The organism is Kitasatospora sp. NPDC059648, from assembly GCF_042734825.1.
Lineage (GTDB): Bacteria > Actinomycetota > Actinomycetes > Streptomycetales > Streptomycetaceae > Kitasatospora.
Genome location: NZ_JBHWDU010000031.1, coordinates 1 through 54,707 on the forward strand (window position 1 = coordinate 1; position 54,707 = coordinate 54,707).

The 54,707-nt window shown below is 75.4% G+C and carries 57 protein-coding genes and 1 pseudogene (1 of these 58 running past the window's edge); 30 read left to right on the forward strand and 28 right to left on the reverse strand.

Going from position 1 to position 54,707, the window contains the following annotated elements:
* The first annotated feature begins 845 nt into the window (after positions 1-845).
* From ACFV1W_RS19820 to ACFV1W_RS19860, 9 genes are all read left to right on the forward strand, one after another.
* Positions 846-2,474 carry a M48 family metalloprotease gene (locus tag ACFV1W_RS19820; RefSeq protein ID WP_380418217.1) on the forward strand — a complete coding sequence of 543 codons (1,629 nt, stop codon included), beginning with the start codon at positions 846-848 and terminating at the stop codon, positions 2,472-2,474.
* 40 nt (positions 2,475-2,514) lie between these two features.
* A complete protein-coding gene (locus ACFV1W_RS19825; RefSeq protein ID WP_380418219.1) occupies positions 2,515-3,648 on the forward strand; it encodes a hypothetical protein in 1,134 nt (377 codons plus the stop codon).
* A 124-nt stretch (positions 3,649-3,772) separates the two neighbouring features.
* Positions 3,773-4,660: a Rieske 2Fe-2S domain-containing protein gene (locus ACFV1W_RS19830; protein WP_380418221.1), complete on the forward strand. Its 888-nt coding sequence runs from the start codon at positions 3,773-3,775 to the stop codon at positions 4,658-4,660.
* A gap of 109 nt (positions 4,661-4,769) precedes the next feature.
* Positions 4,770-5,159, forward strand: coding sequence for a hypothetical protein (locus ACFV1W_RS19835; RefSeq protein WP_380418223.1), 390 nt, complete (start codon positions 4,770-4,772; stop codon positions 5,157-5,159).
* Positions 5,160-5,185: 26 nt separating this feature from the next.
* The gene (locus tag ACFV1W_RS19840) at positions 5,186-5,824 is read left to right on the forward strand and encodes an endonuclease (protein ID WP_380418225.1); all 639 of its coding nucleotides are present in this window, start codon (positions 5,186-5,188) and stop codon (positions 5,822-5,824) included.
* Positions 5,825-6,115: 291 nt separating this feature from the next.
* Positions 6,116-6,253: a hypothetical protein gene (locus ACFV1W_RS19845; protein WP_380418227.1), complete on the forward strand. Its 138-nt coding sequence runs from the start codon at positions 6,116-6,118 to the stop codon at positions 6,251-6,253.
* Between the two features lie 46 nt (positions 6,254-6,299).
* The gene (locus ACFV1W_RS19850; protein ID WP_380418229.1) at positions 6,300-7,445 is read left to right on the forward strand and encodes an FAD-dependent oxidoreductase; all 1,146 of its coding nucleotides are present in this window, start codon (positions 6,300-6,302) and stop codon (positions 7,443-7,445) included.
* A 572-nt stretch (positions 7,446-8,017) separates the two neighbouring features.
* Positions 8,018-8,974 (forward strand): TIGR03557 family F420-dependent LLM class oxidoreductase, encoded by a 957-nt coding sequence (locus ACFV1W_RS19855; protein ID WP_380418231.1) that lies wholly within the window; start codon positions 8,018-8,020, stop codon positions 8,972-8,974.
* A gap of 10 nt (positions 8,975-8,984) precedes the next feature.
* Positions 8,985-10,748, forward strand: a complete 1,764-nt coding sequence (locus ACFV1W_RS19860) for a glycoside hydrolase family 15 protein (protein WP_380418233.1) — start codon at positions 8,985-8,987, stop codon at positions 10,746-10,748.
* Here the strand turns inward: ACFV1W_RS19860 and ACFV1W_RS19865 are convergent.
* The 9 genes from ACFV1W_RS19865 to ACFV1W_RS19905 all read right to left on the reverse strand — a co-directional run bounded on the left by ACFV1W_RS19865 (position 10,741) and on the right by ACFV1W_RS19905 (position 20,000).
* Entirely contained in the window at positions 10,741-11,472 is a 732-nt protein-coding gene (locus ACFV1W_RS19865; RefSeq protein WP_380418235.1) for a metallophosphoesterase, read from the reverse strand. The two genes, ACFV1W_RS19860 and ACFV1W_RS19865, sit on opposite strands and share 8 nt — an antisense overlap.
* Positions 11,469-11,738, reverse strand: a complete 270-nt coding sequence (locus ACFV1W_RS19870) for a BON domain-containing protein (protein WP_380418237.1) — start codon at positions 11,736-11,738, stop codon at positions 11,469-11,471. The genes ACFV1W_RS19865 and ACFV1W_RS19870 overlap by 4 nt, the downstream gene beginning before the upstream one ends.
* Positions 11,735-12,394, reverse strand: coding sequence for a nucleotidyltransferase family protein (locus ACFV1W_RS19875; RefSeq protein WP_380418239.1), 660 nt, complete (start codon positions 12,392-12,394; stop codon positions 11,735-11,737). The genes ACFV1W_RS19870 and ACFV1W_RS19875 overlap by 4 nt, the downstream gene beginning before the upstream one ends.
* A gap of 312 nt (positions 12,395-12,706) precedes the next feature.
* Complete coding sequence (locus tag ACFV1W_RS19880; RefSeq protein ID WP_380418241.1) at positions 12,707-13,381, reverse strand: HAD family hydrolase; 675 nt, start codon at positions 13,379-13,381, stop codon at positions 12,707-12,709.
* Positions 13,382-13,451: 70 nt separating this feature from the next.
* On the reverse strand, positions 13,452-14,546 hold the full coding sequence (locus ACFV1W_RS19885) for an enolase C-terminal domain-like protein (protein WP_380418243.1): 1,095 nt from the start codon (positions 14,544-14,546) through the stop codon (positions 13,452-13,454).
* Positions 14,543-16,867 (reverse strand): GMC family oxidoreductase, encoded by a 2,325-nt coding sequence (locus tag ACFV1W_RS19890; protein ID WP_380418245.1) that lies wholly within the window; start codon positions 16,865-16,867, stop codon positions 14,543-14,545. Before ACFV1W_RS19890 ends, ACFV1W_RS19885 begins: the two co-directional genes overlap by 4 nt.
* Positions 16,860-17,306, reverse strand: a complete 447-nt coding sequence (locus tag ACFV1W_RS19895; protein ID WP_380418247.1) for a hypothetical protein — start codon at positions 17,304-17,306, stop codon at positions 16,860-16,862. Before ACFV1W_RS19895 ends, ACFV1W_RS19890 begins: the two co-directional genes overlap by 8 nt.
* Positions 17,293-19,098, reverse strand: a complete 1,806-nt coding sequence (locus ACFV1W_RS19900) for a thiamine pyrophosphate-requiring protein (protein WP_380418249.1) — start codon at positions 19,096-19,098, stop codon at positions 17,293-17,295. The genes ACFV1W_RS19895 and ACFV1W_RS19900 overlap by 14 nt, the downstream gene beginning before the upstream one ends.
* Positions 19,099-19,190: 92 nt before the next feature.
* Positions 19,191-20,000 carry a SigB/SigF/SigG family RNA polymerase sigma factor gene (locus tag ACFV1W_RS19905; protein ID WP_380418251.1) on the reverse strand — a complete coding sequence of 270 codons (810 nt, stop codon included), beginning with the start codon at positions 19,998-20,000 and terminating at the stop codon, positions 19,191-19,193.
* Between the two features lie 387 nt (positions 20,001-20,387).
* Between ACFV1W_RS19905 and ACFV1W_RS19910 the strand changes: the two genes are divergently transcribed.
* Positions 20,388-20,711 carry a plasmid stabilization protein gene (locus tag ACFV1W_RS19910; RefSeq protein ID WP_380418253.1) on the forward strand — a complete coding sequence of 108 codons (324 nt, stop codon included), beginning with the start codon at positions 20,388-20,390 and terminating at the stop codon, positions 20,709-20,711.
* 223 nt (positions 20,712-20,934) lie between these two features.
* On the opposite strand, the gene ACFV1W_RS19915 is transcribed toward ACFV1W_RS19910, so the two are convergent.
* Positions 20,935-21,432, reverse strand: coding sequence for an ATP-binding protein (locus tag ACFV1W_RS19915; RefSeq protein ID WP_380418255.1), 498 nt, complete (start codon positions 21,430-21,432; stop codon positions 20,935-20,937).
* A 10-nt stretch (positions 21,433-21,442) separates the two neighbouring features.
* Positions 21,443-22,036 carry an STAS domain-containing protein gene (locus tag ACFV1W_RS19920; RefSeq protein ID WP_380418257.1) on the reverse strand — a complete coding sequence of 198 codons (594 nt, stop codon included), beginning with the start codon at positions 22,034-22,036 and terminating at the stop codon, positions 21,443-21,445.
* Between the two features lie 64 nt (positions 22,037-22,100).
* Here ACFV1W_RS19920 and ACFV1W_RS19925 point away from each other — a divergent pair, with 64 nt between their 5' ends.
* Genes ACFV1W_RS19925 through ACFV1W_RS19935 form a run of 3 tightly spaced genes read left to right on the forward strand, consistent with a single transcriptional unit; the run spans position 22,101 to position 24,753 of the window.
* Positions 22,101-22,658 (forward strand): DUF6328 family protein, encoded by a 558-nt coding sequence (locus ACFV1W_RS19925; RefSeq protein WP_380418259.1) that lies wholly within the window; start codon positions 22,101-22,103, stop codon positions 22,656-22,658.
* Positions 22,659-22,711: 53 nt separating this feature from the next.
* The gene (locus tag ACFV1W_RS19930) at positions 22,712-23,728 is read left to right on the forward strand and encodes an SDR family oxidoreductase (RefSeq protein ID WP_380418261.1); all 1,017 of its coding nucleotides are present in this window, start codon (positions 22,712-22,714) and stop codon (positions 23,726-23,728) included.
* Positions 23,729-23,751: 23 nt separating this feature from the next.
* Positions 23,752-24,753, forward strand: coding sequence for a PHP domain-containing protein (locus ACFV1W_RS19935; RefSeq protein WP_380418263.1), 1,002 nt, complete (start codon positions 23,752-23,754; stop codon positions 24,751-24,753).
* Positions 24,754-24,909: 156 nt separating this feature from the next.
* On the opposite strand, the gene ACFV1W_RS19940 is transcribed toward ACFV1W_RS19935, so the two are convergent.
* The gene (locus ACFV1W_RS19940) at positions 24,910-25,668 is read right to left on the reverse strand and encodes a hypothetical protein (protein ID WP_380418265.1); all 759 of its coding nucleotides are present in this window, start codon (positions 25,666-25,668) and stop codon (positions 24,910-24,912) included.
* 30 nt (positions 25,669-25,698) lie between these two features.
* Between ACFV1W_RS19940 and ACFV1W_RS19945 the strand changes: the two genes are divergently transcribed.
* From ACFV1W_RS19945 to ACFV1W_RS20005, 13 genes and pseudogenes are all read left to right on the forward strand, one after another.
* Complete coding sequence (locus ACFV1W_RS19945) at positions 25,699-26,655, forward strand: SDR family NAD(P)-dependent oxidoreductase (RefSeq protein ID WP_380418267.1); 957 nt, start codon at positions 25,699-25,701, stop codon at positions 26,653-26,655.
* Between the two features lie 87 nt (positions 26,656-26,742).
* On the forward strand, positions 26,743-26,916 hold the full coding sequence (locus ACFV1W_RS19950) for a CsbD family protein (protein ID WP_380418269.1): 174 nt from the start codon (positions 26,743-26,745) through the stop codon (positions 26,914-26,916).
* A 54-nt stretch (positions 26,917-26,970) separates the two neighbouring features.
* The gene (locus ACFV1W_RS19955; RefSeq protein WP_380418271.1) at positions 26,971-28,155 is read left to right on the forward strand and encodes an alcohol dehydrogenase catalytic domain-containing protein; all 1,185 of its coding nucleotides are present in this window, start codon (positions 26,971-26,973) and stop codon (positions 28,153-28,155) included.
* Positions 28,156-28,193: 38 nt separating this feature from the next.
* Entirely contained in the window at positions 28,194-28,364 is a 171-nt protein-coding gene (locus ACFV1W_RS19960; RefSeq protein WP_380418273.1) for a hypothetical protein, read from the forward strand.
* Positions 28,365-28,580: 216 nt separating this feature from the next.
* Positions 28,581-29,030, forward strand: coding sequence for a hypothetical protein (locus ACFV1W_RS19965; RefSeq protein WP_380418275.1), 450 nt, complete (start codon positions 28,581-28,583; stop codon positions 29,028-29,030).
* Positions 29,027-29,284 (forward strand): monovalent cation/H+ antiporter complex subunit F, encoded by a 258-nt coding sequence (locus tag ACFV1W_RS19970; RefSeq protein ID WP_380418277.1) that lies wholly within the window; start codon positions 29,027-29,029, stop codon positions 29,282-29,284. Before ACFV1W_RS19965 ends, ACFV1W_RS19970 begins: the two co-directional genes overlap by 4 nt.
* Positions 29,281-29,577 carry a cation:proton antiporter gene (locus ACFV1W_RS19975; RefSeq protein ID WP_380418279.1) on the forward strand — a complete coding sequence of 99 codons (297 nt, stop codon included), beginning with the start codon at positions 29,281-29,283 and terminating at the stop codon, positions 29,575-29,577. The genes ACFV1W_RS19970 and ACFV1W_RS19975 overlap by 4 nt, the downstream gene beginning before the upstream one ends.
* Positions 29,574-29,843 carry a Na(+)/H(+) antiporter subunit B gene (locus ACFV1W_RS19980; protein WP_380418281.1) on the forward strand — a complete coding sequence of 90 codons (270 nt, stop codon included), beginning with the start codon at positions 29,574-29,576 and terminating at the stop codon, positions 29,841-29,843. The genes ACFV1W_RS19975 and ACFV1W_RS19980 overlap by 4 nt, the downstream gene beginning before the upstream one ends.
* Positions 29,840-30,580, forward strand: a complete 741-nt coding sequence (locus ACFV1W_RS19985) for an MnhB domain-containing protein (protein WP_380418283.1) — start codon at positions 29,840-29,842, stop codon at positions 30,578-30,580. Before ACFV1W_RS19980 ends, ACFV1W_RS19985 begins: the two co-directional genes overlap by 4 nt.
* Positions 30,581-30,653: 73 nt before the next feature.
* The gene (locus tag ACFV1W_RS19990) at positions 30,654-30,998 is read left to right on the forward strand and encodes a sodium:proton antiporter (RefSeq protein WP_380418284.1); all 345 of its coding nucleotides are present in this window, start codon (positions 30,654-30,656) and stop codon (positions 30,996-30,998) included.
* A 7-nt stretch (positions 30,999-31,005) separates the two neighbouring features.
* Positions 31,006-32,850 carry a complex I subunit 5 family protein gene (locus tag ACFV1W_RS19995; protein ID WP_380418286.1) on the forward strand — a complete coding sequence of 615 codons (1,845 nt, stop codon included), beginning with the start codon at positions 31,006-31,008 and terminating at the stop codon, positions 32,848-32,850.
* A 140-nt stretch (positions 32,851-32,990) separates the two neighbouring features.
* Positions 32,991-33,419 (forward strand): annotated as a pseudogene (locus ACFV1W_RS20000) (glycosyltransferase family 2 protein); the annotation flags it as partial.
* A gap of 438 nt (positions 33,420-33,857) precedes the next feature.
* On the forward strand, positions 33,858-34,787 hold the full coding sequence (locus ACFV1W_RS20005; RefSeq protein ID WP_380418379.1) for a glycosyltransferase family 2 protein: 930 nt from the start codon (positions 33,858-33,860) through the stop codon (positions 34,785-34,787).
* On the opposite strand, the gene ACFV1W_RS20010 is transcribed toward ACFV1W_RS20005, so the two are convergent.
* Genes ACFV1W_RS20010 through ACFV1W_RS20055 form a run of 10 tightly spaced genes read right to left on the reverse strand, consistent with a single transcriptional unit; the run spans position 34,775 to position 45,474 of the window.
* Complete coding sequence (locus ACFV1W_RS20010) at positions 34,775-35,773, reverse strand: glycosyltransferase family 9 protein (protein ID WP_380418288.1); 999 nt, start codon at positions 35,771-35,773, stop codon at positions 34,775-34,777. The two genes, ACFV1W_RS20005 and ACFV1W_RS20010, sit on opposite strands and share 13 nt — an antisense overlap.
* Positions 35,770-37,152, reverse strand: coding sequence for a PfkB family carbohydrate kinase (locus ACFV1W_RS20015; RefSeq protein ID WP_380418290.1), 1,383 nt, complete (start codon positions 37,150-37,152; stop codon positions 35,770-35,772). Before ACFV1W_RS20015 ends, ACFV1W_RS20010 begins: the two co-directional genes overlap by 4 nt.
* Positions 37,149-37,817, reverse strand: a complete 669-nt coding sequence (locus tag ACFV1W_RS20020) for an SIS domain-containing protein (protein WP_380418292.1) — start codon at positions 37,815-37,817, stop codon at positions 37,149-37,151. Before ACFV1W_RS20020 ends, ACFV1W_RS20015 begins: the two co-directional genes overlap by 4 nt.
* On the reverse strand, positions 37,814-39,076 hold the full coding sequence (locus tag ACFV1W_RS20025; protein WP_380418294.1) for a glycosyltransferase: 1,263 nt from the start codon (positions 39,074-39,076) through the stop codon (positions 37,814-37,816). Before ACFV1W_RS20025 ends, ACFV1W_RS20020 begins: the two co-directional genes overlap by 4 nt.
* Positions 39,073-40,035 (reverse strand): glycosyltransferase, encoded by a 963-nt coding sequence (locus ACFV1W_RS20030; RefSeq protein ID WP_380418296.1) that lies wholly within the window; start codon positions 40,033-40,035, stop codon positions 39,073-39,075. The genes ACFV1W_RS20025 and ACFV1W_RS20030 overlap by 4 nt, the downstream gene beginning before the upstream one ends.
* Before the next feature lie 4 nt (positions 40,036-40,039).
* Positions 40,040-41,071, reverse strand: coding sequence for a glycosyltransferase family 9 protein (locus tag ACFV1W_RS20035; protein WP_380418298.1), 1,032 nt, complete (start codon positions 41,069-41,071; stop codon positions 40,040-40,042).
* Positions 41,068-41,718 carry a D-glycero-alpha-D-manno-heptose-1,7-bisphosphate 7-phosphatase gene (locus tag ACFV1W_RS20040; protein ID WP_380418299.1) on the reverse strand — a complete coding sequence of 217 codons (651 nt, stop codon included), beginning with the start codon at positions 41,716-41,718 and terminating at the stop codon, positions 41,068-41,070. The genes ACFV1W_RS20035 and ACFV1W_RS20040 overlap by 4 nt, the downstream gene beginning before the upstream one ends.
* Positions 41,715-42,785, reverse strand: a complete 1,071-nt coding sequence (locus tag ACFV1W_RS20045; RefSeq protein WP_380418301.1) for a glycosyltransferase family 2 protein — start codon at positions 42,783-42,785, stop codon at positions 41,715-41,717. Before ACFV1W_RS20045 ends, ACFV1W_RS20040 begins: the two co-directional genes overlap by 4 nt.
* On the reverse strand, positions 42,782-44,455 hold the full coding sequence (locus ACFV1W_RS20050) for a carbamoyltransferase (protein WP_380418303.1): 1,674 nt from the start codon (positions 44,453-44,455) through the stop codon (positions 42,782-42,784). Before ACFV1W_RS20050 ends, ACFV1W_RS20045 begins: the two co-directional genes overlap by 4 nt.
* 59 nt (positions 44,456-44,514) lie before the next feature.
* On the reverse strand, positions 44,515-45,474 hold the full coding sequence (locus ACFV1W_RS20055; protein WP_380418305.1) for an NAD-dependent epimerase/dehydratase family protein: 960 nt from the start codon (positions 45,472-45,474) through the stop codon (positions 44,515-44,517).
* A 471-nt stretch (positions 45,475-45,945) separates the two neighbouring features.
* Here ACFV1W_RS20055 and ACFV1W_RS20060 point away from each other — a divergent pair, with 471 nt between their 5' ends.
* Positions 45,946-47,343, forward strand: coding sequence for an MFS transporter (locus tag ACFV1W_RS20060; protein ID WP_380418307.1), 1,398 nt, complete (start codon positions 45,946-45,948; stop codon positions 47,341-47,343).
* A gap of 9 nt (positions 47,344-47,352) precedes the next feature.
* On the opposite strand, the gene ACFV1W_RS20065 is transcribed toward ACFV1W_RS20060, so the two are convergent.
* Together ACFV1W_RS20065 and ACFV1W_RS20070 are read right to left on the reverse strand one after the other, a co-directional pair.
* Positions 47,353-48,234 carry a fumarylacetoacetate hydrolase family protein gene (locus ACFV1W_RS20065; protein ID WP_380418309.1) on the reverse strand — a complete coding sequence of 294 codons (882 nt, stop codon included), beginning with the start codon at positions 48,232-48,234 and terminating at the stop codon, positions 47,353-47,355.
* Between the two features lie 105 nt (positions 48,235-48,339).
* The gene (locus tag ACFV1W_RS20070) at positions 48,340-49,548 is read right to left on the reverse strand and encodes an acyl-CoA dehydrogenase family protein (protein WP_380418311.1); all 1,209 of its coding nucleotides are present in this window, start codon (positions 49,546-49,548) and stop codon (positions 48,340-48,342) included.
* A gap of 247 nt (positions 49,549-49,795) precedes the next feature.
* On the opposite strand from ACFV1W_RS20070, the gene ACFV1W_RS20075 reads away from it, so the two are divergent.
* The 3 genes from ACFV1W_RS20075 (at position 49,796) to ACFV1W_RS20085 (ending at position 52,485) form a co-directional block, all read left to right on the forward strand.
* Positions 49,796-50,689, forward strand: coding sequence for a sulfite exporter TauE/SafE family protein (locus ACFV1W_RS20075; protein WP_380418313.1), 894 nt, complete (start codon positions 49,796-49,798; stop codon positions 50,687-50,689).
* The gene (locus ACFV1W_RS20080; protein ID WP_380418315.1) at positions 50,682-51,101 is read left to right on the forward strand and encodes a hypothetical protein; all 420 of its coding nucleotides are present in this window, start codon (positions 50,682-50,684) and stop codon (positions 51,099-51,101) included. The genes ACFV1W_RS20075 and ACFV1W_RS20080 overlap by 8 nt, the downstream gene beginning before the upstream one ends.
* Positions 51,102-51,219: 118 nt before the next feature.
* The gene (locus ACFV1W_RS20085; protein ID WP_380418317.1) at positions 51,220-52,485 is read left to right on the forward strand and encodes an APC family permease; all 1,266 of its coding nucleotides are present in this window, start codon (positions 51,220-51,222) and stop codon (positions 52,483-52,485) included.
* 184 nt (positions 52,486-52,669) lie between these two features.
* Here the strand turns inward: ACFV1W_RS20085 and ACFV1W_RS20090 are convergent, their stop codons facing one another.
* The 4 genes in view from ACFV1W_RS20090 to ACFV1W_RS20105 are tightly spaced (at most 53 nt apart) and all read right to left on the reverse strand, a layout consistent with a single transcriptional unit that may run on beyond the window.
* Positions 52,670-53,569, reverse strand: a complete 900-nt coding sequence (locus ACFV1W_RS20090) for a cytochrome P450 (protein WP_380418319.1) — start codon at positions 53,567-53,569, stop codon at positions 52,670-52,672.
* Positions 53,509-53,874, reverse strand: a complete 366-nt coding sequence (locus ACFV1W_RS20095) for a hypothetical protein (RefSeq protein ID WP_380418321.1) — start codon at positions 53,872-53,874, stop codon at positions 53,509-53,511. The genes ACFV1W_RS20090 and ACFV1W_RS20095 overlap by 61 nt, the downstream gene beginning before the upstream one ends.
* A gap of 53 nt (positions 53,875-53,927) precedes the next feature.
* A complete protein-coding gene (locus ACFV1W_RS20100; protein ID WP_380418323.1) occupies positions 53,928-54,668 on the reverse strand; it encodes a cytochrome P450 in 741 nt (246 codons plus the stop codon).
* On the reverse strand, positions 54,605-54,707 hold the final stretch of the coding sequence (locus tag ACFV1W_RS20105; RefSeq protein ID WP_380418324.1) for a hypothetical protein. Its footprint extends 152 nt past the window's final position; 103 of the gene's 255 nt are visible here — the last part of the coding sequence; its start codon lies off the right edge, out of view — the gene reads right to left on this strand; it ends in the stop codon at positions 54,605-54,607. Before ACFV1W_RS20105 ends, ACFV1W_RS20100 begins: the two co-directional genes overlap by 64 nt.

Sequence of the window (54,707 nt, forward strand, 5' to 3'; positions counted from 1 at the left end):
GCGCTGACCGTTCCGGCCCGGCCGCTGCGCCGCCCGGGTCGGAACGGTCAGCGCGGTGTGCGGGGCCACCCCGGACCGGACGTCCCGTGGACGGTCCGGTCAGCCCGCCAACACGGTGCCCGGGGACAGCTCGCCGCTCACCAGGCGCGCGGTAGAGGCTCAGCACACCGATGCCGGAGGTCCCGAGGTCAGCGGTGCCCCGTAGGCGCTGCGCAGCGCGCGTTCGGCGGGGTCGATCGAGGCGAGCTCGACCACCAGGACCGGCCACCGCACCTCCTCGGTGCCAGGAAGTCGGCCACCACCACCGGCCGGCGACTGCGGAAGGCGTCCATGCCGGGGCCTTCGCCGAGGCTGAACTGCCGCTCCTCCATGGGCCGGGCCCGCCCGTCGGTGGCCCACACCCCGGCCCGGTGGTCGGGGTCGGCCATCAGGGCGATCGCGGCGGACTCGACGGGCCAGCGCCTCCCCGCAGGCGGCGCAAAGCCGTTCGGGCAGCGACGGCCGGCCCTGTCCCTACCCGTGCCGGGCCGCCGGACACCCGGGCGGCCCCGGCTCGTCCCGGGGTCATCCCGCCGGACGGGAGGGGGTGCGAAATCGTTACTCTCGGCTACTCCTGCTGGATCGGGCGAAAGAATCGCCGCAAGCCCGCACGAATCGGAACTCGCGACGAACCCGCAGGTGGGAGCCGCGTCCGCAGACCGAAAACGCCGGTGCGCAGGCTCTCCGGCGGCCGCTACGATCTTCACCCGTCGTACACCCGTTCACCATGCAGACACCGCGCGCCGCCCTGCCGTCGCGCCCAGGGGGAGGACCATCGCATGGGCGCGCCCCAGCGTTCAACCGCCATGAGCACATCAGGCCGAGCCGTCACGGCCGTGGCCCTGCTCATCGGCTTCTACCTGCTCGCCCTCGGCCTCCTCGGGGGCCTGCTCGCCGTCGACGTCGCCCTGTACCAGGAGCTGGGCCACTTCAGCCCGGGGCTGGTCAAGATCTGGGCGCTGAGCGCCGCGATCGGCTACCCGGTGGTCCGGGTGGTGTTCCTGACCCGCCGCCGCAAGGAGGACGGCGAGGTGCCCGGCGTGGTCCTCACCCGCGAGCGGCAGCCCGCCCTGTGGGCCGTGGTCGACCGGATCGCCGAGCGGACGGGCATCCGCGGACCGGCCGAGATCCGGTTGGTTCCCCAGGTCAACGCCGGCGTCTTCGAGGAGACCAGGCTGCTCGGCCTGGTCCCCGGCAAGCGCCACCTCGTCATCGGCGCCCCGCTGCTGCTGGGCCTCACCGAGGGCGAGCTCGAATCCGTGCTGGCGCACGAGTTCGGCCACTACAGCAACCGGGACGTCAAGCTGGCCGCCGTCACCGTCGCCGGCCGCCGCGCCCTCCTGCACACCGTCGGCGGGCTGCACCGGCGCGCCGACCAGCACCAGGCCGAGGAGGCCGCCAAGCTCGCCGCCAAGGCCGAGAAGCGGCTCGCCAAGGGCCGCAAGCCGTCGAGCCAGCAGGCCACCGGCGGCGTCGACCGGGCCCTCGCCAAGCTCTTCACGCTCTACGCCAAGCTCTACTTCCGGGTCTCCGAGGCGGTCGGCCGCCGCCAGGAGTACGCGGCCGACCGGGTCGCCGCCCAGCTCGCCGGGCGGGACGCCACCGCCTCGGCCCTGCGCAAGCTGCCGACGCTGGACGCGGCCCAGGACTTCTACCTCAGCCGCTACGCCACCATCGGCTGGGACGCCGGGCTGCTCCCGCCGCCCGGCCAGGTCTACGGCGGCCTGCTCCACCTGCTGAGCGACCCCGAGCGCCGGGCGGAGCTCGCCGAGCACGCGCTGGACCTGCCCGAGGAGGATCCCGACCCGTACGACTCGCACCCGCCGATCCGCCTGCGGGTCGCCGCGGTCGAGGGCCTGCCCGACGACGGGCGCGGCCCCGGTGCCGCCGGCCCCGCCCTCGCACTGCTGCGGGAGGCGGAGCGGGTGCTCGCCGAGCTGGAGGTCGTCACGCTGGTCCCCGAGGCGGCCGGCAAGCAGCGGGTGGAGTGGCCCGAGCTGGTCCGCACCGCCATGCTGACCCGCGCCCGCGAGGCGTCCGCGCCCGCCCACCGGGCACTGGCCGGGCTCGGCCTGCCCGCCACCCTCCACGGCCTGCTCGACGCCGTCGACGCCGGCCGGGCGTGGGAGTTCACCGACCGGCTGCCGAAGAGCGAGCAGGCCGCCGCCGCGACCGGCCGGGCCGCCCGCGAGTTCGCCCGCCCGATGCTGCGCGAGGAGCTGGCGCACGCCGTCGTCACCGCGCTGGCCGAGGCCGGCCTGGCCGCCTGGGAGCTCTCCTGGTCCGGGCCCGCCGCGCTCCGCCTCCCGGAGGGCTTCGAGGACGGCTTCGACGCGGCCCTGAACGCCGCCTGCGCCGACGCCGCGGACACCGCGCCGCTGCGCACGCTGCTCACCGGGGCCGGCCTCCCCGCGCCCGTCGCCCCCGCCGTCTGACGGCCCGGCGGACCGAACACCACCCACGGAGGGAACACCCTTGATCGGCATCATCGTGCTGGCCGTCGTCGGCCTCGTCCTGCTGTTCCCGGTCGTCATGACCCGGCTGGCCAAGCGCAAGCTCGCCCAGCTGGAGCGGGCCAAGGCCACCATCGCCGGCCACGAGGCGCGACTCGCCGCGGAGGGCCGGGCGAAGAACGCCATCGTCCCGGCCGAGCACGGGCTGGTGCCCTCCGGCGAGCTGGTCCTGGACGGCGAGACCGACCCCGAGGAGGCCGCCGCGCTCGCCGCCGCGAAGGCCGGCGACTGGCGCCCGGCCGCCGCCCACCTCACCGCGGAGGCCACCGCCGACCTGCGCTGGCTGCGGCAGCGCGAGCTGGCCCGGCTCGCCGCCGAGGACGACACCTGGCTGCGCGCCTGGCGCGCGGAGCGGCCGCAGGACCCGACCGCCGCACTGCTGCACGCCGACGCCCTGGTCTACCTGGCCTGGAACATCCGCACCAGTGCCCGCGCCAACCAGGTCACCCGCGAGCAGTTCGAGGCCTTCCACCGGGTCCTGCTGGAGGCCGAGGAGGCCGCCCTGGCGGCCGTCGCGCTCGCCCCCGACGACGACCCCAACCCGTGGGTCGTCCAGACGTCCATCGCGATGGGCCTCAACTGGTCCAACGACCGCTTCCGCGAGCTCTGGGCCGAACTCACCAAGCGCGACCCGCACCACTGGTCGGCCCACAGCCGGGCGCTGCAGTACTGGTGCGACAAGTGGCACGGCAGCCACGAGCTGATGCACGGCTTCATCGACGAGGCGATCGAGGCCGCCCCGGCCGGCAGCCTGCTCGCCCCGATCAAGCTGGAGGCCTACTTCGAGCAGTTCGCGCAGGACCGGGAGAAGCTCACCGCCTGGAAGCGGCCGGAGGTCGCCGCCGCCCTGGACTCGGCCCTCGCCGACCTCGCGGCCGCCGACCCCGGGCACCCCCGGCTCGACTACGCCCGCGGCTGGCTCGCCTACGCCCTGACCCGGGCCGGACGCCCGACCGAGGCGCTGGAGCAGTACCGCGCGCTCGGCAAGGTCGTCCCCCAGCCGTTCACCAACTTCAACGACCCCCGGCAGGCGTTCGTCGACCTGCGCGTCGCCGCCGTCCAGGGCGCGGTCGCGGAGGCCGGAAGAAAGGCGTGATCCGGCAGGGCCCGGCCCGTGGCCTCCACCTCCCATCCGGAGTGGGGGCCACCGCCCTTTCCGCCGGGGAGGTCCCCGCTGTCAGGGCGGGTTTGGCCGGGCCGGGTTGGGCTAGCCGCCCGATATGGACACCTCAGCTCTGCACACCCACCGCTGGTCCCGTCTGCTGCGCCGCGCCCTGGACGCGCCCGCGCACTGGGAGGTGCTGGACACCCCGGCCCAGCCGCTCGCCGACGCGTTCCAGTCCCTTCCGCTGGGCCCGTACCGCGACGCCCTGCACGGGGTCTGGCTGGGCCACCCGCTGCACCCGGCGCTGGTCCAGCTGCCGATCGGCTGCTGGACGTCGGCGGGCCTGCTCGACCTGGCGCCGGGCCGGCGCCGTTCGGCCGACGTCCTGGTGGCGACGGGTCTGCTGGCCGCCGGACCCGCCGCGCTGGCGGGCTGGGTGGACTGGGCCCGGCTCGACGCACCCCGGCGGCGCACCGGGCTGGTGCACGCGCTCGCCAACACCGGCGGCGTGCTGCTGTACACCGGCTCGCTGCTGGCCCGCTGCCGTGGGCGCCGCGCGCGCGGCCGACTGCTCGGCTGGGCCGGGATGACCGCCGTGGCGGCCGGCGGCGTACTCGGCGGACACCTGGCCTACCGGCAGGCCGCCGGGCCGGACCGGGCCGCCGCGGTGCCCCGACTGGCGCCGCCGGACTGGGCCACCCTGGGCCCGGTCGAGGACTTCCCCGTCGGACAGCCGGTCCGCCGCCGCGTCGGCGAGCTCGCCGTGGTGGTGGTCCGCGACGGCGACCGCTGCCACGTGCTCGCGGAGCGCTGCGCCCACCTCTCCGGCCCGCTCTCGGAGGGCAGCGTCGTCGACGGCTGCCTGCGCTGCCCCTGGCACGGCAGCGAGTTCCGGCTGCGGGACGGCGAGGTGGCCGGCGGCCCCGCCACCGCGCCGCAGCCGGTGCTGGAGACCCGGGTGCTCTCGGGGCACCTGGAGGCACGGCTCCCCGGGGCCGGCTGACCGGCCGTCACCGGCCGCGTTTCGCCCGGGGCGACCCGGGCAGCCGCGCGGGGAGCACGCCGGAGGGATCCAGGGGTGCCGTCGGGAGGGCCGCAGTCCAGGAGGAGCCATGACCGCCGTCATCCCCGATCTCCCGCCCGTCCCCGCGGTGCCGGAACGCCGGAGCCGCACCGGGACCCGGGTCGCGGCCGTCCCCGCCGGGCACGTCTACGTCCGGCACCTGGCCGCGCTGACCGCCCGGTACCCGGTGCACCACCTGCCCGACCCGTGCCCGCGGGGCACGCCCCGCAGCCGGTGGGGCTGGTGGCCGCCCGCGATGCTTGACCCGGACTGGGTGCGGCGCCACCACGACGAGTTCGACGTGTTCCACCTGCACCAGGGCTACGAGAACGCCTCCCCCACCCGGATCACCGAACTGGTGTGGCTGCTCCGCCGGCGGGGCAAGCCGCTGGTCTTCACCGTGCACGAGCTGGAGAACCCGTACGAGGCCTCACCCTGAGGAGTACCCACCCGCTGGAGAGCGCGATGACCGTCGACACGATCACCTCCCGGCTGCTCGCCGAGCACGGCCGGACGTACGCCGAGGACGCGGGCATCACCCTGCGGGACAAGCCCTCGCCGCTGTACCGGCTGCTGGTCATGACCGTCCTCTGCTCGATCCGGATCAGCGCCGGGACCGCCACCGACGCCGCCCGGGAGCTGTCCGCCGCCGGGTACCGCACACCGCGCGCGATGGCCGACTCCCGCTGGCAGGACCGGGTGGACGCACTGGGCCGGGCCCACTACGTCCGGTACGACGAGAGCACCGCGACCGCGCTCGGAGAGGGGGCGCGGCTGGTGCTCGACCGCTGGCACGGCGACCTGCGCAGGCTGCGCGACGAGGCCGACGGCGATCCGGACGCCCTGCGGGAGCTGCTCCGGGAGGTGCCCCGGATCGGCCCGGTCGGCGCCGACATCTTCTGCCGGGAGGTCCAGGCGGTGTGGCCGTGGCTGCGCCCGTTCTTCGACGAGCGGGCGTGCTCGGCCGCCGAGGACCTCGGCCTGCCGCACACGCCGCGCGGCCTGGGCGGTCTCGTCCCGCCGGAGGAGCACGCCCGGCTGGCCGCCGCCCTGGTCCGGGTCAGCCTCTCGAAGGAAGCGTCGGCGGAACTCCGGGCCGCGTGAGCGCGGGCCGGTCGGTGCCCGTCAGGAGGCCGCGAGGCGCCTGACCGTCGGGGCGGGACGGCGGCAGCGCTTCGGTGTCGCCCGAGGTGGCGACTCCGTGACCACTCCGGGCCCCCGCAACGCCGGATCACCGCGCGGGCCGCCCGCCGAGGCACCGCAGGGCTGACGGCGGTCAGGGCGACGGGGGTGACAGCTGTCATTGCCGATCGGTGACGAAGCGTCCTGCCGCCCGGGGGCCGGGTTCGGTGAAGCTGACGGGGAATCAATCAGCGCACGCGCAGGAGAGCAAGCATGGCGAAGCGGTACCAGAACCTCACCCCGAAGTTCCCCTCCGACCGGTTCGCCCGGACGACGGTCCGGCACGGCTCGGCGCCGGACTCGCTCGCACCGTACTCCGCCACGGTCGTCCTGCTCGACCCGCGCGACTGAACCCCCTGACGACAGAGCGACGCTCACGAAGAACGAGGAGACGAGCATGAGGGTACTGGTGGCCGGAGCCGGGATCGGCGGCCTCTGCCTGGCGCAGGGGCTGGTCCGGGCCGGGGTCGACGTCCGGGTCTTCGAGCGTGAGCCCGGTGCGGACAGCCGCTACCAGGGCTTTCGGATCGGCCTGGACGGACCGGGGCTCGCCGCGCTGAGGGCGTGCCTGCCGCCCCGGCTGCACCGCCTGCTGGAGGCCGTGACCGGCCCGCTCGCGGGCGAACGGCGGGTGGTGGACCAGCAGTTGAACGAACTGCGGAAGCTCGGCCCGGCGGCCGACGGCACGGCCGCCGACCGGCACGTGCTGCGACAGCTGCTGCTCGCCGGGCTGGGCGACCGGGTCGAGTTCGGCCGGGCCGTGACCGGGTACGACGCGACGGGGTACCAGGAGCGGGCAGGCGGCCGGGTCGAGGCCCGGCTCTCGGACGGCGGCAGCGCCGTGGGAGACCTCCTGGTCGGAGCGGACGGTGTGGGCTCGGCGGTGCGCCGGCAGCTGCTGCCCGGGGCAGAGGTCGTCGACCTCCCCGGCAACGCACTGCTCGGCCGCACCCCGTTGACCGAGCGGCTCGCGGCCCTGGTGCCGGGCGCCGGCACCCTGGTGCGCGGCTCCGGCCTGAGCCTGCTGATCGGCCGGATGGAGTTCCGGCGGCCACCGCGACTCGCCGCGGCCGAGCTGGCGCCGGACGTCGAACTTCCGCACACCGAAAGCTACTTGCGCTGGGTGGCCATGCTCCCCGAGCCGCTCGGGCCGGGGCCCGAGGCCTGGGCTCGGGTGCGCGACCGGCTGCTCGACCTGCTCGACGGCTGGCACCCCGACCTGGTCGAACTCGTCCGACGGTCCGACACCGGCAACAGCTCGCCGCTGACGATCCGTCACGCCCGGCCCGTGCCGCACTGGGGCACCGGGCCGGTCACCCTGCTCGGCGACGCGGTCCACGCCATGCCGCCGAGCGCCGGCCAGGGCGCCAACACCGCGTTCCGCGACGCCGCACAGCTCTGCCGCTCGCTCACCGCCGTCCACTGCGGTGAGGCCGAACTGGCCGCCGCCGTCGAGGAGTACGAGCTGCAGATGCTCGACCGCGGCTTCGCGGCGGTCGCCGACGGCCTGGGGCGGCTCTCGGAGTTCACCCCGGCGCGCTGAAGCGTCCGGGCGTGCGGCCGCGGGCACTACGCGGGGCAGCCCCCGGCCTGGGCCGGGTAGCGGGCGGCCCGGGCGCCGCGGCCGACGCCCGGCCAGCGGCGGCCGGGCCGGTGGTGGGCTAGCCGCCTGGCGGCGTGTGAAGGGCAGGGGCAGGTGCCGAGGCCGACGGCCTCCGTCCGGCCGGTCCTCGCCCGGTCAGTCCTCCCCGAGGACGGCGTAGGTCTCCGCATCACCCTGCTCCCTGCTCTCGTCGTCCGGTGCGCCCGGCGGGCGGGGGCATGCCGGTCCGCCGTCATCGGACCGGGCGGGTGGGCGGACGGCCTCGGCCGGACCGCCTTCGCGCGCGTCCACGGTGGTCACCTCCGGTGGGGGTCGGCGCCCTGCCGGGCGCCTGGGAGACCCCACCGGCTACCCGGCGCCGCGGGCGGCAGACGGCGGGCATCCGGCGGGCGGACGGCCGGCACCGAGGGCGGGCGGGAGGCGGACGGCGCCGAGGTTTCACCGCGCCCGGCCGGGTTAGCCGCTCCACCGGAGGAGTCCCGAGGAGCCAACCCGAGGAAACCGAGGCTGCCATGACCACCGCGTTCGGCTACTTCCTGTCCTGCGAGGAGTTCACCCCCGCCCAGCTGGTCGAGCAGGCCGAGCTGGCCGAGCGGGCCGGCTTCACCCGGCTTGCGATCTCCGACCACTTCCACCCGTGGAACGACGCCCAGGGCAGCAGCCCGTTCGTCTGGGGCGTGATCGGCGCACTCTCCCAGGTCACCCGGCTCCCGGTGACCACCCTGGTCACCTGCCCGACCGTACGGCTCCACCCCGCGGTGACGGCCCAGGCGGCGGCCACCGCGGACGTGCAGCTGGCCGGCGGCCTGCGGCTGGGTGTGGGCACCGGCGAGGCGCTCAACGAGCACGTCCTGGGCGACCGCTGGCCGCCGTTCGACGTACGGACGGAGATGCTGGAGGAGGCCGTCTCGGTGATGCGCGAGCTGTTCACCGGCTGCCTGGTCTCGCACCGCGGCACCCACTACACCGTCGAGAACGCCCGGCTCTACACCCCGCCCAAGGAAGGCCGACTGCCCGTGTACGTCTCGGCGTTCGGCCCCAAGGCGGCCGAGGCCGCGGCCGAGTACGCGGACGGGCTCGTCACCATGACCCCCGACACCGACCTGATCGGGCGCTACCGGGCGGCGGGCGGCACCGGACCGCTGATCGGCGGGGTGAAGGTGTGCTGGTCGACCGATCGCGAGCGGGCCGTCAAAACCGTCCACCGGCTCTGGCCGAGCGAGCTGCTGCCCGGCGAACTCGCCCAGGTCCTGCCCACGCCCCGGCACTTCGAGCAGGCCACCGAGCTGGTGACGGAGGAGATGGTGGCCAAGGCGGTCACCTGCGGCGACGACCCCCAGCAGCACGTCGACCGGCTGCGCGGCTACGTCGACGCGGGCTTCGACGAGGTGTACGTCGGCCAGATCGGCCCGGACCAGGAGGGCTTCTTCGACTTCTACCGCGAGCAGGTCCTGCCCCGAACGGCCTAGGGAGACTCACTTGACGGCCTTCCCTCCCTGCAGCCTGCGCGAGTACGCCCTGCTCGCCGACGGCGAACGCGGCGCCCTGGTCGGACCGTCCGGCGAGGTCGCCTGGCTCTGCGCGCCCCGCTGGGACTCCGACCCGGTCTTCGCGGGACTGATCGGCGGCACCGGCGAGTACGCGGTGACCCCGGTCGGCCGGTTCGTCCCCGGCGGCTACTACGAGGACCGAGGGCTGGTCCGGCGCGGCCGGTGGATCACCGAGCAGGGCGTGGTGGTGTGCCGGGAGGCGCTCGCCCTGCCCGCCGACCCGCACCGCCTCGTGCTGCTGCGCCGGGTCGAGGCCGACTACGGTCCGGCCCGCCTGCGGCTGCGGCTGGCGGCCGGCACCGGCTTCGGCACGGCCCGCCCCCACGCCCCCCACCGGACGGCGGACGGCTGGACGATCCGCGCCGGGCGGCTGCGGCTGCGCTGGACCGGCGCCGGGGCCGCCCGCCCCGGGCCGGACGGAAGCCTCGCCGCGGAGGTCGCCCTTGCCGCGGGCGAGCGACTGGACCTCGTCCTGGAGGTGTCCGACCGCGGCCTCGACGGCCCTGCGCCGGACCCCGAACGCTGTTGGCGGGCCACCGAACGCGCCTGGCACGCCGCCGTGCCGGACCTCGGGCACACCTGCGACGGGCGCGACGCCCGCTTCTCGTACGCCGTGCTGCGCGGCCTCACCTCCCCCGTCACCGGCGGCATGGTGGCCGCGGCCACCACCAGCCTGCCCGAACGCGCCGAAGCCGGCCGCAACTACGACTACCGCTACGTCTGGATCCGCGACCAGTGCCTGGCCGGCCAGGCCGTCGCCGCCTGCGGGCCCGACCGCCTCCTGGACGACGCCGTACGGTTCACCACCGCGCGGCTGGAGGAGGACGGGCCGCACATCGCCCCCGCCTACACCGTGACCGGCGGCCGGGTGCCGGACCAGCGCACCGTCGACCTGCCCGGGTACCCGGGCGGCCACGACCAGGTGGGCAACCAGATCAACCGGCAGTTCCAGCTGGACGCCTTCGGTGAGGCCCTGCTGCTGTTCGCGGCCGCCGCCCGGCACGGCCGGCTGGGCCCGGAGACCCGCAGGGCGGCCCGCACCGCGACCGCGGCGATCGCCTCGCGGTGGCGTGAACCGGACGGCGGGATATGGGAGTTGGCCCCCCGACGGTGGACCCACAGCCGGCTGATCTGCGCTGCCGGGCTGCGCGCGATCACCCGCCCCGGGGTCGCCGGGCCGGCCGGGCTGACGGACGGGCTCGCGGCCGAGTGGAGCGCGCTGGCCGACCGGTTGCTGGCCCGCGCCGCCCGCCGCGCACTGCACCCGTCCGGCCGCTGGCAGCGCTCCCCCGACGACCCGGCGGCGGACATGGCCCTGCTGCTGCCACCGGTGCGCGGCTGGCCGCCCGTCGACGACCCGCGCACCGTCGCCACCCTGCGGGCCTGCCGCGAGCAGCTCACCGACGGGCACTACGCGTACCGCTTCCGGCACGACGAACGCCCGTTGGCCGAGGCCGAGGGCGCGTTCGTGCTGTGCGGCTTCCTGATGGCCCTGGCCGAGCACCAGCAGGGCGACGCCGTCGAGGCCGCCCGCTGGTTCGAGACCACCCGCGGGCTCTGCGGCTCGGCCGGGCTGTTCTCCGAGGAGTACGACATCGCCCAGCACCAGCAGCGCGGCAACCTGCCCCAGGCGTTCGTGCACGCCATGCTGCTGGAGTCCGCGGCCCGGCTGGCCGGACCCCCCGTCAGCTGACCGGCGGGTGCAGCAGGTAGACGGCGTAGGCGCGGCCGATGACGGGCTGGGCGACGTTGCGCACCCGCACCCCGCAGGCGGTCAGCCCGCGTTCGGTGCCCAGGTGCGCATGGCCGTGCAGGGCCAGGTCGGCGCCGGCCCCGTCGATCGCCTCGGCGAGCAGGTAGCTGCCCAGGAAGGCGTGGATCTCCGGCGGCTCCCCGGCCAGGGTGTCCGCGACGGGCGCGAAGTGGGTCAGGGCGATCCGCAGGTCGCAGCCCTCCTCGGCGAGCCGGTCGAGGGCGGTGCGCAGCCCGTCGGCGCACTCCCGGCTGTGCCGGACGAAGGCCTTCATCTCGGGCTCGCCGAACTCGCCGGCGCTGCGGCCCGCGAAGCCGCCGCCGAAGCCCTTGGTCCCGGCCACGCCGACCAGCGCGCCGTCCACCCGGACGGCGGTCGAGCTGCGTTCGAGCACCTGGACGCCGTGGGAGGCGAGGATCCGGGTGACCTCCTCCGGCCGGCCGGCGTCGTAGTCGTGGTTGCCGAGGACCGCGATCACCGGCACGGGCAGTCCGCCGACCTCCTCCCCGACCACGGCGGCCTCCTCCGGCGTGCCGTGCCGGGTGAGGTCCCCGGCCAGCAGCAGCACGTCCGCCAGCTCGCCCAGGGTGGCGAAGGCGGGCCGCAGTACGCCCCGGCTGTCCGGACCGAGGTGGATGTCCCCGACCGCGGCCACCCGGATCACGGCAGGTCCTCCGCTCCGGTCGGCGGCCGGCCGTCGGCCAGCGCGATGTCGGTGTGCACCCTCAGACCGTCCAGGACCTCGGCGACGATGCGCTCGACGGCGGCGCGGCGCTGCTGGTTCGGCACGGTCCCGCGCACCGTCACGTGGGTGCCGTGCAGTTCGATCCGCAGGCCCAGTTCGCCGACCTCGTCGTCGGCGAGGCGGTCGCGCAGGTGGGCGAGCCGGTACTCGGTGTCGTCGGATCCGGTGTGGTCGGCGCCGGTCATGCCGCGGCCTCCTCGGGTTCGATCACCTGGAGCCGTTCCAGGAGGTACAGGAAGGCGTCCGGCATCGGCGCGCCGCCGCGCTCCGCCCGGACCCGCCGCCAGTCGACCTTCTCCCGCAGCGGCCGCACCACCGAGAGCGCCGCCCCGAAGTCGCAGTGGTGCTCGGAGAAGGCGGCCAGCAGGCCGCTGACCAGGTCGGTGGCGGAGAGCACCGGCATGTGCACGGAGTCCACCGGCAGCACCTCGGCGCGGTCCAGCAGCTCCGAGGTGACCGGCCGCTTGGCGAGCTCCAGGATCAGGTCGATGTCCTGGCCCAGGCAGCGGGCCTTGATCAGCCAGTCCTCGGGCGGCAGGAAGACCTGGAGTCCGGCCTCGCGCAGGGTGTGGGTGACGGCCTCGACGTCCTCGCGACGGATGCAGAAGTCGGCGTCGTGCTGGAGCCGGACACTGGCGCCGTGGGCGTAGGCGGCGACCCCGCCCGCCAGCGCGAACGGGTGGTCCTTGGCCTTGAGCAGCGAGCCGATCCGCTTCGCCGCCTCCAGGATCGCCTGCGCCCGGTCGGGCGGCAGGCCGCCCCCGGGCTCGTCCAGCGACCAGCCTGCCGACCCGGCACGGGCCGAGCGGGACACATCGGGGTGTTCGGCGTGTCCGTCCATCTCGGCCTCCTCCGCTGCGTCCGTTCGGGACGCCCCCACGGCTACCCCGTCCGCGGGACTTCACTCCGGCGGGCGGGAGGTGGAGCGGGCCCCGCGGGGGGGCCGCCGGGTCGGGCACGGATTCCGGCCAAGTTCGGCGAAATGTGCCGTCGATGTGATCAGACTGCGCGGTTCCGGGCACTCCGGAAGACGTCGTTCGCCTCCGGGCCGGGCGCTCCATGCCCTGGCGGCCGTATCGGCCTCATCCTCATCTTCTACGAAGTCCTGATCACCACACCCGCGCGGGCCCGTGCCGCCACCCGGGCCCGCGGCTCAGGCCGGTGGCCCGGCAAGCAGGCTGCGGTCGAGGTCGGCCAGCAGTTCGGCGGTGTCCCGGTGGACCTCGGCGGCCCCGGCGCCGAGGAGTTCGCGGGTGTCGAAGCCGCCGCTCTCCACCGCGACGCAGGGTACCCGGGCGCGGCCGGCCGCCATGACGTCCCAGACCGTGTCGCCGATGAAGACGGCGTGCTCGGGCTCGGCGCCCGCGCGGTCGAGGGCGGCGCGCACCAGATCGGGGGCGGGCTTGGTGGCGTCCACGTCGTCGGCGGAGGTGACCGCGGTGATCGCCTCGTCGGCGTCGAGTGCGCGGCGCAGCACCGCGAGTTCCCGTTCGGACGCGGAGCTGGCGAGGACGACCGGCCAGCCGCGGTCGGCGCAGGCGCGCAGCAGGTCGGCCGCGCGCGGCAGCGGCTGGATGTGGGGCCAGTACTGGGCGTAGAGGGCGGCGTGGGCGGCGGTGATGCCCTCGTCGTCACCGTGGTCGCGGGCGGCGCCGAGCAGGTGGTCGAGGAGCTGGTCGGAGCCCATGCCGATGGCCCGGTGGACACGGGCGACGGGCAGGGTGCGGTCGTACTGCCGCAGGGCCTCCCACCAGGCGAGGGCGTGGAAGTACGTGGTGTCGAGCAGGGTGCCGTCGACGTCGAAGAGCGCCGCCGCGGTGGTCGTCATGGTCTTCAGTCCTTTCCCTTTCCCTTTTGCGGGAGCCGGAGCCGGAGCCGCGGCCGGAGCGCTGCCGTCGTCACCCCGTGCGGTACTCGGCGGCCCGGGCGGCGGCCAGCCGCAGCCCGTGCCCGGGGGCGCCGTCGGCGCCTGGGGTGACGGTGCCGCCGGACGGGTCGAGGGTGCCGTCGAAGAGCATCCGCTCGATCCGCACGTGGTCGTGGAACCACTCCAGGTGGCGGCAGTTGGGGACGGCCGCGGCGGCGTGGGCGTGCAGGTGCGGGGCGCAGTGGCCGGACAGGTCGAGGCCGTGGGCCTGGGCGAGGGCGGCGGCGCGCAGCCAGCCGGTGACACCGCCGCAGCGGGTGACGTCGGCCTGGAGGCAGTCGACGGTGGGGACCATCCGGGCGAAGTAGGCGGGGTCGTAGCCGTACTCGCCGGCGGTGACGTCGGGCAGGACGGCGTCGCGGACGACCCGCAGGCCGGTGAGGTCGTCGGAGGAGACCGGTTCCTCGTACCAGCTGACGCCCTGGTCGGCGAGGGCGGCGCCGAGCCGGACGGCCTGCTTGCGCCGGTAGCCGCCGTTGGCGTCGGTGTAGAGCTCGACCCGGTCGCCGACGGTGGCGCGGGCGGCGCGGACCCGTTCGAGGTCGCGCTGCTCGCGGGTGCCCCAGGACTCGCCGATCTTGATCTTGACCCGGGGGATGCCCTGCTCCTCGGCCCAGCCGCGCAGCTGGCGTTCCTGCTGCTCGGCCGAGTAGGTGGTGAAGCCGCCGCTGCCGTACACCGGGACGGGCCGGGCCGCGCCGCCGAGCAGCCGGGCCAGCGGCAGCCCGAGCAGGTGGCCGCGCAGGTCCCACAGCGCGAGGTCGACGGCCGAGACGGCGCCGGAGATCAGTCCCGGGCGGCCGGCGTTGCGCACCGCCCGGTTCATCGCCTCGTGGGCACCGCTGGTGTCGTGCGGGTCGCGGCCGGTGACCAGCGGGGCGAGTTGCCCGCTGATGACGGCGGCGGTGGCCGGCGCGCCGTAGGTCCAGCCGAGGCCGCGGTGGGAGCCGCTGACGGCCTCGGCGAGGACCAGGGTGGTGTGGTCCCAGGCGAGGGTGCCGTCCGCCTCCGGGGCGTCGGTGGGAACGGTGTAGACGCTGACGTCGATGCGTTCGAGCTCGCTCATGAGGGTGTCCGCAGTCCGGAGCGTTCCCCCGCCGCCAGCAGGCCGGCGGCCCGGTCGACCAGCGCCATGATGGTCAGCGCCGGGTTCGCGCTGCCCTGGGTGGGCAGCACGCTGCCGTCGGTGATCAGCAGGTTGGGCACGGCGAAGGTGCGCAGCCGGTGGTCGACGACGCCGGCGAGGGGGTGGTCGGCCATCCGGCAGCCGCCGACCAGGTGGGCGTAGCGGTCGATGGTGATGACCTCGCTCGCCCCGGCGGCGCGCAGGATCGACTCCATCACCTCGCGGGCGGCCTTGATCAGCATCCGGTCGTTGTCGCACTGGGAGAAGGCGAAGTTGGCGACCGGCAGGCCGTACCGGTCGGTCTGCTCGGCGAGGGTGATCCGGTTGTCCGGCTGGGGCAGCAGTTCGGCCATGGCGCCGAGGGTGGCCCAGTGGACGTAGTCGGAGAGGTACCTGCGCAGGTCGGCGCCCCAGTGGCCCTGGGCGACGACGTGCTCGGCCCAGGTGATGGGCAGCGGGGAGATGTTCTGGATGGTGAAGCCGCGCTTGTAGGGCTTGGCGGGGTCGGTCTCGTAGTACTGCTCGGTGGAGACCTCGGGTGGCGGGGCCTTGTGGGCGCGGATCTCCTCCTCGAAGCGGCCGGAGGTCTGCGGGGCGCCCTGGACCATGACGTAGCGGCCGACCAGGTCGTGGTCGTTGCACAGGCCGTCGGGGAAGCGCGGGCAGGCGGAGTTGAGCAGCAGTCGCGGGGTCTCGATGGCGTAGCCGGCGACGGCGACGGTCCGGGCGAGCTGGAGGTGCTCGCGGCCGTGGTGGAAGTATCGGACGCCGCGGGCGAGTCCGTCGGGGCCGAGTTCGACGGCGGCCGCCATGCAGTCGGCGCGGATCTCGGCGCCGTGGGCGAGGGCGTCGGGGACGTGGGTGATCAGCGGGGACGCCTTGGCGTTGACCTTGCAGCCCTGGAGGCAGAACCCCCGGTAGATGCAGTGCGGGCGGCGGCCGAAGCGACCGTTGGTGATGGCGACCGGTCCGACCCGGGCCTGGATGCCGAGGGCGGCGGCGCCGCGCAGGAAGATCTCGCCGTTGCCGCCGACGGGGTGCGGCGGGTACGGGTAGGGGTGGGGGTCGCCCCAGGGCCAGTACTGTCCGGCGACGGGGAGTTCGTACTCGACGCGGCGGTAGGAGTCGCGAAGGTCGTCGTAGTCGATCGGCCAGTCGGCGCCGACGCCGTCGAGGCTGTGGGTGCGGAAGTCCGAGGGGTGGAAGCGGGGGGTGTAGCCGGCGAAGTGGACCATCGAACCACCCACTCCGCGGCCGGAGTTGTTGGAGCCGAGCGGCACCGGGTCGGTGCCGGAGATCAGCCGGGGCTCGGTCCAGTAGAGGCGGTGGGAGGAGGCCTCGTCGCTGACCCAGTCGGCGAGCGGGTCCCAGAACGGGCCGGCCTCCAGGACCACCACACTCCAGCCCCGGCGGGCCATCCGCTGGGCCAGGGTGGCGCCGCCCGCGCCGCAGCCGACGATCAGCAGGTCCACCTCGTCGGTGTCCGCGTAGCGCCGCATGTCGCGCCGCAGGCCGTGGTCGAAGCCCTGGCCGTCGCGGGGCAGCAGCCAGGCGGAGGCGTTGGTGCGGCGGACCTCGCGCTCGGCCTCGGCGTTGGCCCGTACGGTCTGGGCGGCGGCGCGCAGCCGGGAGTGCCGGCCGGGGTCGGTGGCGGGCGGCACGGGGTGGGGCGGCTCGTCGTCGGGGGGCCGGGGCGGCCTGGAGTGGGCGTCGGCGACCTCCCACGGTTCGCGCTGGTCCGGGCCGAGGCGCAGGTAGCCGCGCGGGTGGGCGGGGCCGCCGAAGCCGATCTCGTTCCAGGCGGTGGGATGGGAGTAGTACGCGGTGCAGGCGTATCTGGTCCACAGGCTCCAGACGTGCTTGGCCGGCATGCCGTGCCAGTGCTCGCCGGTGAGTTCCTGGACGCGTCCGATCAGCGCCCGCTGCTGGACCTCGCTGAGCGCGGCGAACGGGCCGTCGGCCTCCTCGTCCAGGGCGTGCAGGGAACGGCGCCAGGCCTCGTCGTCCATCGGCATGTCGGCGTAGTGCCAGCCGTCGGTCTCCAGTTCGGCGAGCCGGGAGTCGATCATCGGCAGCAGCGGGGGGTCGGGGTGGTCGAGCAGCTGGTCGAGCAGGGCCCGGGCGGTGGACTCCTCCGCGGGGGTGAAGAACCTGAGCGGCGGCTGGGGTCCGGTGCGGGCGACCACCACGGCCGTCGTCTCGCGGTCCCAGTACCGGGCCTGGGAGAGCACGTCGAAGCCGGGGAATCGGGGCTCAGGCATCGGGGGACTCCCGGCGCAGTACGGCGGCCACCAGGCCCATCCCTCCGACCAGGCTCATCAGCAGCGGTGCGAACAGCGGCGGGCCCATCTCGATGTTGTAGCGGGCCATCTCCCAGCCGCCCGGCTTCTCGGCGACGCCGCGCACGTGCAGCCAGGTGCCCTGGAGGCCGTTGGCGACGATGGACGCGGAGGCGATCGGCAGCAGGGTGCGGGCGGCCCGGGGGCTGAGCGCCCCGGCCACCCCGGCGGCGGCGCCGACCGGGCCGAGCCAGACCGGCCACCACATGACGCGGTTGCCGAAGCCGGCCCGGTCGTGCTCCAGGTAGATCTCGGCGGCGGTGATCACCGAGCCGACGCCGGTCGCCAGGGCCAGCGAGCGCTGGAAGCGCCCGGTGCGCACGTTGCGCACGGCGAGACCGATGACGTCAGTGACGGCCATGCCGGCCTCCGAAGGACGGCAGCAGCTCCTGGAGCTTCGCCTTGAAGCCCTGGCGGACCATCGCCGTGCGGTCGGCGTCCCCGCGCAGCACGGACGCCGCGGCCGCCTGGATCTGGTCCCAGGTGGCGTGCGGCGGGATCGGCGGGACGGCCGGGTCGGTGCGCAGTTCCAGGACGAACGGGCGGTCGGCGGTGAGGGCGCGCTGCCAGCCGCCGGGGACGTCGTCCGGCGAGACCGCGCTCTCCGCCCCCAGGCCGAGGGTGCGCGCGAAGCCCGCGTAGTCGATGTCGGGCAGCTGCTGGGAGGGCAGGAAGCTCGGGGCGCCCTCCATGGCCCGCATCTCCCAGGTGACCTGGTTGAGGTCGCGGTTGTTGAGCACCGCCACCACCAGCCTCGGGTCCTCCCACTGCTGCCAGTACTTGGCGATGGTGATCAGCTCGGCAAGGCCGTTCATCTGCATCGCCCCGTCGCCGACGATGGCGATGGCGGGCCGGTCGGGGTGGGCGAACTTGGCGCCGATCGCGTACGGGACACCGGGGCCCATGGTGGCCAGGGTGCCGGACAGCGAGCCGCGCATCCGGCCGCGGAAGCGCAGGTGGCGGGCGTACCAGTTGGCGGCGGAGCCGGAGTCGGCGCTGACCATGACGTCGTCGGGCAGCAGGTGGTCGAGGGCGTGGATCGCGTACTCGGGGTTGATCGGGTCGGCCTCGACCCCGGCGCGCCGCTCCATCACCTCCCACCAGCGCTCGGTGTTGTCGCAGATGGTGCGGTACCAGTCCCGGTCCTCCTTGCGGATCAGCAGCGGCAGCAGCCGGTCCAGCGTCCGGGCGGCGTCTCCGACCAGGTTGACCTCGTACGGATAGCGCATCCCGACCATGAACGGGTCGAGGTCGATCTGTACGGCCCTGGCCTGCCCGAACTCGGGCAGGAACTGGCTGTACGGGAAGGACGAGCCGATGGTCAGCAGGGTGTCGCAGTCGCGCATCAGCTCGTACGAGGGCCGGGTGCCGAGCAGGCCGATCGACCCGGTGACGTAGGGCAGCGTGTCCGGCAGCACGTCCTTGCCGAGCAGCGCCTTGGCGACCCCCGCGCCGAGCAGTTCGGCCACCTGCTGGACCTGCCGGCTGGCGCTGCGGGCGCCCTGGCCGACCAGGACGGCGACCTTGCTGCCGGAGTTGAGCACGTCGGCGGCCCGGCGCAGCTCGTCGTCCTCGGGGACGACCGTCCACTGCGGGGCGCCCAGGCTGGAGGGGACCATCTTGAAGGCGTGTTCCGGCGGGCTGTAGTCCAGCTCCTGGACGTCGGCGGGCACGATCACGGCGGTCACGGTGCGGCGGGCGGCGGCGGTGCGCATCGCCCGGTCGAGCACGTTGGGCAGCTGCTCGGGGACGGTCACCATCTGGCAGTACTCGGCGGCGACGTCCTTGTACAGGCTGAGCAGATCGACCTCCTGCTGGTAGGAGCCGCCCATGGCACTCCGGTTGGTCTGCCCGACCAGGGCCACCACCGGGACGTGGTCCAGCTTGGCGTCGTACAGCCCGTTGAGCAGATGGATCGCACCCGGGCCCGAGGTGGCCACGCACACTCCGGTGCGGCCGGAGAACTTGGCGTAGCCGACGGCCTCGAAGGCGGCCATCTCCTCGTGCCGGGCCTGGACGAAGACGGGCTTGTTGTCGGCCCGGCCCCAGGCCGCGAGCAGCCCGTTGATGCCGTCGCCGGGATAGCCGAAGACGTACTGGACGTCCCAGGCCCGCAGTCGTTCCAGGATGTGGTCGGAAACCTTCGGGGACACGGTGCTCCTCCTTGACGCCCTTGACACGACGACCCCCCCGCAGCGCGACTAACCGCTGCGGGGGGTCGGAAACACCCGGCACGGGTGGAAACTCAGTCCGCCTCGGCCGGTTCGTCGGCCCAGCCGGGGGCGTCGCGGTCCTCCAGCTGCTCGCGCAGCCGGGCCAGCGTGGCGCTCAGCAGGCGGGAGACGTGCATCTGGGAGACGCCGATCCGCGCGGCGATCTCCGACTGGGTCCGGCCCTCCCAGAAGCGCAGCTTGAGCACCGTCTGCTCGCGCTCGGGCAGTTCGGCGAGCAGGGGGCGCACGGCGGTGCGGAAGTCGGCGAGTTCGATGCCGGGGTCGCAGCCGCCGAGCCGGTCCAGCATGGCGCTGCCGCTCTCGTCGGCGTCCTGGTCCCGCAGGGCGTCCAGTGAGCTGGGGCGGTAGACCCGGCCCGCGACCAGGCCCTCGGTGGCCTGCTCGACGCTCAGGTCGAGGTCCTCGGCGATCTCCTCCGGCTGCGGGAGCCGGCCGAGCTGCTGCTCCAGCCGGTCCGAGCCGCGAGCGACCGTCAGGTACAGCTCCTGCATGCTGCGCGGGACGCGCACGGGCCAGGAGGTGTCCCGGAAGAACCGCTTCATCTCGCCGGCGATGGTGGGGATGGCGTAGGTGACGAACTCGACGCCGCGGCGCGGGTCGTAGCCGTCGACGGCCTTGATCAGACCGATCGTGCCCACCTGGAGGATGTCGTCCATGTCCTCGGCCCGGTGCCGGAAGCGGGCGGCGATGAACCGCACCAGCGGCATGTTCAGCTCGATGATCGTGCCGCGCACATAGCTGTACGCCGCGCTCTCCCGCGCCAGCCCGGACAGCCGCTCGAACAGCGCGTCGCTGAGTTCCCGCGCCTCGGTCTTCCCCATCGCGCGGAGCTCGGTCCTGCTGGGCCTCGGCGGCAGATCAGGCGGGGTGCCCGAGGACAGGACCGTTTCCTGCTCGCCTTGGGGAGCTGTTTCCACTTGGGGAGCTGTTTCCAGAGGGGTGGACACGTGTCCTCCTCGGTCTCGGGACGAACGCCCGGCGACGCCCACGGGTTCCCGCCCGTCCGTCGGGGGCTGTTTCCGAGGACGCGGGCCCGGTTTCGAGGGGCGAGGTCCCGATGGCACCGGTCCGGGTGCCGGGCGGCGAACCGCCGCACGGTTGTTCTACCCGACATACGACATGGAATTCACGCTTTCGGATGGTTTCTTCGGATTCCTCCGGGTACACGCGCTCGGGCAACGACCTGGACCATGAGAGGAGGGGCGGCCATGCCCCGAGGATCCAGCCCCAAGCGGGAACGCCAGTACGAGCACATCAAGGACAGTGCGCTCGACCGGGGCGAGAGCGAGAAGCGGGCCAAGGAGATCGCCGCCCGGACGGTCAACAAGGAACGCGCCCGGCACGGCGAGTCCAAGACGGCGAGCCGCACTTCGACCCACGACATGTCGTCCGGCCGGCGCGGCGGACTGCGCTCGCACAAGGGCTCCGGCGGTCCGACGTACGACCAGCTCTACAACGAGGCCAAGCACCGCAACATCAAGGGCCGTTCGAAGATGAACAAGCACGAGCTGGCCCACGCGCTCGGTCACTGAGGTGCGCCATGACCGTTCCCACGCCCCCTGATCCGGACACCCAGCCGATCCCCCACCCCAACCCCGCGCCGCGGCCGGGCGAGGGCCCCGACCCGGTGCCGCCGCCCATCCCGCCCTTCCCGGACCCGTCGCCCTATCCGGACCCCGACCCGGCACCGCCGCCGCAACCGCACCCCGGGCAGCGGTAGCCTCCCCGGGCTCGGCCCGGCCCCGCTCGACGGCTTCAACCCCTCCGGTTGAAGCCGTCGAGCCGCACGTGCCGGTCGAGCGGGGACCCGACCTCCAGCCAGACCAGCTTGCCGCCGTCGTCGGGCCCCGCGCCCCACGCGCGGGCCAGCCGGTCGACCACCCGCAGGCCGTGCCCGCCCGGCCGGCCCGGATCACCGGCCCGGACCAGCCGCGGCAGCACCGGGCTGGCGTCGACGACCTCCACCCGCAGACGCACGCCGTTCCAGTCCAGGCGCAGCTCGCGCGGGCCGCCGGGGGCGTGCAGGCAGGCGTTGGTGACCAGCTCCGAGACCATCAGCAGGACGTCCTCGGCCACGGCCCGCCGTTCGTCGTCGCCGCGTTGCTCGTCGTCTTCGGCGGGCAGCCAGTGCCAGGACCGCAGCGCCGCCCGGCTGAACTCACGGCTGCGTTGCACCGCGCCCGCGCTGCCCGCGAAGGCGAGCCGCCTGGTCTCCCCGGCGGCCGCCGGCCGTCCTCGCCCGGTACGGTCCATGCCCGGCCCCCTACTCCGGGCCCGGCGGAACGCCTGGTCGCGCCGACGGCACGTCCTCCGACGACGGTTCGGGAGCCGACGGTGCGTCAGGCGCCGCCGCCGGTACGGGACCGGGCGGGGCCAGTGCCGCTCCGAGATCGGAATGGATCCGCAGCACGGCGTCGGCCCCGGTGACCTCGAACAGCCGGGCCACCACGGGGCGCAGGCCGGCGAGCTCCAGGCGCAGCCCGGCGGCCTCGGCGTCGGCGCGGGCGCGCAGCAGGATGTTGAACCCGGTCGAGTCGCAGAACTCCAGCTCCCGCAGGTCGAGCACGATCCGCTCGACGCCGTCCGCGACCGGGCGGGCCAGCGCACCGCGCAGTCCGTCCGCCGAGTCGCGGTCCAGATCCCCGACGACGTGGACGATCCGCACCGGCCCGTCGCGCTCCACCGCGACCCGCAGGCCCTCGGCGGGCCGTCCGGCGGCCCCGACCGCACCGTCGGCCCGGCGCACCGGTCCGGACGGCGCCGGTTCGCCCCGACCACCGCGCCGCGCGGGGCGGGGGGTCGGGTGCTCCGGGGCCGTCCCGGGTGCGGCCGGACAGGCCACGTGCTCCTCGTCCATGCCAGGCGTTTGCCCCGCCCGCTCACGGCTACACGCGCGACGTGAGGAGGCGGAGGCGATCAGCATGGCGGCGACGAACACCGGCCCCGACGGCGACGGTTCCCGGCCCCGGGTCGGCCGTCGGGAGTCACCCGAGGAACGGGCCGACCGGCGCTGGACCGACTTGCTCCAGGAGGTCCGGGTCGCCCAGACCGGCTCGCAGATCCTCTTCGGCTTCCTGCTGAGCGTGGTCTTCATGCCGCGTTTCGCCCAACTCGGCGGTTTCGACCGGGGACTGTACGTGGCCACCGTCGTGCTCGGGGCGGTCGCCACCGGCTCGCTGACCTCTCCCGTCGCCTACCACCGGATCTTCGCCGGGCACCGCCTCAAACCCCAACTGGTGAACGCCGCAGCCAGGTTGGTCGCCGTCGGCCTGGTGCTGCTGGCCCTGACCATCGGCTCGGCCCTGCTGCTCCTGCTGCGGGTGGCGACCGACTCGACGATCTCCGGCTGGATCACCGCGGCCGTCATGCTGTGGTTCGGGTCCTGCTGGCTGGTGCTGCCGGTCGGGCACCTGTACCGGCACAACGGCCGGAGCTCCCGGCCACCGGACGGGCCGGACCGCGACGACCCCCACCGGTGACACCGCATCCGGCCGGGACGTTTCGGCACCGGCGGCGGGGCAAGACGCCCGCCATGAGGATCCGTTCGCATTCCAAGCCCCGAACCGTGGTCATCACCGGCGCCACCGCCGGAGTCGGCCGGGCCTGCGTCCGGGCGTTCGCCACCGACGGCAACCGGCTGGTGCTGGTCGCCCGCGGCGTCGCCGGGCTGCGCGCGGCCTCCGCCGAGGCCCAGGCCGCCGGATCACCGGTGCGCACCGTCCTGGCGGACGTCTCCGACCCGCAGGCCTGCGAGGCCGTCGCCGCCCGCGCCGAGGCGGAGTTCGGGCCGATCGACGTCTGGGTCAACGACGCCTTCGTCTCGGTGTTCGCGCCGTTCACGGAGATCAGCCCCGAGGAGTACCGCCGGGTCACCGAGGTCACCTACCTCGGCTACGTCAACGCCACCCGGGCCGCGCTGAACCGGATGCTGCCGCGCGACCACGGCACCGTCGTGCAGGTCGGCTCCGCGATCGCCTACCGGGGCATCCCGCTCCAGACCGCCTACAGCGGCGCCAAGCACGCCATCCAGGGTTGGCACGAGGCGCTGCGCTGCGAGCTGCTGGCCAGCGGGACGGGGGTGCGGGTGACCATGGTGCAGCTGCCCGCGGTCAACACCCCGCAGTTCGACTGGGTGCGCAACCGGCTGCGGGGCCGGGCCCGGCCCGTCGCGCCCGTCCACCAGCCCGAAGTCGCCGCCCGCGCCGTCCGCTACGCCGCCGACCACCCCGGGCGCCGCGAGTACTGGGTGGGCGGCAGCACCGCGGCCACCCTGATCGCCAACGCCATCGCCCCCGGCCTGCTCGACCGCTACCTCGCCCGCACCGGCATCGACGCCCAGCAGGAGCAGGGCCCGCGCGACCCGGACGACCACGCCAACCTCTGGGCCCCCGGCGACGCCTCCCGCGACCACGGCGCCCACGGCCGCTTCGACGAGGAGTCGCACGAACGCAGCGTCCAGCTCTGGGCCTCCCAGCACCACGGCCTGCTCGCCACCGGCGGCGCGGTCCTGGTCGGCGCCGCCGCCCGCGCGCTCGCGCGGGGGCGGTGACCGGCGGCGCACCACCGGCCGCCATGGATCCGGCGACGGCGCTGCGGCGGATCGCGTTCCTGCTGGAGTGGAACGACGCCTCGCCCTACCGGGTACGGGCCTTCCACACCGCGGCCGACGCGGTGCGCGCGCTGCCGCCCGGGCCGGTGGACGCCGCCCTGGCCCGCCGGCTGCCGGGCGTCGGGCCGGTCACCGCCGAGGTGATCGCCCAGGCCGCCGCCGGCGCGACCCCGACCTACCTCGCCCGGCTGGAGAGCGCCGCGGGGCCGGCCGCACGGGCCGGGTGGGACCTCGCCGCGGCCGCTCGGGGCGACTGCCACCTGCACTCCGACTGGTCCGACGGCGGCCACCCGATCGAGGAGATGGCCGAGGCCGCCCGCGCACTCGGCCACCACTGGGCCGTCCTCACCGACCACTCGCCCCGGCTGACCATCGCCCACGGCCTCAGCCCCGAACGGCTGCGCCAGCAACTCGACGTGGTCGCGGCCCTCAACGCCGAGGACGGCCCCTTCCGGCTGCTCGCCGGGATCGAGTGCGACATCCTGGAGGACGGCGCGCTCGACCAGGAACCCGAACTGCTCGACCGGCTCGACGTGGTGGTGGCCTCGGTCCACTCCAAACTGCGCTCGGAGCCCGAACCGATGACGGCCAGGATGCTCACGGCCGTCCGCGACCCGCGCACCAACGTACTGGGGCACTGCACCGGCCGGATCGTCACCGGCCGCGGCCGGCCCCCGTCCCGCTTCGACGCCGAGGCCGTCTTCGCCGCCTGCGCCGCCGCCGGGACGGCCGTGGAGATCAACTGCCGCCCCGAGCGCCGCGACCCGCCCGACGACCTGCTGCGCCTGGCGGTCGACGCGGGCTGCCTGTTCGCCGTCGACACCGACGCCCATGCCCCGGAGCAGCTCCACTGGCTCACCTCCGGCTACGCCCGCGCGGCCCGCTTCGGGCTCAGCCCCGAACGGCTCGTCACCACCTGGCCGCGCGAGCGTCTGCTCGCCTGGGCGCACCCGGCCACCCGGTGACGGGGGCCGCCGGAGCCGCCGGGACCTGCTCGTCGCGGTCGACGACTACGGGCGACGGATGTCCGAGTACGGCGCCGAGGCCGTGCGCAGCGGTCCCGACGGGCCGCCCGCCTTCGCCCCCCGGAGCGAAGCTGTCCTGAGGCCGGGATCCGTCGATCATCCCGGGGTGCCACCGAGCACGACCTCCTCGCCCGTGCCCGGCAGCCCCTGTCCCTCGCCGGCGGCGAGCCCCCGCAGGGCCGGTGCCAGGGTCACGCCCTCCTCGTACAGCTCGAACGGACGCGGATTCAGGTAGGAGGCCCGGCAGACCGCGGGGGTGTCGCCCAGGTACCCGGCCACCTCCCGGACCACCCGGGCCGCCGCGCGTCGCCGGGCGGCCGGTGAGCGGCCGGCCACCGGCCAGGAGACGGCCAGGCCCACGGCGGCCAGGACGGTGGCCTGCCAGGTGCGGAAGTCCTTCGCGGACAGGTCGGTGCCGGTGTGTTCGCGCAGGTAGCCGTTGAGCCGGGCGGTGTCGACCTCCGTCCGGGCCCGGCCCTCGCGGTAGGCCAGCAGCCGGGACGCCGGGTCCGTGCGGCGCAGCAGGGCCCGTACGCCGGCGGCCGCCGCGCGGTCGGTCAGGGTGAGCTCGCGCTCGCGGCCGGATTTGGCCCGTTGGGCGAAGTGCACCCGGCCGCGCTGCACGGCCACCTGGTCGCGCCCCAGGGTGGTGAGACCGTAGGAGCCGTTGTCGCGCTCGTAGCCCGGTGCGCCGATGCGGAAGAAGCCCAGGTCGAGCAGCCGGGTGGCGCAGGCGAGGACGCGGTCGGCGCCGAGGCCGCGCCGGGCGAGGTCCTCCTCGACCCGGCGGCGCAGTGCGGGGAGGGGCCATACCCCGGGTTTGCGGGCGGGGCGGTCGGACACACGCGCCGGCATCGGACTTCTCGGAGCGGAAGGGTGCGGGCGATGGGTGTGCTGGCCGGACGGACGGCGCTGGTGACCGGCTCCTCCCGGGGTCTGGGGCTGCTGATCGCGGGTGAGCTGGCGGAGCGGGGCTGCAGGGTGATGCTCTGCGGCCGGGACGAGTTGGGCCTGGAGCGGGCGCTGCGGCAGCTGCGCGGCCTGCCCGGCGAGGTGGCCGGCACGGCCTGTGACCTGATGGACCCGGAGGCGCCTGGGCAGCTGCTCGCGGCCGTGCGGGAGCGCTTCGGCACCGGGGTGGACCTGCTGGTCAACAATGCCGGGCTGATCCAGGTCGGCCCGTTCTCGGCGGTGCAGGAGCAGGACTTCCGGCGGGCGCACGAGTTGATGACGATGGCGCCGCTGCGGCTGGTCCAGGCCGTGCTGCCGCAGATGCGGGCCCGCGGCTCGGGCTCGATCGTCATGATCAGCTCGATCGGCGGCCGGATCCCCGCCCCGCACCTGTTGCCCTACGTGGCCGCCAAGTTCGCGCTCACCGGCCTCTCGGAGGGGCTGGCGGCGGAGCTGGCGCCGTACGGCATCCGGGTGACCACCGTGCTTCCGGGGCTGATGCGCACCGGCTCGCACACGGCCGCCGAGTTCGCCGGGCAGGCGGGCAGCGAGTACGCCTGGTTCGCGACCGCCGCGTCCATGCCGCTGGTGTCGATGGACGCCCGGCGGGCGGCGCGGCGGATCGTCCGGGCGATCGAGGTCGGACGGCGCGAGCTGGTGCTGACGCCGCTCGCGAAGGCCGCCGTGCTCGCCCACGGCGTCGCCCCCGCCACCACCAACCGGCTGCTCGCCCTGACCGCGCGGCTGCTGCCCTCGGCCGGCGGGGCTCCGGAACACGGCGTGCCGGGCGTGCGGGCCGCGTCCCGGCACCGGCGCGGCGGCCCGGTCGACCGGCTCACCGCCCTCGGACGGCGGGCGGGGCGGGCCCACAACGAGCCGACGGCCTCCTGAGGGGGTGTGGAAGCGCGCTGCCCGGGCACACGCGGCCCGAGGGGCCACGACCGCCCCGACGTCGGAACCACGAGAGGAGCACACCCCATGGGTACCGAGGACAAGGCGCGCAACATCGCCGAGAAGGCCCACGGCAAGGTCAAGGAGGCCGCCGGCAAGGTCACGGGCGACCCGGTCGTCGAGGCCGAGGGCCGGGGCAAGCAGGCGAAGAGCGACCTCAAGCAGGCCGGCGAGAAGGTCAAGGACATCGGCAAGGACTGAACCCGGTACCGGCGGCCGCCCCTCGCGGCCGCCGGCCCGTCCGGAGGGAGAATCATGAAGGCCGTGACCTGGCACGGGCGCCGCGACGTCCGCGTCGACTCCGTACCCGACCCGGTGGTCCGGGAGCCCACCGACATCCTGGTGGAGGTCACCACCACCGGGCTGTGCGGATCCGACCTGCACCTGTACGAGGTGCTGGGCGCCTTCCTGGACGAGGGCGACATCCTGGGCCACGAGGCGATGGGTGTGGTCCGCGAAGTGGGCCCGGCGGTGCACGCCGTCGATCCGGGCGACCGCGTGGTCGTCCCGTTCAACGTCTCCTGCGGCACCTGCCACACCTGTGTGCAGGGCCTGCAGTCCCAGTGCGAGACCACCCAGGTGCACGACTACGGCACGGGCGCGGCCCTGTTCGGCTACACCAAGCTCTACGGTCAGGTACCTGGCGGACAGGCGGAGTTGCTGCGGGTCCCGTTCGGCAACACGCTGCCGGTGCCCGTCCCGCACGGGCCGCCGGACGACCGCTACGTGCTGCTGTCCGACGTGCTGCCCACCGCCTGGCAGGCCGTCGAGTACGCGGAGATCCCGCCCGGCGGCAGCGTCGCGGTGCTCGGCCTGGGCCCGATCGGGGACATGTGCACCCGGATCGCGCGCCACCGCGGGGCCGGCACCGTGATCGGCGTCGACCTCGTGCCCGAGCGGCTGCAACGCGCCGCGGAGAACGGCGTGGAGGTGCTCGACCTGGCCCGGCTCGGCTCCCGGGTGGTCGACGCCGTCCGGGACCTCACCGACGGCCGCGGCCCGCACTCCGTGATCGACGCCGTCGGGATGGAGGCGCACGGCTCCCCTGCCGCGACCGCCGCCCAGCGGATGACCTCGCTGCTGCCGGACGCGCTGGCCGCGAGACTGATGACCCGGGTCGGTCTCGACCGCCTGCACGCCCTGCACCTGGCGGTCGACCTGGTCCGGCGCGGCGGCACGATCTCGCTGTCCGGCGTGTACGGCGGGATGACCGACCCCCTGCCGATGCTGACCATGTTCGACAAGCAACTGCGGCTGCGGATGGGGCAGGCGAACGTCCTGCGCTGGATGGACGACCTGCTGCCGCTGGTCGGCGACGGCGACCCGCTGGGAGTGGAGGGATTCGCCACCCACCACGTGCCGCTGGCCGAGGCGCCGGACGCGTACGACATGTTCCAACGCAAGCAGGACGGCGTGGTCAAGGTGCTGTTCCAGCCCTGACCGGCCCGCCCGTGCCCGTTCCAGAGGAGGCGAACGCGATGAGCTCCATGAGGAATCCGGTGCCGAAGGACCCGTCGGAGCCGGTCGAGACCCCGGAGTCCCGGATGACCGGCGAGGGGAGCCCGCCGCCGGAGCACGAGGAGGAGAAGGGACCGCAGGACGGCCCGGAGTTCGAGGTGACGGAGCCGGCCCACGAGCCGGAGAAGTAGCAGCGGCGGTCGCAGCACGACCGAAGCGGTACGACGGCGCGGGCCGGGCCGATCATCGGAGCTTTCCGGCCCGTCGTCCGGCGAACGGGTGGTCCGGTACGGCGATCGCGCGCCCGCGGCGTTGCGCGCGGGACGCCTGCGCCGACCGGACGGTACACCTGGGGGCCGCTCGCCGCGGTGGCGGGCGCCCGGAGGACCGACCTGGGGGTGGTGGAAGTGCGAACGATGCTCGAACTCCTGCTCTGGTGGGGGGTTTTGCTGTTGCTGAACATCGTGTTCATCAGCTCGGTGTCCCCGCTGGAGGTGGCGGTGGGCGGCGGCGTGGCGCTCCTCGGCGCACTGGGCGCGGTGGCCGTGCGGCGCGCGTCCGGAGCGACTCCCGGCGGACCGGCCCGGCTGGGGCGGGCGCTCTGGGCGTACCCGTGGACCCTGCTGGCCGACACCGGCCGGCTCGCGCTCGCCGTACTCCTCCCCGGCCACCGCCGAGGCGGATTCCGCACCGTCCGGCTCGCCTCCGGCACCGGGGCGGCCTGGGGCGCGGCGCTGCTGTCCTCGACACCCGGCGCGTACGCGGTGGGCAGCCGGAACGGCGGCGAACTGACCGTCCACACGCTGGGCGACGAACGGTCCTCGCTGGAGCGGGCGTTGACCGGAGCCGGGGAGTGAACGCCTGGCTGCTCGCGGCGGCCCTGCTGGCCGCCTGCGGGATCGGCCCGTGCCTGCTGCTCGGCCTGCGCGGCTCACCCGAGCAGCGCCTGGCCGGGCTCAACCTCGCCGCGACCACCGCCTCCGTCGTCCTGCTGCTGCTCGCCCAGGGGTTCAGCCGCACCTCGTACACCGACCTGGCGCTGGACCTCGCGGTGCTGGCGCCCGCCGGGACGCTGGTGTTCACCCGCTTCCTGGCCGGGAGGCAGCGGTGACGCCCCGACACACCCTCGCGCTGGTCCTGCTGGTGGCCGGCACCGCCACGCTGCTGCTCGCCGCCCTCGCCCTCGTGGTGCTGCCCGGCCCCTACCTGCGGCTGCACGCCCTCTCCCCCGCCGCCACCCTCGGCGCTCCGCTGGTCGCACTCGCCCTCGCCGTCGACACCGGCCCCGGGCGGGCGGCCGTCAAGCTCCTGGTGATCGGCCTGCTGCTGGCCGTCGGCGGCACCGTCACCACCATGGCCGTCGCGCGCACCACCGTGCGCGCCGAACGGAAGGCTCAGCAGTGACCAACGCCCTGACCGTGATCGCCCTGCTGCTCACCGCCGTCACCGCGACCACCGCCGCGCTCACCCGCGACCCGGTCCGGCAGGCCGCCGTCCTCGCGCTGCTCGGGCTCTGCCTCGCGCTGCTGTTCACCGTGCTCCAGGCGCCCGACGTCGCACTCTCCCAGCTCGGAGTCGGCAGCGCGATCACCCCGCTGCTGATCCTGCTGACCGTCCGCCGGGTGCGCCGCCAGGAGCAGTCGGAAGAACGCCCGGACCGCACCGAGTGAGCCGCACCACCCGGCTGCGGCTGTTCCTCACCGCCGCCGCCGTCCTCGCCGCCGCCCTGATCACTGCCGCCACCGAGCTGCCCGGCTTCGGCGGCAGCCACCACCCGTACGGTGAACGGGCGGTGGCTGCCGGGCTGGCCCGGCAGACGGCCAACATCGTCTCCTCCGTCAACTTCGACCAGCGGGCCTTCGACACCCTCGGCGAGGAGTCCATCCTCTTCGGCTCGGTACTCGGCGCCGCCATACTGCTGCGGCTCGCCCGGGACGAGCACAAGCGCCGCGCCGCCGCCGAATCCGTGCTGCCCACCACGCGGTTGTTCGGCGCCGCCCTGCTGCCGGTCACCGTGCTGGTCGGCGGATACCTCGTCGCCCACGGCCAGTTGAGCCCCGGCGGCGGCTTCCAGGGCGGCGTCGCGCTGGCCACCGCCCTGCACCTGGCCTACGTCGCCGCCGACTGCCGGGTGCTCAAGCGGGTCCGCCCGCTGGCCGTCCTGGACGTCGCGGACGCCGTCGCGGCCGGCAGCTACGCCGCGCTCGGCCTGATCGGCCTCGTCCAGGGCGCCGGCTACCTCGCCAACACCCTGCCGCTCGGCACCTTCAACCAGCTGTCCTCCAGCGGGCTGGTGGCGGTGATCAACGCCGCCGTCGGGGTCGAGGTCGCCTCCGGCGTGGTGGTCCTGCTGGCGCACTTCCTGGACCAGGCGGTCGAGGTCGTCCATGGCGGGGAGGGCCGGTGAACGAGCGGAGCGGGCGAACCGTCAAAAGGGGCGCGTCTCGCGAAGCGACCGCCGAGCGGAGCGAGGTGGGCGCATGAGTCTCCTCCCCTATCTGGTCGCCGGGTGGATCCTGCTCGCCGGGCTGTACGGCCTGGTGACCAGCCGCAACCTGGTGCAGGCGGTCGGCTGCCTGGCCGTCGCCCAGTCCTCCACGTACGTGCTGCTGCTCGCGGTCGGCTACCGCAGCGGCGCCACCGCTCCCGTCTACTCCGACCTGCCGACCGACGCCCCGGTGGTCGACCCGGTGGTCCAGGCGCTCGCCCTGACCGACATCGTGGTCGGGGCGACCGTCACCGCGCTGCTGCTGTCCCTGGTCATCCAGCTGCGCAAGCGGCACGGCACGGTGGACCCGGAGGAACTCACCGGGCTGCGCGGGTGAACGGCCGGTGAACACCGCTGACCTGCTCCCGCTGGCCGTCGCCGTCCCGCTGCTGGGCGCCGCCCTCGTGGCCGTGGCCGGCCGCTGGCTGCCCCGACCGGGCCGCGACGCGCTGACCGCCGTCCTGGCCACCGCCGACGTGGTCTGCCTGGCCCTGCTGTGGGCCCGGACCGCGCCGGACGGCCGGGCGGTGTCCTGGCTCGGCGGCTGGACCCCGAGCGGCGGCCACAGCGTCGGCATCGTGCTGGTCGCCGACCGGCTCGGCACCGGCCTCGCCCTGCTCACGGCCGTCCTCGTCCTCGCGGTGGTCTGCTACGCCTGGCGGTACTTCGACGAGCCCTCCGGCGAGCACGGCGGGGTGTTCCCCGCCCTGCTGCTGCTCTTCGAGGCCGGGATGTGCGGCTTCGCGCTCACCGGGGACCTCTTCGACGCCTTCGTCTTCTTCGAGCTGATGGGCGCGGTCGCCTACGCGCTGACCGGCTACCGGATCGAGGACCCGCGCCCGCTGCAGGGCGCGCTCGCCTTCGGACTGGTCAACTCGGCCGCCGCGTACCTCTCACTGCTCGGCATCGGCCTGCTCTACGCCCGCACCGGCGAACTCGGCCTCGCCCAGATCGGCACCGCGCTGGACCAACGCGCCGCGGCCGGACACGGCCGGGACGCCCTGGTGGTCGTCGCCTTCGTGCTGGTGCTGGCAGGCCCGCTGGTCAAGGCCGCGACCGCGCCCTTCCACTTCTGGCTGCCGGACGCCCACGCGGTGGCGCCGAGCCCGGTGTGCATGCTGCTGTCCGGGGTGATGGTCGAACTCGGCCTCTACGGGGTGGCGCGCATCCACCGGGTGGTCTTCGCCGGGGCGGGCGGGCTGCCGGACGCCGCGGTCCGCGACACCCTGCTCGCCGCCGGCGTGCTGACGGCGCTGGTCGGCGCCGTGATGTGCTGGCAGCAGCGGCACCTCAAGCGGATGCTCGCCTTCTCCACCGTCGGGCACATCGGCCTGTTCCTGATCGGCGCCGCGCTGCTCGACCCGGCCGGGCTGACCGGCTCGGCCGTGTACGTGGCCGGCCACGCGGGCGCCAAGGCGGCGCTGTTCGGCCTCACCGGCGTGCTGCTGGACCGCTACGGCTCGGTGGACGAGCACGGGCTGCACGGACGGGCCCGCGAACTCCGGTTCACCGGCCTGCTGTTCGTCATCGGCGCGCTCGCCCTCGCCGGGCTGCCGCCGTTCGGCACCGGGCTCGGCAAGGCCGTAGCCGAGGAGGCCGCCGGGCACTGGGGCGGCTGGCTGCCGGCGGTGTTCGTGCTGGTCTCCGCCCTCACCGGCGGCGCGGTGCTGCGCGCCGCGCTGCGGGTCTTCGGCGGGTTCGGCGCGCCGCCGGCCGAGCACCCTGAGGTGGCGGCGACCACCGGAGAGGGCGAGGAGCCCGAGATCCGCGAGCCGGGCCGCCGGCCGCCGGTGCCGATGCTCCTCGTCCCGGCGGTACTGCTGGCCAGCTGCCTGGCCGTCGGCGTGCTGCCGGGCGTGGGGCGCGCGCTCGCGGCCGGAGCGGCCGCCTTCACGGACCGCGGCGGCTACCTCGCCCAGACCCTCGGGGGCGCCCCGGCCCCCGCCGGCGCCGCTCCCGAGGCGTGGTGGACGGTGTCCGGCGTGCTGCTGGGCCTGCTCTCCGCGCTGCTGGCCGTCGGCTTCGCCACCGCCGCCGTCCGCCGCGACCCCGGGCGTGGCACCGGCGGGCTGTTCCGGGTCACCGTCCTTCCGCTGCGCCGACTGCACTCCGGGCTGCTCGGGGACTACATCGCCTGGCTGGCCGTCGGTCTCGCCGCACTGCTGGCCGCCCTCGCGGCCCAGCTGTGAGGGCACCCGGCGCCCGCCACGCCAGCTGGACGGCCGGGGGTCACACTGGAGGGGCGGCGGCGGCAGCGGGGCAGCACCCCCGCGGACCCTCGCCGTCCGCCGCGCTCCCCCGCCACCGACCGGATCCCCTGGGGGCCACCATGCGTCCTGCCGACCTAGGCGTGGTCCTGATCACCCGCAACCGGCGGGCCAACGTGCTCGACGCCCTGGACCACCTGGCGGCGCTGCCCGAGCGTCCGCCGATCGCCGTCGTCGACAACGGATCCGCCGACGGCACCGCCGCCGCCGTCCTGGCCGGCCACCCCGCCGTCCGGGTGATCCGGCTGCGCCGCAACCTCGGCGCGGCCGCCCGTGCCGTCGGCGCCACCGCGCTGTCCACCCGGTACATCGCGTTCAGCGACGACGACTCCTGGTGGGCGCCGGGCGCCCTGGACTCCGCCGTCCGGCTGCTCGACCGGCACCCCCGGCTGGCCCTGCTCGCCGGAGCCACCCTGGTCGGTCCGGCCGAACGACCGGACCCGATCAACGAGGAACTGGCCGCCGGCCCGCTCGGCACCGACGCGGACCTGCCCGGACCGTCCGTCCTCGGCTTCCTGGCCTGTGCCGCCGTCGTCCGCCGGGACGCGTTCCTCTCCGTCGGCGGTTTCGACCGGCTGCTGCACTTCGGCGGCGAGGAGCAACTGCTGGCCCTGGACCTCGCCGCCGAGGGCTGGGGCCTCGCCTACTGCCCCGAGGTCGTCGCCCACCACCACCCCGCCCCGGACTCCCGGCCCGGACGGTCGGCCCGCCAGCTGCGCAACACGCTCCTCACCGACTGGCTGCGCCGCTCCCGACCGGTGGCGCTCGGCCGCACCGCCGCGGTGCTGCGGGCCGCGCCGCACGCACCGGTGGCGCGCCGGGCCCTGGTGTCCGCCCTGCCCCGGCTGCCGCTGGCCCTGCACCGGCGCGATCCGCTGCCCGAGCGGGTCGAGCGGGCCGTCCGGACCCTGGAGGGCCTGCCCGTGGCGGTGCGCGAACCGGCCGGGGGACGGCACTCGGTCACCGTCGTCGTGATCACCCACGACCGCCGCCGCGAACTCCTGCACACCCTCGACCGCCTGGCCGAGCTGCCCGAGCGCCCACCCGTGCTGGTCGTCGACAACGGCTCCACCGACGGGACGGCCCGGGCCGTCCGCGACCACCCGGGCGGCGCCCGCCTGCTGCCGGCCGGGCGCAACGCGGGCGCCTGCGGGCGGAACCTGGCGGCCCGCGAGGTGACGACGCGCTACCTCGCATTCTGCGACGACGACACCTGGTGGGAGCCGGGTTCGCTGGACGCGGCGGTTCGGCTCCTCGACGCCCACCCGCCGGTGGCGGCGGTCACCGCGCGGATCCTGGTCCACGACCCCGACCGCCCCCAGGCGCCGCCGCGCGAGGACCCGATCGTCGAGGAACTGCGGAACTCGCCGGTGCCCGGGCCCGGTTGGCTCCCGGGCCCGGCGCTCGGCTCCTTCCTCGCCGGGGCGACGGTGCTGCGCACCGACCTGTTCCGCGCCGTCGGCGGGTTCTCGCCGCGGCTCTGGCTGGGCGGCGAGGAGGAGCTGCTGGCCGCCGACCTCGCGGCCGCCGGCCACTGGCTGGTGTACGCCGACGGCCTGACGGTCCACCACCGGCCGTCCCCGGCCCGCGACGCGACGCTGCGGCGACGGCACGGGATCCGCAACACCCTCTGGTTCACCTGGCTGCGCCGTCCGCTGTGGCCCGCGGCGCGCCGCACCGCCTTCCTGGCCCGCACCGTGCCGCGGGACGCGGTGTCCCTGCGCGCCTTCGCCGAGGCGGCGGCGGGCCTGCCGTGGGTGGTGCGCGAACGGCGCACCGTGCCGCCCCGGGTCGAACGGGCGCTGCGGAGCCTGGAGGGGGCGCAGCGTGCCTCCCGGGCCCGCCGCTACGTCGGCTGAACCGGGGCTTCGTGCCCCGGAGGAGGCGCCGACCGCGCGAGCGGCAGCTCCGAGAGGGCAGCCAGCACGTCGGCCGGGCGGATGCGCAGCAGCCGGGCGTCCGGCCGCCGGCCATGGGCGTCGCCGGGCCGGGTCTCCCCGCCCTCGTACCGCCACAGGGCGAGGTGGCGGGGCACGGCCGGCGGCCCCCACAGCACCGGCGAGACCGGGCCGAACAGCGTCACCGAGGGCGTTCCGAGCGCGGTCGCCAGGTGGGCGATCCCGGTGTCCCCGCAGACCACTGCGCGCGCCTCGGCCACCAGCGCCGCCAGCAGGGGGAAGGGCAGGTCCGTGCCGCCGCCGAGGACGTCCCCCGGCGCCAGTCCGGCGCCGCGTGCGACTTCCTCGGCGAGGGCGCGTTCTCCCCGGCCGGCGGTGACCACCACCCGGTGGCCGTCCCCCCGCAGCGCCCGGGCCACCGCGGCGAACCGGCCGGGCGGCCACCGTCGGGCGGCCGCGTCGGCTCCGGGGTGGACGACCACGGCCCCGGGTGCGGGCGACGGGACGGCGGGCCGGGCGATGAGCAGGTCTCCGGCGTCCGCTCCGATGCCGTGGTGGCGCAGCAGGCGGCACCAGCGTTCGCGCTCGTGCTCGTCGTCGCGCCAGCGCGGGGCGCGGGCGTCGGCGTAGGCGATGAGGCGGGCGGGCCGCAGTCGTGCCAGGACGTCGCGGCTGGCCGGTCCGTTGCCGTGCAGGTCCACCGCGAGGTCGGGCGGTGGACCGTCCCAGGGCAGGCGGTGGGGCACCTCCCGGCTGGGGGCGTCGGTGGCCAGCAGCCGGTCCGCCGTGCCGGTGGCGGCGAGGGCGGGTGACAGCCGGGCCGGGGCTGCCAGGACCAGTTCGTGGCCGGGGTGGCGGCGGCGCAGGGCGCGCAGGGCGGGCACGCCGGTGAGCAGGTCGCCCAGCCCGAGCGCCCGCAGGACCAGGAGGGCGGGCCGCTCGGTCACGGGCGGGCCCGGACGGCGGCCCGTTCGGCGAGCGCCGTGGTGGAACGGCCGTCCAGGTAGGGCAGGACCAGCGCCTGGCCGCCCCATTCGGCCAGCACCCGGGCCTCGGGCAGGGATTCGGGACGGTAGTCGCCGCCCTTGACCCAGACGTCGGGGCGCAGGGTGCGCAGGACCTGTTCCGGGGTGTCCTCCTCGAACACCTGGATGGCGTCCACGCAGCCGAGGCCGGTGAGGACCCGGGTGCGGTCGCCCACCGGGTTGAGCGGGCGGCCCGGGCCCTTGAGGCGGCGCACCGAGTCGTCGGAGTTCAGGCAGACGATCAGGCAGTCGCCCAGGCGGGCGGCGGATTCCAGGAGGGAGACGTGGCCGGCGTGCAGCAGGTCGAAGCAGCCGCCCGCCGCCACGACCGTGCCGCCCCTGGCCCGGGTGGCCTCGGCGGTCCGGAGGGCGTCCGGCGGCGCGGTGGCGGGGGCGGTGGCCTCGTCCCACAGGGCCGGGTTGCCGGCGCCGCCGCGGGCCACGAAGTCCGCCGCCGCGGTGACCCCGGCGTGGACGGCCTCCTCGGGGATGGCGCCGGCCGCCAGCGCCGCGGTGGCAGCCGCCGCGAAGCAGTCGCCGGCTCCGCACGGGTCGCCGGTGGCCTCGTAGGGGGCCGGGAGCAGGATGGGGCTCTCGGTGCCCCGGCTGAGGAGCGCGCCCCGTCGCCCGAGGGTGACGGCCACCGAGGCGACGCGCCAGCGGTCGGCCAGCAGGGCTGCGCGGGCGGTGTGGTCGGGGAGCCCGTCGCCGGTCGGGCAGCCCGGGTCGAGGGCGGCGGCCCAGGCCCTCGCCTCGGCGGCGTTGGGGGTGGCCAGCCGCGCGCCGGGGACCGGCGGTCCGCCGCGCGGGTGCGGGTCCCAGACGAGCGGGACGTGCGCGGCGCCGGCCGTCAGCGGGGAGCGCAGCCGGTCGGCGACTCCCCGGCCGTAGTCGGCCACCAGGACGGCCGCGGCGCGGGCGAGCGCCTCGGCGGCGCGGTGGTCGGGGGGCCCGACGGTTCCGCCGCCGCGGTCGATGCGCAGCAGGGCGCGGCCGTCGACCCGCACGCGGGTCTTGACCGGGAGGTCGCCGGCCAGCGGCAGTTCCACGAGTCGTACGCGGCCGGTGAGGTGGCGGCGCAGGGTGCGGGCCGCCGGTCCGTCACCCAGGGCGGTGACCAGGACGACCTCGCGGCCGGTCCGCGCCATCAGGCCCGCGGCGAGGGCGGCGCCGCCGGGGCGGCTGCGCTCGACCGACACGTCGACCACGGGCACCGGGGCGTCCGGGGCCAGGCGGTCGGCGCGGCCGTCGACGTCGATGTCGAGCAGGCTGTCGCCGACCACCACCAGGGGGCCGTTCACGAGGCCCTCCCCGGCAGTCGGGGCAGGTCGCGGCCGGGCTCGGTGACCGGATCGTCCGAGTCCTGGCGGCGGTCGAGCGCGGCGTCGAAGGCTTCGCAGACCATGTGCAGGGCGGCCAGGTGGACCTCCTGCACGGTGGCGCTCTCCGGTGCCTCCACCGCCAGCGCCTCGTCCGCGCGCTCCGCCAGCGGGTTGGGTGCGGGGCCCGTCATCGCCCACACGCCCAGGCCCAGCGAGCGGGCGGTGTCGGCGGCCGCCAGCAGGTTGGGGCTGCGGCCCGAGGTGGACAGCAGGACGAGGACGTCACCGGCGCTGCCGTGCGCCTCGACCTGGCGGGCGAAGACCTCCTCGAAGCCGTAGTCGTTGCCGATGGCGGTGAGGCTGGAGGTCTCGGCGTGCAGGGAGATCGCCGAGTACGCGGCGCGCTCGCCCCGGTAGCGGCCCACCAGTTCCGCCGTCAGGTGCTGGGCCTGGGCGGCGCTGCCGCCGTTGCCGGCGGCGAGCAGGCGGCTGCCCGCGGGCAGCAGGCCGGCCAGCGCCTCGCCCCACCCGGTGAGCAGGGGCAGCTGGTGGGCGCGGAGGGCACCGATGGCGCTCTCCAGGGCCCGGCAGTGCCGGGCGGCCTGCTCCAGGTCGTCGGCGGCGTCGAAGAAGCCGGCGGTCATCGGGGGCCTCCTGTCGTGACCCGCGGAGCCCGGTTCGCGCCGCCCTTCCGGCCGGGCGGGTCGGTGCGGTCCAGCAGTTCCTCGTACACCTTCGCCGTGCAGGTGGCGACGGTGTGCCAGGTGTAGAAGGCGAGGACGCGGCGGCGCCCGGCCTCGCCGTAGGCGTGACGGGTCTTCGGGTCGGCCAGCAGGGCTTGCGCGGCGGCTGCCAGGGCCTCGGCGGAGGCGGGCGGCACGAGGGTGCCGGTGCGCCCGTCCGCGATGGTGTCGAGGTGCCCGCCGACGGCCGTGGCGACGACCGGCACGCCGCAGGCCATCGCCTCCAGCGGGACGATGCCGAAGGGCTCGTAGTGGGCGGGGCAGATCACCAGGTCGCTGCTGCGCAGCAGGGCGGGCATGTCCTCGGCGGGCACCGCGCCCAGCAGGACGAGCCGGTCGGCCACGCCGAGCCGGGCCGCGAGCGCGCGCAGGCGTCGCGCGTACGGGTCGGCGTCCAGCTCGTTGGCGGGCGGTCCGCCGGCCACCAGGAGTTCGGTGCCGGGCAGCCGGACCAGCGCCTCGACGGCGGTCTCCGCGCCCTTGCGGGGGACCATCCGGCCCACCATGAGCAGTCGGTGGCGCCCGCCGCGCGGCGCGCTCGGTCCGGTCGGGGTGAAGCGGGCCGGGTCGACGCCGCAGGGCACGACCCTGATCCGGTCGGCGGGAGCCCCGATTCCCAGGAGTTCGGCGACCTCGTCGCTGCAGGTGGCCACCAGCCGGTGGGCCGAGCAGGCGATGGCGGTCTCGATGGTCCGGCGGCCGGGCGGGCTGGTGTCGGCCGCCCCCTGGTGGCGGCGCTTGACCACGCCGAGTGCGTGGTAGGTCTGCACGACCGGGATGGCCAGGTCCCGGGCGCCGCGCAGTGCGGCCAGTCCGGACATCCAGAAGTGCGCGTGCACGATGTCGGGCGGACGGGCCCGCCAGTACCGCGCCAGCTCGTCCCCGAAGGCCGGCATGTACGGCAGCAGCTGGTCCTTGAGGAGCTGGCGCGCCGGGCCGGCCGGTACGTGGTGAACCAGGACGCCCGGGCGCAGCGGTACGTGTTCGGCGAGGTCGGCCCGGTCCCGCCGGGTGTGGACCACGACGCGGTGGCCGAGGTCGGCGAGGGCGCCGGCGAGCGCCGCGACGTGGACGTTCTGCCCGCCGGCGTCGACCCCGCCGAGGACGGCGAGGGGGCTGGCGTGTTCGGAGACCAGGTCGATGCTCAGGGGCGCGTTCAACGGGTCACCTCCTCGATCAGGCGGTCCCAGTCGGCGAGGAACCTCTTCAGGCCGTACCGCTCCAGGGCGGCCTGGCGGGCGCGCAGCCCGTCGTGGCTGGCCGCCGCCGGATCGGCCAGGTAGTGGCGCACCGCCTCCGCGAGTTCCCGGACGTCGGTGGAGAGCACGCCCGTTCCGGGCGGCACGGCGCGGACGACCTCGGTGGTGGCCAGGGCCACCACGGGCATGCCGAGGTGCATCGCCTCCAGCAGCGACAGGCCGAGGGAGGTCCACCGCACGGGGTGCAGGTAGAGCCGGCGCCGGGGCAGTTGGGCGTGCAGGGCGGCCTGGGGCAGTTCGGCCGTCCGGCAGCGGTCCGGTGGCAGACCGAGGTGGGCGGCGAGCCCGGTGGTCGCCATGCCGAAGACGTGGAGGGGGCCCTGCCGCGCGAACAGCGGCAGCAGGTCGGTCCCCGTCGTGCGGCCGCGGCGGACCGGCTCGTTGACCACGACGGCCGAGGCGGCCAGCTCTCCCGTGTAGCGGTACCCGGGGTCGACGACGCCGTGCTCGATGACGGTGGTCCGGGTGCTGCCGCAGTCCCAGAACAGGTCGTTGAAGTCGGTGACGTGGACGACGGTCAGGTCGTCCCGGTCGGCCATCGGGTGGCGGGTGTCCGGGATGTCGCCGTGCGGGCTGTTGTGCTCCAGGTAGACGGCCGGCAGGTCGCGGCCGGGCCGTCGGCCGAGCCACCGTTCGGCGAGCGCCGCTTCGTGCGGCCGCTGGAGCACCACCAGGTCGATGCCGGTCTCGCGCAGGCGCGCCGGCGGCACTTCCAGCACGGTGCGCGGCCAGTCGAAGGTCCGGGCGCGCCCGAGGCCGTCCGGTCCGCGGTCCTCCGTGACCGGTACGAGATAGGTGTGCGGTCCCTGGACGAACGCGGTCGTCCAGGAGCCGTGCACGTGCCACAGCAGGATGTTCATCGGGTCACCTCCGGGACGGCCGCTCGGTCGTGGTCGGCGGGGCCCGCAGGAGGTCGACGGCCGTGACGATCTCCTCCGCGGTGAGCGAGTCCAGGCACGGGTGGCCCGGGACCGGGCAGGTCCGGGCCCTGGTCCCGGCACAGGGGGCGTCCTGGCGTCCCAGCAGCACGTGCGGCACGCCGTACGGCCGCCAGCGGTGGGCCGGCACGACGGGCGCGAACAGGCAGGCCACGGGGGTGCCGACGGCGGCGGCGAGGTGGGCCGGACCGGTGTTCCCGGTGACGACGGCATCGGCGCCGGCGAGGACGCCCGCCAGTTCGGCGAGGCCGGTGCGCCCGCCGAGGTCGAGGGCGTCGGCGCCGGCCACCTCGGCCGTCAGCTCCTTCTCGGCCCGTCCGCCGGTCACCACCACCCGGTGGCCCGCGGCGGTCAGTGCCCGTACCGCGGCCGCGGCCAGGCGCGCACCGGGCGCCCTGGCGGGCACGGCGGCTCCCGGGTGCAGGACGACGTAGCGGCCGGGGCCGGTGAGGTGCCGCTGGTCGGGCGGCGGCAGGACGGCCAGCCGGCCGTCGTCGCCGGGCGGCAGGGGGAAGCCCGCGGCCCCGGCCAGGTCGAGGGCCGCCTCCGCTTCGTGGCGCCCCTCGCCGCGCCGGTGGCGCAGGTCCAGGAGCGAACCCGGGTAGTCCACGCTGTCCGCGGCGATGTGGGCCACGCCCGCCATCCGGAGCAGGAGCGCGGTCGGCAGGGCGCTCTGGTGGAAGGACGTCAGGACGAGGGCCCGCTCGATCGATCTGGAGGCGAGCGAGGACACCAGTTCCATGACGCCCCGGGCCGTCGCGGGGGGCGGGTCGAAGCCGGTCCAGGGCGAGTCCCAGACCACGACCTCGTCCACGCCCGGGAGCAGCCTGGCGGCGGGGGCGCCCTGCGGTCCGCAGAGCATCGCCACCCGCCGGGAGCCGTGGGCGGTGGCCCGGACGGCCGGGCCGGCCAGCAGGACGTCGCCGGCGCTGTCGAGCCTGACCACGAGGGTCGTCATGTGCCCTCCCGGTCGGTGCCGGGCCGGCCGTCGAGGACCAGCCGGACGGCGGCGGTCAGGTCGGCCGCGACGGTGCCGGCGTCCGCGACCTCCTCCGGCCGGGTGGCGGGCGTCGGTACGAGGATCGCCCGGGCGCCCGCCGCGCGGGCCGCTCCGACGTCGGCGCCGATGTCCCCGATGACGACCGTCCGGGCCGGCGGCACGCCGAGGCCTCGGCAGGCGGCCAGGACGAGGCCGGGCGCGGGCTTGCGGCACCCGCAGCCCTCGGACGGTCCGTGCGGGCAGACCGCCCAGATCCCGAACGGGCCGAGCAGGTCCTCGACCCGGGCCTGCACGGCCTCCACCTGCCGCCGGGTCAGCAGGCCGCGGGCCACGCCGGACTGGTTGCTGACGACGCCCAGCACCAGGCCCGCGGCCCGGAGCGCGGCCACCGCCCGAACGGCGCCGGGCACCGGCCGCACCAGGGCCGGGTCGCCGTTGTAGGGCACGTCCTCCACCAGCGTCCCGTCCCGGTCGAAGAGCACGGCGGCGGCCGCGGGAGCCCCGCCCGGCCGGGGGCTCGCGGGGAAGATCCAGGGCTCGGCGGACCGCGCCCCGCCGTGCGGCGGGCGCGCGACGGCCGGTGCCCGGCCGGTGGCGGAGGTCATGAGGATGCCTCCCGCTCCACCGGCCGGGCCGTCCGCCCCACCTGCGGCTCGGCGGGCGCCACGCCGGGATCCGGCGCGTACCAGGGCTCGGCCGCGCGGTGGCGCAGCAGGCCCCGGAGCCGGTGCCGGCAGGCGGCCGGCGGGATGAGCACGCTGGTCAGCAGCATCGTGGCGACTTCCTCCCCGGTGCCCGGGCCGGGCAGGATTCGGGCGGCGGCGAACTGCGCCGTGCCGGCCAGCCACAGCGCGGCGAGGGCCGCGGCGGCACGCGGTCGACCGGCGGCGGCGGCTCCGAGCGCGGTGACCGCCGCGGCGGTCACCGCCACGTGGGCGGGGAAGCGTCCGCGGGGCGCCTGGGCCCGTTCCCACCAGCGCGGCCCGTGCAGCCGGTTCATCAGGACGTCGTCGGCGTTGCCGGCCTGCTGGCGCAGCGAGACCCAGCGGTCCGCCGGGCGCACCGGGTGGGTGGTGCGGCGGTTGCCCGTCTCCAGCCGCCAGCCGGCGTCCAGTACCCGCAGGGCCAGGTCCGCGTCCTCCCGGAAGGCCCGGCGGAAGCGTTCGTCGAAGCCGCCGACCTGCACCAGCACCGCCCTCCGGTAGGCCATGTCGGCGGTGATCCACCGGGAGCGGGCCAGACCCGCCGTGCCGCGTTCCCAGTCGGTGGGCCGTCGCCCGACGGGCAGGGGCACCTCGATGCGCCCCTGGACGCCGCCGGTCGTGGGGTGCGCGGCGGCCAGGTCGGCCACCAGGTCCCGCGGCCAGGTCGGGCCGGGAACGGTGTCGTCGTCCAGGAAGGCGACCCAGGGCTGGGAGACGCTTCGCCACCCGGTGTTGCGGGCCGCCGCCGGGCCGTTGCCGCCGCCGGGCAGGACGGTCAGCCGGTCCCGCAGCGCCGGTGGCACCTCGACGGCCAGCGGCCCGCAGTCGGTCAGCGGGCGGTCGTCGACCAGCACGACCTGTTCCGGCGGCGGCCCCTGGCCGTCCGCCAGCGCCCGGAGGCAGGCGGTCAGGCTGGGCCTGCCGAGCGTCGGGACGACCACCGCGTAGGCGGTCGGGCCGCCACTCACCGCGCTCCCTCCCCGGGCCGGGCCGGGTCGGCGAACATCCGGCCGCGCCGGACCACGAAGGGGCCGAGCGCCAGCAGGTCGACCGGGGAGGAGCCGAAGCACTCCAGGGCGTCGCGCACGTCGTCGACCATCGGCCGGCCGGCCGTGTTGAGGCTGGTGTTCACCACCACCGGCAGCCCGGTGAGCAGTTCGAACTCCTCCAGCATCCGGGCCGTGAGCGGGTCGGCGGCCCGGTCGACGGTCTGGATCCGCGCGGTGCCGTCCACGTGGACGACGGCGGGGATCCTGTCGCGCCATTCGGCGGTGACCCGGTGCACGAAGAGCATGTACGGACTGGGCAGGGGCCCCTCGAAGATCTTGGCGGCCCGGTCGGCGAGCACCATCGGGGCGACGGGTCTGAACTGCTCGCGCCCCTTCACGTCGTTCAGCCGCTCCAGGTTGGCCGACCGGCCGGGGTGGGCGAGCAGCGAGCGGTGGCCCAGTGCCCGGGGCCCGAACTCGGACCGGCCCTGGAACCACGCCACGATCCCGTCCTCGGCGAGCGCCGCGGCCACCTCGGCCGCCACGTCGCCCGGCCGCTCGTACGGGACGCGGGCGCGGCGCAGCCACGCCTCCACCTCCGCGTCCGACCAGCCCCGGCCGAGGTCGACGCCGGGCATCGGGAGCGGCTGGTCACCGCCCGCGGCGGCCAGCTGGAGGGCCGCGCCGAGCGCGGTTCCCGCGTCTCCGGCGGCGGGCTGCACCCAGACCCGGTCGAAGGGGCCCTCGGCCGCGATCCTGGAGTTGGCCACGCAGTTCAGCGCCACGCCGCCGGCCAGTGTCAGCAGGCGGTCCCCGGTTCGGCCGTGCAGCCAGCGGGCCAGGTCGAGCAGGACCTCCTCCAGCACGCGCTGCGTGGAGGCGGCGAGGTCGGCGTGCAGCGGGGTCCACTCCTGGCCGGGGGCGAGCGCCGGGGCGAGTTCCGTCCACGGCACGGCACTCGCGTGGAAGCCGCCGTCACCCGTCGGGTAGACGTGCCGGCGCAGCACGTCGGCCATCCTCGGGGTCCCGTACGAGGCCATCGCCATGACCTTGTACTCGTCCGAGGACCGCAGGAAGCCCAGGTGCTGGGTGAGCTCCTCGTACACCAGCCCCATCGAGTGGGGCAGCCGCTGGCCGGCCAGCGGTTCCAGGCGGGTGCCGACCCGCCGGGCCGCGAGGTGGGAGGTGGCCTCCCCCCGGCCGTCCAGGACCAGGACGGAACAGGGGTCGGTGGCGCCGTCGGCGGCGTACGCGGCGGAGGCCGCGTGGGCGACGTGGTGCGGGACGAAGCGGACCCTGGCCGGGTCCAGACCCGGCAGCGCCTCGGCGAGGAAGCCGGGCGCCTCGTGGGCGTACCGCAGCCGCAGGTGGTCCCAGGGGTCGTCCAGGCCCATGGCGTCGGCCGGGCGGGCCAGCGCGGGGTCGAAGGAGTAGCCGACGAGGTCGAGGTCGGCGGGCGTCAGTCCGGCGTGCGCCAGGCACCAGCGGGCGGCCTGGACCGGCAGTTCCCAGGCCGAGAAGGGCAGCGGGCGCTTGCCGTGTTTGCGGCGGCTGAACCGTTCCTCCTCGGCGGCGGCCACCGTACGGCCGTCGATGACCAGAGCGGCTGCCGGGTCGTGGAACAGGGCGTTGATTCCGAGCACGCGCATGGCGTGTGACCTCCTCGATTCGACCGGCGACGGGACACCGTTCACCGGGTGCGTCGGTGTCAGGCCTCCGGGTGGGCGCGGAACCACTCGATCGTGGCGGCCAGTCCCTCGCGGGCCTGCGTCGTCGGCTCCCAGCGGAGCTTGTCGCGGGCCATCGTGATGTCGGGGCGCCGCACCGCGGGGTCGTCGGTCGGCCGGGCCACGAACTGCACGGTGGAGGACGAGTCCGTGAGCTCGACGATCAGGTGCGCCAGTTCCACCATCGTGAACTCGACGTCGTTGCCGATGTTCACCGGGCCGGCCAGGTCGGAGCGGGCCATCGCCAGGATGCCCTCGACCGTGTCGGTGACGTAGGTGAGCGATCTGGTCTGGGTGCCGTCGCCGGTGACGGTGAGCGGCTCCCCGGACAGCGCCTGGCGGATGAAGGTGGGCACCGCCCGTCCGTCGTGGGAGCGCATCCGCGGGCCGTAGGTGTTGAACAGCCGGACGATCGCGGTGTTCACGCCGAGGGCGCCGGCCTCGGCGGTGGTGAGCGCCTCGGCGAACCGTTTCGCCTCGTCGTACACGCTGCGCGGGCCGACCGGGTTGACGTTGCCCCAGTAGCTCTCCACCTGCGGGTGCTGGAGGGGATCGCCGTACACCTCGGAGGTGGACGTGAGCAGGAACCTGGCGCCGTTCCGGCGGGCGAGCTCCAGGGCGTTGCGGGTGCCCAGGCTGCCCGCGTCCAGCGTGTGCAGCGGCAGGCGCAGGTAGTCGGCGGGCGAGGCGGGCGAAGCCAGGTGGAACACGTGGTCGACGTGCCCGTCGACGTCTAGTCCTTCTCCGACGTCGGCCTCCCGCAGCTCGAAGCCGGGGCTCCCCGCCAGGTGGGCCACGTTGGCCGCGGACCCGGTGCAGAAGTCGTCGACGCAGGTGACCCGGTACCCGTGCGCGACCAGTGCGGTGCACAGGTGGGAGCCGACGAAACCGGCCCCGCCGGTGACCACGGCGTGAAGGCGTTCTCCAGGACGGGAAGTCATCCGTTCCTCCTCGGTGCTCGGCCGGCGCGTCGGCACTCCGCCCAGCCTCTCCACCGCCGGGGGGTCCCGCGACAGATGGGGCGCGCCGCGGGGCCGCTGCCCCGCGGCGGGGCCCGTCGATTCCGCTGGTGCGACCGGCCCCGGCGCGGTCGGGTACCCGGAACGGACCGGTTCACCCGTTCGAAGGTCATCGGCCGTTCGAGGGCCGTCCGCACGGTTCCAACCCGGCCGCGGCCCGCCGAGTCGGTGTGAGCAACCCCACCGCCACGAGGAACCTGCAGGTCAGCGGGCGTGCTGCCAGGCCGTGGCGGTCGATGTGAGCCAGCTGACGTTTGCGATCGCGCCCCGGCCGCCGAGCATGGATTTACCGCCGGACGCCTGGTCGCCCCGGTGGCACCGGCTCACGCACCGGCGACGCCTGCCCGGATCGAGCCCGGCCCTTCCCGCGTACCCCTCGATCCGGTTGTGAAAGTGCTGCCCAGAATCACCGCACCGTCGCGCGCCCGGCGCGTTCTCGTCCCCTCCCCCCGCAAGGGCCCGGGCTCCGCCCTGCCCGTGGCGCGTTCGGCGGAGACCGGACCGGAAGCCTCCCGCGCGCCCTGGCGTTCGCTGCGCCACCGGAGCATGCGCTGGTGGTCGATGGCCAACCTGGTCTCCAACGCCGGGGCCTGGATGCAACTGACCGTCCAGAACCTCCTGGTCCTCCAGTTGACCGGATCGGCCGCGGTCACCGGTCTGTCGCTCGCCCTCCAGGTGGCGCCCGGACTGCTGCTGGGCCTGGCCGGCGGAGCGGCGGTCGACCGGTGGCCCCGCAAGACCACCGCCGCCGTGAGCCAGGCGGCCCTGGCCGTGATCGCCCTCGGCACGGCGGCGCTGGTGGCGCTGGGCGCGCTCAGCGTTCCCGTCCTCCTGGTGCTGGCGGTGCTCACCGGGCTGATCGCCACCATCGAGTCCCCGGCCTGCGCCCTGCTCGGCAACGACCTCGTCCCCCGTGAGGACGTGCCCTCGGCGATCGCGGTGGGCTCGGTGGTGCACAGCGTCGGACGCCTGGCGGGCACCGCCCTCGCCGGGGTCGTGGTCGGCCTGTTCGGGATGGGGAGCGCCTACCTGGCCAACGGCCTGTCCTTCGTCGTGGTGGCGCTGGTCATTCCGTTCCTGCGGCCGGCGGCGGGCGCGGCGCCGGCCGACGGACCGGAGCCGGACACCGACCGCCAGGGCGTCCGGGCCGGCGTCGCGTTCTTCGTCGGCCGGCGCCGCCTGGTCGCGGTGGCCTGCCTCACCGGCCTCGGCTCGATGCTCGGCCGCAACTACGGCCTCACCCTCGCCGCCCTGGTGAGCGGGGCACTGCACGGCGGGGCCCGGGAGTACGGTCTGATCGCCACCGTGCTGGCCGTCGGCGGCACGGTCGGCGCGGTGATCGCGGGTCGGCTGCGCAACCCCTCGGTGCGGCTGGTGGCGGTCCTGACGGCGGCCGGGGGGCTCCTCCAGTGCCTCGCGGCGCTCTCGCCCACCCTTCTCCTGCTCGCCCTGCTGGTCGTACCCATGGCCGTCCTGGAGTCGCTCAGCGACACGGCCGTGTCCACGATCCTCCAGACCGACCCGCCCGCCCACCTCCGCGGACGGGTCCTGGGCGCCTGGCGCAGCGTCAGCACGCTCTGGGGCCTGGCCGGCCCGCCGCTGCTGGGTGCCTCGATCCAGCTGCTCGGCGCGCGGGGCGCGCTGCTGGCCGGGGGGCTGCTGGTCAGCGGAGCGGTGGGCGGGGGCTCCGTGCTGAGCCGCCGGTCCACCGCCGGGCCGGCCGTCGACGGGGTCGGCGGCGCGGTCGGCGGCGCGCTCGGCAGCACGGAGCGGCTCGTCGCGGCGGCGTGATCCGCTGCCTCAGTCCAGGGCGGTGATCCGGTTGCCGAGCGTTCCGAGCCCCTCGATCGAGCACTCGACGACGTCGCCGGGCGTCAGGTAGCCCGGCGGGTCGGCGGCGAAGCCCGTACCGGCCGGAGTGCCGGTCAGGATGAGGTCGCCGGGCTCCAGCGGGACGATCCGGGAGATCGCGGCGATGGTCTCCGGGACCGAGAACACCATCCGGTCGGTACTGGAGACCTGCCGGGGCACGCCGTTGACGCTGAGCGCGATCGCCAGGTCGTGCGGGTCCGGGACCTCGTCGGCCGTGGTGATCCAGGGGCCCAGGGGGCAGCTGCCGGGCAGGCTCTTCGACAGGTAGTACTGCTTGTGCCGGGTCTGGAGGTCGCGCGCGGTGATGTCGTTGGCCACGCAGTAGCCGAAGACGTGGTCCAGCGCGCCGTCCTCGTCGACCCGCCAGGCGCGGCGGCCGATCACCACGGCGAGTTCGACCTCCCAGTCGATCTCCCGGGAGATCGAGAAGTCGATGCCGACGGGCCCGACGGGCGCGGCCACGCAGCGGCGGTCCTTGGTGAACACCACCGGGTGCCGGGGCCTGCGGTACTCCCGGCCGGCCGCGCGGTAGGCCTCCTCGCCATGGTCGGTGTAGTTCAGCCCCAGGGCGAACAGGTTGTTCGCCGGACGCGGCAGTGGCGCCAGCAGGTCGACCTCGTCGAGGGGCAGTCGCGGGCCGCGGCCGGCCCGCTCGGCGAACTCCGCCCAGGCCTCGGGCCCGGCCGGGAGCAGCTCGGCCAGGCCGACCGGCCTCCGGCCGTCCGCCGCGGGCAGCGCCAGGGTGCCGCCCTCCGGGTCGACCAGCGCGAGTCTCTCCGCGCCACCGGTCCGGACGGTCGCAACGCGCATCGTTCACTCCTTCTCGAACTGGGCGGGGCCGGTCACGCCCCGCCGACCGGTGTACGGCCGGCGGGCGTGACCGTGGGGTGCGTAGGTGCCGGGTTCAGTCGAGGCTCAGTCGAGCAGCCGGTCCAGGTGCTGGGCGACCGTGCCGCGCAGCACCTCCGAGGCTCCACCGGCCATGGTGAGCATCCGGGCGTCCCGCATCAGCCGGACCAGCGGCATCTTGTCCGACAGTCCGTTGGCGCCGCACACCTGGGCGGCGGCATTGGTGACCCGCTGCGCCAGCTCGCCCGTCACGTACTTGGCCATCGCGCTCGGCGCGCCGGTCTCGTCCCCGCCGGCCCACTCGCCCGCGGCCCAGTCGATGAGCGACTGCGCGGCCCGCAGCTCACCGACCAGCGGAGCCAGCGTGGACTGCATCGCCAGGTGGCCCGGCGAACCGGCCGGAAGACGGGCGTTGGCGTAGTCGAAGGCCGTGCGCAGCGCGCTCTTCGAAAGCCCCAGGCAAATCGCCGACTGGCCGAGCCGCTTTCCGTTGTAGTGGCGCATGATTCTACGCAGCGAAGTCCGGTCGAAACCGAGCACCACCTGTTCGACGGGTACGAACACATCGTGGTACCGGACGTGGAATTCGCCGAGCCCGCGCAGGCCCAGCTTCTCCTTCCGGTCGTCGATCTCGACCGTCCCGTCGCCGGCGCCGAGCTTGCTCCGGTCCACCAGGAAGAGGCCGACCTCGCGCGATTCGGCGGCCGGCTTGGCGACCACGAAATGCACCTTCCGGCGGGCCGCGCCGGTGATCCAGTCCTTCTCGCCGCTGATCCGGTAGCCGCCCTCGACCGGGGTCGCCACCGTGGTGAACCGGGCGACGTTCGACCCGGTCTGCGGCTCGCTCATCGCGAAGGCGGCCTGCTTCTCACCGGTGCGGATCGCTTCGAGGTAGTGGTCGCGCAGGTCGGAGCCCGCGTACTCGCGCAACATCCCGACCTGGCCCAGGTTCTGGTCCATCACCGCCTTGGCGACGGCGGGCGAGACCCGGGCCAGCTCCTCCAGCACGTCGAGCAGGAAGCGCACCCGCCCGGGGCCGCCGTGCGGCTGGTCGGCCCGGTAGCCGAGGGAGTTGGCGAACAGCCCCTGCCGGGCGATCTCGGCGAACAGTTCGGTGCCGATCTCGTCACTGCGGTCGATCGGTCCGGCCAGTGGGGCGATGCGCTCCCGGGCGAAGCGGCGGACGTTTTCCAGAAAGGCCGCCCCGCCGGTTCCGACGGGTTCGGCGATGGGGTCAGCGGCGGAGGGACGCTGCTGAACGGCTAACGGAGTCATGGATTTTGCCCTTTCCTCGGAGGAGAGGTTGCAGGCGCGCACCGATCGCACATCACGGTGCGAGCGGAATCGACGATGCCACTCTCCCGGGTCCGCCATGTTACCGACAAGTAAACTGTCCAGCCGGTACCGGTGGTGTACGTCACAGTCCCGCATTCCGCTGATTCTGCGTCAACTAACGTTCTGGTTCCGGAAGATGTGCACTCGGCACACGCTGTCCACGCGCCCCCCGGGAAAGGGCATGCCGATGACCTTGACGTTCACCAACCTCCTCGTACTGATACTCATGGGCGCCGCAGCGGGCGGCGTCGGCGCACTGACCGGGATCGGCGGCGGTGCGGTCGTCGTGCCGGTCCTGGTGCTCGGCTACGGCGTCTCGTTCCGCTCCGCGGTGGCCGTCTCGCTGGCCGCCGTCACCACCAACTCGGCCACCGGCTCCGCCGCCTATCTGCGCCAGGGCCTGACCCACAAACGCCTGGCGTTCAGCCTGGAGGTGACCACCACCGTCGGCGGCATCGCCGGAAGCCTGGTCACCGCCTTCATCCCGCGCCCGCTCCTGGAGGGCGTGTTCGGCATCAGCCAGTTCCTCTCCGCCGAACTCACCCGACGGCGCAAGCGACTCCCCGCCCCCGAGAGCGGGTCGGCGCCCGCCGGCACCCCGCCGGACGCGCTCGCCCGGCACGGACTGCGGGCCCTGGAGGGCCGCGGGGCACTGACCGGCCTGGTCGCGGACGAGACCGACGGCACCCCACGCTCCTACCGGGCCCGGCGCCCGCTCCTCGGCGCCGGCGCCTCCATGGCGGCCGGGATGCTCTCCGGGATGCTGGGCATCGGCGGCGGCTTCCTCAAGGTGCCCGCGATGACGGTGGGCATGGGCGTTCCCGTCCGGGTGGCCACCGCCACCAGCCAGTTCATGATCGGCATCACCGCGGTGGCCAGCTTCGTGGTCTACTTCGCGGCCGGCGTGGTGCAGCCCCTGCTGGTCGCCCCGATCGTGCTCGGCATCACCACCGGGTCACTGCTCGGCTCCCGGCTCTCCGGCCGGCTCTCGGTGGGCACCATCGAAGCCGTCTACACCACCGTGGTGCTCGCTTCCGGCCTCTCCTTCCTGCTCGGCGCCTTCGGAGTGATCGATGTCTGAACTGCCCACCGAACTGCCCACCGACGGGGCCGTCCCCGCCACCGCCCCGGAGTCCGGGCCCGCGACCGGTCCGGCCCCGGACGCCCTCGCCGAGGAGGCGCGAACCAACCGGCTCACCGCCACCGTGCTGCTCGCCGCCAGCGCCCTCGCCCTGGCCCTGGTCCTGGCCGGTCTGATCGCCGCACTGGCCGCCGGCGACCGCACCGCCCGTCCGCTCGCCCTCGCCGACCTCGCCTCCCAGCACGGCACGGGGCCCCTACTGCTCGGCCTCGGCCTCCTCGCCCTGTCCGCCGCCCCGGCCCTGGGCATCCTGGTCACCGTCGCCCGCTGGCTCCGCACCGGCGACCGGCGCCACGCCCTGCTGGCCGCGTTCGTGGTCGCCCTGCTCCTGGGCGGCGCCCTGCTCGGCTGACGGTGACGCGCTCCGGGAGCCCCGTCCGGCGCGGGAGGGCGCACCGCGACCCGGTCGGGGATCCGCCGGTCCAGTAGGGTGCGCGCCGACATCGAAGAGCGTCGAAGGGCACGGATCCATGGGTACATCGGCACAGGCGACCGGGCCGGAGGAGCTGCGGAGGCACCTGGGCGTGTTCGACGCCGTGGTGATCGGGCTGGGGTCGATGATCGGCGCCGGTGTCTTCGCCGCGCTCGCGCCCGCCGCCGGGGCCGCCGGGTCGGGGCTGCTGGTCGGGCTGGCCCTGGCCGGAGTGGTGGCGTACTGCAACGCGACGTCCTCGGCCCGGCTGGCCGCCCGCTATCCGCAGTCGGGCGGCACCTACGTCTACGGCCGCGAGCGGCTGGGCGAGCTCTGGGGCTACCTCGCCGGGTGGGGCTTCGTCGTCGGGAAGACCGCCTCGTGCGCGGCGATGGCCCTCACCGTCGGCTCGTACGTGTGGCCGCAGCAGGCGCACGCGGTGGCGGTCGCGGCGGTGGTGGCGCTGACGGCGGTGAACTACGTCGGGGTGCAGAAGGCCGCCTGGCTCACCCGGGTGATCGTGGCCGTGGTGCTGGCGGTGCTGGCGGCGGTCGTCGTCGCCTGTCCGACCGGCGGCGGCGCCGATGCCGGCCGCTGGGCGGTCGGTGCGGACGCCGGTTTCCACGGCGTGCTCCAGGCGGCGGGCCTGCTGTTCTTCGCCTTCGCCGGGTACGCGCGGATCGCCACCCTCGGCGAGGAGGTCCGCGATCCGCAGCGGACCATCCCCCGCGCGATTCCGCTGGCGCTCGGCATCACCCTGGCCGTCTACGCCGCCGTCGCGCTCGCCGTCCTGGCCGTCCTCGGCCCCGAGCGCCTGGCCCACGCCACCGCCCCGCTCGCGGACGCCGTCCGGGCCGCCGGGGTGCCCGGCCTGGCCCCGGTGGTACGGGTCGGCGCGGCCGTGGCCGCGCTCGGCTCACTGCTGGCTCTGATCCTCGGCGTCTCCCGCACCACCCTGGCGATGGCCCGTGACCGCCACCTGCCGCCGGGGCTCGCGGCCGTCCACCCGCGCTTCGCCGTGCCGCACCGCGCCGAGCTCACCGTCGGCGCCGTCGTCGCCGTGGTCGCGGCCGTCGGTGACGTCCGCGGCGCGATCGGCTTCTCGTCGTTCGGGGTGCTCGCCTACTACGCCGTCGCCAACGCCTCCGCCTGGACGCTCACCGCCGAGGAGGGGCGGCCGCCGCGCGGCGTGCCCCTTATCGGTCTGGCCGGCTGCCTGGTCCTGGCCTTCGCCCTGCCCGCCGCGTCGGTCCTGTGGGGCGTCGTGGTGCTGGCCCTCGGCGCCGCCGCCTACGGCGTGCGCCGTGCGGGCGGGAGCGGCTGACCAGCGGTCAGGCCCTCCCGCCCGGTCCGGCGGGCCGGTCGGCTGCCAGGACGGGACGCACCCTGCGGCGTCCGCCCGCTCCGAACGGGCTTCGCGGCGCTGCGGCCCCGGTGACGCCCCGAGGGCGAACCGCCCCAGGGCGGGTCCACCGGCGGCAAGGGCTCCCGCACCGGGGCGGCTCAGCTCACCAGGTGACCGGCACGGCCGCAGCCGTGATGGCCATCCGGTTGGGGTGCCAGGGCACTTCGGCCGCCGGGACGGCCGGCCGCAGGCCGGGGAAGCGCTGGGGCAGCACCCGGAAGGCGATGTCGGACTGCCGGCGCACCAGGTGGGCGCCGGGGCAGTGGTGACGGCCGTGGCCGAAGCGCAGATGGGGGTTGGGCGAGCGGCCCGGCTCGAACCGCCCGGCGTCGGCGAACGCCCCGGGGTCGAAGTCGGCCGCGTCCAGCGAGAGCAGGCCCAGGTGACCGGCCTTGACCCGCGCCCCGCCGAGGGAGGTGTCGCGGGTGACGAAGCGCGGGATGGCGTTGCCGAGGACGACGCTGCACCGCAGCAGATCCTCCACGTACCGGGGCGTCTCCTCGGGCCTCTCCCGCAGCGCGGCCATCGCCTCGGGGTGCTGGAGCAGGTTGAACGCGGCGACGCCCAGGAAGCTCGCGAAGTCCTCGTAGCCGCTGACGAACAGCACGGCGACGATGTTGGACAACTGCCGTTCGTCCAGCCCCCGGTGGGCGTCGTTCAGATCGGCGAGCCGGTCGGCGAGACCGCGCGGGCGCCCGGGGGTGCGGGCGGCCATGAAGGCCGCCATGTGGGCGCGGATCTCCTCCCAGTTGGCGGCGAGCTCCGCGTCGGAGTACGTCGCCATGGTGAGGTCCTTGTCGGCGCGCTCGGCGAGCCACTCGCGGTCCTCGAAGGGCAGCCCGAGCAGCCGGCACAGGCACTGCGCGGCGATCCACTCGACGAAGTGCCGCTGGAGGTCGCCCGGCGCGCCCTCGGCGGCCATCCGCTCCAGGCCCTCCGAGGTCACCCCGGCGACCCAGTCGGCGGGCAGCTCGGGCTGGTTGCGGCCGAGCGCCGCGAGCACCGGTGGTTCATGGCGTCCAGCAGTTCGGGTGCCAGGATCGGGGCGTCCTGGGTCGGGCTGTCGGCCTCGCCGAGTACGGAGCGGGCGAAGGCGCGGTCGCGCAGGACGTCGCGGGCCAGCTCGTAGCCGGTGACCAGCCACGCCTCACCGCCGGAGCTGGTCCTCACCCGGGCGACCGGGCAGCGGCTGCGCAGTTCGTCCAGTTCGGGGGCTAGGCGGTCGCCGTCGGTGCTGAACGGGTAGCGGGGCAGCGGGTGGTCACCGGCGGTGTCGTCGGTGGCGGTGGGAGCCTGGGGTGCGCTCACGTGGCGCGGTCCTTTCTGGGCGGATTCGGAGGTGTCGGGCAGCGACGCCGTCGTCACCAGCGCACGGGCAGCCTGGCAGGGGCGCGCAGCGGGGTGGTCTCGTCCCAGGGCAGCGACTCGGCGGGCTCGGCGAGTTCGATGCCGGGCAGCTCCTCCAGCAGCACCTGGATCACGACGGCCAGTTGCATCCGGGTCAGGTGTGCGCCGGTGCAGGCGTGCGGGCCGTGGCCGAAGGCGAGGTGCGGGTTGGGCGTGCGGGCGAGGTCGGTGAACGCCTTGGGGTCGCGGTTGGCGGAGGCGGGCACCGGGACGACGGCGTCGCCGGCCCGGATCCGCTGGCCGTGGAGGGTGAAGTCCTCCTCCGCGACCAGGATGTTGGTCGCGTTCATCAGGGGGACGTGGCGCAGCAGTTCGTCCACCGCCGTGGGGATTCCGGCGGGGCGCTCGCGCAGCCGGTGGAGCTGGTCGGGGTGGGTGAGGAGGGTGAGCAGGGCGTTGCCGGTGTGCTGCATGTTGGTCTTGTAGCCGGCTATCAGCATGGCGACGACGAAGCTGGCCACGTCGTCCCTGGTCAGCTCGGCGCCGGGGCGGCGGCTCTCGGCGAGGAGCATGCGGATGTGGTCCTCCTCGCCGTCCTCCGCCTCCTTGCGGGTGATCAGTTCCGGGGCGTAGTCCTGGAGGGCGTGCAGGGCGGCGAGGATCTCGTCCCTGCTCAGCCCGGCGGCGCCGATCAGGGTGAGGGTGTGCGGGAGGTAGCGGTCGCGTCCTGGTGCGGGAGGCCGATGGTCTCGCACAGCACCCGCAGCGGCAGCGGTTCGACGTACGCGGCGACC

Coding starts and splice junctions, on each gene's coding strand:
- ACFV1W_RS19820 (WP_380418217.1), top strand. CDS start 846: ATGAGCACATCAGGCCGAGCCGTCACGGCCGTGGCCCTGCTCATCGGC.
- ACFV1W_RS19830 (WP_380418221.1), top strand. CDS start 3,773: ATGGACACCTCAGCTCTGCACACCCACCGCTGGTCCCGTCTGCTGCGC.
- ACFV1W_RS19835 (WP_380418223.1), top strand. CDS start 4,770: ATGACCGCCGTCATCCCCGATCTCCCGCCCGTCCCCGCGGTGCCGGAA.
- ACFV1W_RS19840 (WP_380418225.1), top strand. CDS start 5,186: ATGACCGTCGACACGATCACCTCCCGGCTGCTCGCCGAGCACGGCCGG.
- ACFV1W_RS19845 (WP_380418227.1), top strand. CDS start 6,116: ATGGCGAAGCGGTACCAGAACCTCACCCCGAAGTTCCCCTCCGACCGG.
- ACFV1W_RS19850 (WP_380418229.1), top strand. CDS start 6,300: ATGAGGGTACTGGTGGCCGGAGCCGGGATCGGCGGCCTCTGCCTGGCG.
- ACFV1W_RS19855 (WP_380418231.1), top strand. CDS start 8,018: ATGACCACCGCGTTCGGCTACTTCCTGTCCTGCGAGGAGTTCACCCCC.
- ACFV1W_RS19870 (WP_380418237.1), bottom strand. CDS start 11,738: ATGACCGGCGCCGACCACACCGGATCCGACGACACCGAGTACCGGCTC.
- ACFV1W_RS19875 (WP_380418239.1), bottom strand. CDS start 12,394: ATGGACGGACACGCCGAACACCCCGATGTGTCCCGCTCGGCCCGTGCC.
- ACFV1W_RS19880 (WP_380418241.1), bottom strand. CDS start 13,381: ATGACGACCACCGCGGCGGCGCTCTTCGACGTCGACGGCACCCTGCTC.
- ACFV1W_RS19885 (WP_380418243.1), bottom strand. CDS start 14,546: ATGAGCGAGCTCGAACGCATCGACGTCAGCGTCTACACCGTTCCCACC.
- ACFV1W_RS19890 (WP_380418245.1), bottom strand. CDS start 16,867: ATGCCTGAGCCCCGATTCCCCGGCTTCGACGTGCTCTCCCAGGCCCGG.
- ACFV1W_RS19895 (WP_380418247.1), bottom strand. CDS start 17,306: ATGGCCGTCACTGACGTCATCGGTCTCGCCGTGCGCAACGTGCGCACC.
- ACFV1W_RS19905 (WP_380418251.1), bottom strand. CDS start 20,000: ATGGGGAAGACCGAGGCGCGGGAACTCAGCGACGCGCTGTTCGAGCGG.
- ACFV1W_RS19910 (WP_380418253.1), top strand. CDS start 20,388: ATGCCCCGAGGATCCAGCCCCAAGCGGGAACGCCAGTACGAGCACATC.
- ACFV1W_RS19915 (WP_380418255.1), bottom strand. CDS start 21,432: ATGGACCGTACCGGGCGAGGACGGCCGGCGGCCGCCGGGGAGACCAGG.
- ACFV1W_RS19920 (WP_380418257.1), bottom strand. CDS start 22,036: ATGGACGAGGAGCACGTGGCCTGTCCGGCCGCACCCGGGACGGCCCCG.
- ACFV1W_RS19925 (WP_380418259.1), top strand. CDS start 22,101: ATGGCGGCGACGAACACCGGCCCCGACGGCGACGGTTCCCGGCCCCGG.
- ACFV1W_RS19930 (WP_380418261.1), top strand. CDS start 22,712: ATGAGGATCCGTTCGCATTCCAAGCCCCGAACCGTGGTCATCACCGGC.
- ACFV1W_RS19935 (WP_380418263.1), top strand. CDS start 23,752: ATGGATCCGGCGACGGCGCTGCGGCGGATCGCGTTCCTGCTGGAGTGG.
- ACFV1W_RS19940 (WP_380418265.1), bottom strand. CDS start 25,668: ATGCCGGCGCGTGTGTCCGACCGCCCCGCCCGCAAACCCGGGGTATGG.
- ACFV1W_RS19945 (WP_380418267.1), top strand. CDS start 25,699: ATGGGTGTGCTGGCCGGACGGACGGCGCTGGTGACCGGCTCCTCCCGG.
- ACFV1W_RS19950 (WP_380418269.1), top strand. CDS start 26,743: ATGGGTACCGAGGACAAGGCGCGCAACATCGCCGAGAAGGCCCACGGC.
- ACFV1W_RS19955 (WP_380418271.1), top strand. CDS start 26,971: ATGAAGGCCGTGACCTGGCACGGGCGCCGCGACGTCCGCGTCGACTCC.
- ACFV1W_RS19960 (WP_380418273.1), top strand. CDS start 28,194: ATGAGCTCCATGAGGAATCCGGTGCCGAAGGACCCGTCGGAGCCGGTC.
- ACFV1W_RS19990 (WP_380418284.1), top strand. CDS start 30,654: ATGAGTCTCCTCCCCTATCTGGTCGCCGGGTGGATCCTGCTCGCCGGG.
- ACFV1W_RS20020 (WP_380418292.1), bottom strand. CDS start 37,817: ATGACCGCCGGCTTCTTCGACGCCGCCGACGACCTGGAGCAGGCCGCC.
- ACFV1W_RS20030 (WP_380418296.1), bottom strand. CDS start 40,035: ATGAACATCCTGCTGTGGCACGTGCACGGCTCCTGGACGACCGCGTTC.
- ACFV1W_RS20035 (WP_380418298.1), bottom strand. CDS start 41,071: ATGACGACCCTCGTGGTCAGGCTCGACAGCGCCGGCGACGTCCTGCTG.
- ACFV1W_RS20040 (WP_380418299.1), bottom strand. CDS start 41,718: ATGACCTCCGCCACCGGCCGGGCACCGGCCGTCGCGCGCCCGCCGCAC.
- ACFV1W_RS20050 (WP_380418303.1), bottom strand. CDS start 44,455: ATGCGCGTGCTCGGAATCAACGCCCTGTTCCACGACCCGGCAGCCGCT.
- ACFV1W_RS20055 (WP_380418305.1), bottom strand. CDS start 45,474: ATGACTTCCCGTCCTGGAGAACGCCTTCACGCCGTGGTCACCGGCGGG.
- ACFV1W_RS20065 (WP_380418309.1), bottom strand. CDS start 48,234: ATGCGCGTTGCGACCGTCCGGACCGGTGGCGCGGAGAGACTCGCGCTG.
- ACFV1W_RS20070 (WP_380418311.1), bottom strand. CDS start 49,548: ATGACTCCGTTAGCCGTTCAGCAGCGTCCCTCCGCCGCTGACCCCATC.
- ACFV1W_RS20075 (WP_380418313.1), top strand. CDS start 49,796: ATGACCTTGACGTTCACCAACCTCCTCGTACTGATACTCATGGGCGCC.
- ACFV1W_RS20080 (WP_380418315.1), top strand. CDS start 50,682: ATGTCTGAACTGCCCACCGAACTGCCCACCGACGGGGCCGTCCCCGCC.
- ACFV1W_RS20085 (WP_380418317.1), top strand. CDS start 51,220: ATGGGTACATCGGCACAGGCGACCGGGCCGGAGGAGCTGCGGAGGCAC.